Below are 57,671 nucleotides of genomic sequence, written 5' to 3' on the forward strand. Positions count from 1 at the left end.
TTTTTTTGGACAAGCAAAAAAATGAACAATCATAAGAATTAAATAGATCTTTATCGACATCCCGATAGCGATCGGAACAGAATTACATCTCACCTCTCTGTCACACTGAGCTTGTCGAAGTGTCTTCTCCATTACTACTAAGATGCTGAAACAAGTTCAGCATGACGCAATATTATTACGGGCAAAAGAATTCGAACATGTATTTTCTGGATTTTATGAGTTTCTTAAGCCAAATTTCTATTTGGTCTTGCTAGTTTTACTATCTAAAGAAATAGATATGAAACGGTTTTTAGTATTATTTAGCTTTTTAACAGTAGGAGTTGTAAGCTGTCAGGAGAATAATAAAAAAGAGAAAAGCGGTGTACCGGAAGCGGTGCAATTAGCCTTTGAAAAGAAATATCCGGGAGAGAATGATCCAGATTGGAAACAAGATGAACACGGTTACTGGGAATCTCATTTTAAAATTGATGGTGAAAAATACCGCGCCGACTTCAATGCAGATGGTTCTTGGGTAGAAACCGAAAACGATATTAAAACAAAGAACCTTCCTACAGCAATTAAAAAGGTAATAGAAGAAAAATATTCAGATCGTGAGATCACTGAGGTGGAGCGAGTAGATAGTGCAGAAAAAGGCATTTTTTATGATGTGGAATTCAAGCAAAAAGGAAAGAATATGGACGTCATGTTTCGGGAAGATGGTACGATTATAAATTAGACTTTAAAAGCGCTATCCTATTAGATAAGTGATGCTCAGAATAATTGAGTAATAAAATCAGAAGAAAATAAAAAGGATGCGATCGCATTCAATATAATGGCCTTTGAAGGATTCCTTCTAAGGCCATTCCTCTTTTTAGTGGGTATAGCTTATTTCAATCTGATATATTAAGGACAATCTATAAGTCATTTAAAATTTCTTCAGCAATGGAAATTAGTAGTCTTTTATCCTTAGAGTGCCAAACAGCAACCATCAAGAAACTGTTTCAACTCAAAATCTTAAAAGCATTTATAAATGCATTCTTCAAGGCAAATCAGTATTTGTTTTCCTCATTTTTTAAACGGCATTTAAGCAAAGCCTAAATGCATCTTAAATAATTGTCTCTAGTTGGTATTATGTTTAATTTTAGTAGCACGCAAAAATCCCTAACGAAATTTTAATCATAAAAACATAGTTCACACTAACTAAAATCAACAAAAATGGCAAAGAAAAAGAAGCAAGATTCTTCAGACACCAAAAAGATTGAGCAGTTGAAAAAGGATCATTGGGAAATGGAAAATATGACCATGACCACCAATCAAGGGCTTAAAGTAAACGACACTAATAATTCGCTAAAAGCAGGGGAGCGAGGTTCTACCTTACTAGAAGATTTTCTTCTCAGGGAAAAGATTACTAGCTTCGATCACGAACGAATTCCGGAACGAATTGTACATGCACGAGGAAGTGCTGCACACGGATATTTCGAACTAACTAAAGACATGTCCAAATATACTAAGGCGGGAATTTTTACCGATACCAATAGACGTACGCCGGTATTTGTTCGATTTTCTACGGTTGCAGGTTCTAAAGGCTCTCCAGATCTAGCTCGTGATGTGCGTGGATTTGCAGTTAAATTGTATACAGAAGAAGGTACTTGGGATTTAGTAGGTAATAATATGCCGATTTTTTTTATTCAGGACGCCATGAAGTTCCCGGATTTGATACACTCTGTAAAACCGGAACCTAATAATGAAATTCCGCAGGCAGCCTCTGCCCACGATACTTTTTATGATTTTGTTTCGAGAACTACAGAAACCTTGCATAACCATATCTGGGCGATGAGTGATCGCGCCATTCCGCGTAGTTTTAGGATGATGGAAGGATTTGGAATTCATACGTTTAGATTGATAAACGACAAAAACGAATCTCATTTTGTGAAATTTCATTGGAAACCGGTTTTAGGAGTGCATTCTGTAACCTGGGAAGAAGCTGTAAAAATCAATGGCGCCGATGCCGATTTTCACCGTCGGGATTTATGGGAAGCTATAGAAGCTGGACAGTATCCGGAATGGGAGTTAGGGATGCAAATTGTTCCAGACGCAGACGAACATAAATTTGAATTCGATTTATTGGATCCAACTAAACTGATCCCCGAAGAAATGGTTCCTGTAACCATCGTTGGGAAAATGACCTTGAATAGAAATCCGGAAAATTTCTTTGCAGAGACCGAGCAGGTGGCTTTCTTGCCGGGACATATTGTTCCTGGAATAGACTTTACCAACGATCCACTTTTGCAAGGGCGTTTGTTCTCTTATAGAGATACTCAACTCTCTCGTTTGGGAACGCCTAATTTTCATCAAATTCCTATAAATAGTCCGGTGGTGCCTATCCATAATAACCAGCGGGATGGACAAATGCAAACGAGTATTCCGAAGGGACAAACAGCGTATTTCCCGAATTCGCTAACCGGTGGCTGTCCACATTTAGCAAAAATGTCTGAAGGAGCTTTTCATTCTTACGAGGAGCGCATAGATGCTAAAAAGATTCGGACTAGAAGTGAAAGCTTTAGTGATCATTTCTCGCAGCCCGCACTCTTTTACCGAAGCTTAGCGGCATGGGAACAGGAACACGTTGCAGGAGCTTATACTTTTGAACTTGGCAAATGTACCCAGGATCATATTAAGGAGCGTATGCTATGGGTAATAGCACAAATAGATAAAGACCTTGCTGAAAAAGTAGCAGAAGGTTTAGGAATGAAAATTCCTAAAAATATCGAAAAACCTATTAATCAGGCGATAGGTGCCGATGCCGATTCTAAAAAGCACGAACCGGGAGCAAAGAAAAATTATCTGGATGCTTCTCCGGCCTTGAGCCAGGCGAACACTAAATTCGATAGCATTGCTACAAGACAAGTTGCCGTCTTGTTGGCAGATGGATTTGATGCTAAAAGCTTAAAGGCGATGAAAACAATGTTGGAGAAAGAAGGAGCCATGGCGAAACTAGTTGCGCCACATGGAGGCACTATAAAGGATTCCGATAAGAACGAGCACAAAGTGGACTCTGCGATCATGACCACCGAAAGTGTGCTTTTTGATGCCCTTTATATTCCTGATGGAAAAGCCTCTGTAGATGCATTGCTGAAGCAAGCCAAATTTATAAAGTTTGTGAATGAAACCTTTAAACATTGTAAAGCAATTGCCGCCGATGGAGAAGGGGAGCGCTTGTTAAAATCCAGTTTTGTAAAAGACCATATGAAGGACAAAGCCATTCACGTAAATGACAAACCGGAAGCTTTTAAGAAAAGCATGGCGAAACACCGCAACTGGGAGCGAAGAAGCGTTTCGGATTCTGTCCCTGTTTAAATTATTCAAAAATTTAATGTTTAAAAACCATCCAGTAGGGTGGTTTTTTATTGTTTCTATTTTAAATCCCTGTTGACTATCAGGAGAATAAAAATGACATAGGTTTCTCAGAATCTATAAGTGCATTTAAAGCTTTAGTTACAGCATCAGATTTCACTTTATACTGGTTCTCCTGATATTCTTTGCACATCGCTACAAAATCTTTGGAAGTATAGTTCTAAACTCTTTTGTTTCCTGAGGGATCACTTTCACCATTTTATCAATCATCTCTTTGGGATCAAATTGGTTTTAAGCTATCTACAAGTAAAAAAAAAATTTTTAGAAAATGAAAGTTTACCCAAAAAACAGTTAAACATTTTATTATCAACATAGTATTCCTTTGTTTTGTTTAACAAATAATTTATTTAGTTAAACATTTCTATGAAATCAATATTTATTTTAATAATAAGTCTTATGTTTCAAAACAATGCACAATATATTTTTGATTTTAAAAAAGAACAAAATACAACTAACTGGTATGTGGTAAATGATGGAGTGATGGGTGGACTCTCCAAAGGATCAATATCAATTAACGAATCTGGTTATGGCCATTTTAAAGGTTATGTAACTACAGAGAATAACGGTGGTTTCTCTTCAATACGTTTAGCATTTGAAAGAAAAAATGTTTCTAATTTTAAACAAGTGGTTCTAAGAGTAAAAGGGGATGGTAAGAAGTACCAACTCAGGATTAAAGAAAAATCTTCCCAAAGATATTCTTATATAACAATTTTTAGTACTAGTGAAGAATGGGAAACTATAAAAATTCCATTCAATTCATTCTACCCAAGTTTTAGAGGTTATAATTTAGACAAACCAAATTATTCTGGTGAAGTAATGGATGAAATCGCAATATTATTTGGTAACAAGAAAAAAGAATCTTTCTCATTACAAATTGAAAGTATTCTATTAGACTAATCTCGCATAAACTATTAATTAATAACTAAAAGAACATAAAAGATGGATTATATTTCTATTATATTACAATGTATCGTCGCATTAAGCATATTGAATGTATGGCTAATACAGAATAAGAAAAACACCCAATGGCGTGGTGGTAACGCTACAACGATTATTGAAGAATTTAAAGTTTATGGATTACCAGTATGGTCATGCTATGTAATTGGAACTTTAAAAGTTTTGTTTGCAATTGGACTTTTAGTTGCTATTTGGTATCCTGAACTGAAACAAGTTTGTGCATTGGGATTAGCTTCGCTATTATTGGGATCTATTGTGATGCATTTAAAGATTCAAGATCCATTAAAGAAATCTCTCCCTGCTTTTTTGTTTTTAATTATGTGCTTATATATAGCCTTCCCAATTTTTTATTAGCAAAGATTATATTATATCAAATAGCATCATAAATATAACTGCATTCAGCATAGCATAAATTAAGGAAGGTGCAGATTGAATTACGGAATCTCGAATATTTAATCGGACTAAGAAGCCTAATATCATTAGTATGGAAAGCCCTAACGCGGCAATCGCTTGAAGTATTGGGGAAAATAAATAACCCAAGAATAGACCTAGAGCACCCAACAACTGCAATACACCTACCAGCTTTCTGGAGCTCTTAAAACCATATCTTACAAATTCAGATTTTAAAACGGGATTAAAAAAACAAGCGAAACCGAAGAAAAGAAATGAAATTGCTGAAATAAGTGTCAGGATAGTAATTAAGCTCATGTATTTTCTATGACTTCTATATTAAAAGAATGCAAGAGGTTTTATATTACCCTAGCAAGATAACCTAGTATTCTTTAATTTTTGATGAAATATGGATCAATATCAATTAAATGAATTTGAAGGAAAATTGGATTTATTCATATTCCTGTGAATAAATTTAAACAGAAAACTACAAAGCATGAATAAACCCCGAAAAACCTAAGCTTCTCGGGATTTATAAATTCTATTAAAAATTCTATTTTTTTGAGGGAGTTACGGTATCAGATTTCACCTTATACTGGTTTTCCTGATATTCTTTGCACATCGCCACAAAATCTGTTGGCAAAATAGTTCTAAACTCTTGAGTTTCCTGAGGGATCACTTCCACCATTTTATCGATCATCTCTTTGGGATCGAATTGATTTTCAGCCATTTCTTTCGCAGCTGCTTCAATTTTCTTTTTAGGTGTAAAATGATAGTCTTCATTAAACCATTGCACATAATTATCGTACATCCTATCGTTAAAACCTGTATCGAAAGGTCCTGGATTAATAGTTGCCACAGTTAATCCCATTGGCGTTAGCTCATCCCTTAAGGATTGTACAATCGCCTCTAATGCATGTTTTGAGGCATTATAGGCGCCTAAATATGGAGAAGTAGTTAATCCGGCGACAGAGGATACAAATACAATTTTACCTGTTCCTTTTTCTATCATCTTTTTAATAAAAGGTTGTGCAAATTCTAAGGTAGAGAATACATTGGTTTCCATCACTTCCCGAATTAATTCTACAGGCATTTCAGAAACCGGCCCGGAATGTCCAATTCCTGCATTGTTTACCAAAATATCTATATCGTATTCCCAGGCTTTCTGGCAATCCATAGGATCTAAAATATTCAATTTAATAATCTCTATATTGGCTTCTAAACCTGCTTTCTTCGTGTCTTCTAGTAATCTGGATTTTTGTTCCCATTTGTGAACTCCGGCAATTACTTTATGTCCTTTTGCCGCAAGGCCCAAAGCCGTTCCTTTACCTAATCCCGATCCCGCTCCTGTAATTAAAATTGTCTTCATGCTCATATTTTTTGGTTTTACAACAAGATAAAACAAACTAGCCTAGCCCTTCGGTTTTTAGCATATTTTAGGACTGCTATTAACTTGTGTTTAATAATCATAGGCTGAAACCTCCATATGGAAGAAGTTATAGACTTTAGTTTTTTTTGAGCGAAGTCGGAGTGCATAAGCCATCAAAAGATGGTTTTTTAATTCATTTCAAAAAAGATAAACATTATTGAGATTCAGGTTGGGCTCTATTTTGTATTTTATTAATTGAGGAAGATGGAAAGTATCATATTTGGGCGGGAGAGGAATGCTAGCTTAGCGCACTAAATTATTCACATTCATTTTATATAGTTTCCCAATGGGAATAATAGCTTCCCCAATAAAGATTCTATTGCCTTCAATACTTTTAATATGTCTCGTAGCTACTGCAAAGGATTTATGAACCTGAAGAAATTCATCCTTCGGCAAGGATTCTATCATTTCTGAAATTTTCTCTCTAATGCTAATCGTTTCATCTACTGTCGCCACCTTGGTATAATTTCCTGATGCTTCCAGATATAAAATGTTGTTTAAATTAACCTGAATATAGCTTTTGTTCTGCCTAAGAAATAACTGATTCGGCGTTATTTCATTTTCTACTGCTGAAGTTTGTTTAGCGGGAGCAACTGCTGGTTTATTCACCTTGTTCACTGCTTTTAAAAAACGCTCAAAACTGAAGGGTTTTAAGAGATAATCTACCACATTCAACTCATAACTTTCCAATGCAAATTCGCTATATGCTGTTGAAACTATAATCTTTGGAGGAGAAGATAAAGTCTTCAAAAAATCGAAGCCTTTCAATTTAGGCATATTAAGATCTAAAAAAATAAGGTCTACCGTGTTTTTGCTTAAGTATTCCAAAGCTTCAATAGCATCGTAACACTGTGCCATAAATTCCATATTTGGCAGCAGATCGCAATAACCTTTTATAATATCATGAGCAATATGCTCGTCGTCTATGATAATATACTTGATCATAATTTTTTGATAGTCAGTTGTGCCTTATAGATAGTATCAGATTTAGAAAATGACAGCAAATGTCTTTTAGGATATACCAATTCTAGTCTGCGCTTTAAGTTTTGTAACCCAATTCCTTGTTGCTCGTTCTCTAAGCTGGCATCAAAATTATTTTCGATATCAAAATGCACTTTATTTTTTTCTGATGTCAGATTGATATAAACATACGCATTCTCTCTTAAATTTTCCACTCCATGTTTAAAGGCATTCTCTAAAAGGATTATAAAAAGAAGCGGCATGATCTTATGATCCTCCTCCTTAATCTCATGGTTAAATACAACATCAATCGTTTTATGATATCGCATTTTATGCAAGGCTATATAGTTTTGCAGGTAACTTATTTCTTCAGATAAAAGCACGGTTTCCTTTTGCCCATCATAAATACTGTAGCGCATCATATCTGATAGCTTCAAAATTAATTCTTGCGCCTTTTGTTGATCCTTAGCTACCAAACCATAAAGGTTATTCAGCATATTAAAAAAAAAAGTGCGGATTTACCTGACTTTTTAAATGCAGCAATTCGGTTTTAGTCTTCTCATTTTTTAGCCTGATAATAGATTTTACCTGTTTAAAAATCCATCTTAAAAGTAAAAAGAACATGAATATGAAATATAAAAAAGAGATAATTACAAAGGGTTCATTACTGCCAAAGGCATCGTTAAATACGATTATTATTAAACCCATAAAAATTAGCACTCCCCAATTTAGCCAACCGGGAATGCGCTTCATCTGTTTTCTAATTTTTACAATCATGTTCAATAATAGATAAATAAAATACTTCAAACAAATTAGTGGACAAACACCTCCAACATAGGGATAAATAACATACCCGAAGGGATAAAGCAACTTTATGGAATTTGGAGCGTTTTGTAAACTCCTAAGAACTCTATACGTCACTTTTCTTTTATAAATGATTGCCTCAGGGATATGTTTGCTTCATCAATCTAAAAATGAACAGCATGGAACTCATTATCAATAACCTATCTAAAACCTATTCCAACGGAATTAGAGCCTTAGATACAATTTTTCTCGAAATTCCCACCGGAATGTTTGGATTATTAGGTCCAAATGGTGCCGGGAAATCTACACTAATGCGAACATTAGCCACTTTGCAGGAAGCAGATTCCGGTGCTATTACGCTAGGCGACCTAGACTTGTTGAAGCAGAAAAATGAGATCAGACAGGTTTTGGGATATCTACCGCAGCAGTTTGGTTTGTATCCCAAAATATCTGCTGAAGTTTTGCTGAATCATCTTGCAGTTCTTAAGGGCATTACCAATAAAAATGAACGTAAAGAATTAGTAGCAGCTTTACTGCACAAAACAAATCTTTATGATGTTAGAAACTTAAACTTAAGTGGCTTTTCCGGTGGAATGAAACAGCGCTTTGGAATTGCCCAAGCCTTAATCAACAACCCAAAACTTCTTATTGTAGATGAACCTACCGCTGGATTGGATCCTCTAGAGCGAAATCGGTTTTATAATGTACTAAGCGAACTGGGTGAAAATACGGTTGTAATTCTTTCTACTCATATAGTTGATGATGTAAAGGAACTATGCACCAACATGGCCATTATAAATCAAGGTCAGGTTTTACTTAAGGGAGAGCCTTTAAAACTTATAGACGAACTATATGGCAAGGTGTATAAAAAGACCATTACCAAGCATGAATTGGAAGATTACAAACAGAACTATCAAGTAATTAGTGAAACTTTATTTCTCGGGAAACCCATCATTCATATTCTTAGTGAAGTAGATCCAAGAAATGGTTTTTCTCCTATAGCAGCAGATTTAGAGGATGTCTACTTCTCGCAGATCTTAAGCAATACTCATCCTAAAGTTATAATATAATGATGTGGTATAATATTTTTAAATTCGAAATCGCATATAGAATAAAACGCCCGGACACGTATGTGTTTTTTATTTTTCTCTTTTTGTTCTCCATTGTAGGAGTCGATTTTATTTTTCAAGGAGCAGAAATAGGAGGCATCAAAAAAAATGCTCCTTTGGTAATTGCAAAGGCAATGGGAGCCATCACGGGAATCTTTATGATTCTTGCTTCTATGATCATGGGAGTTTCTGTTTTAAGGGATTTCGAGTATCAAATGGAATCGCTCATGTTTATAAACCCTATTACTAAAAAGGACTATTTATTGGGTCGGTTTTTAGGATCCTTTAGCGTTTTACTGTTCGTGTTTAGTAGTATTTTCTTCGGAATGATTGTCGGCGAATTTATGCCTTGGCAAGATCCAAAGGATTTATTGGACTTTAATTTATTGGCATATCTGCAATCTTTTATAACCATTACTCTCCCAATTTTATTTTTTGGAGCAAGTTTGTTTTTTGTTAGTGGTGCACTAAGTAGAAATCTTGCGGTGGTATACACCCAAGGTATCATCTTTTTTGTGGTCTTTATGCTTACAAAAGCCATTTCCAATGAGTATTTACAAGCACTTTTAGATCCGTTTTCTTTAACCACCTTGTCTCTCGCAACGGAGTCTTGGACTACCTTAGAAACCAACTCGCAGCTCATCCCTTTTAACGGAGTGCTATTTTATAATAAATTAGTATGGTTAAGCCTGGGTCTTTTAACCTTAGTCTTTGGCTATAAGAAATTCGATTTCAATGTTATAAAAACCAAGCGAATTAAGTCGAAAAAACAACAGGTAGATACTATACAAAAATATACTAATAAAAATATTGCTATTCCGGAGGTTCAAGTACAGCAAGGAATTTTATTGAAGTGGAATCAGTTAATGCACTTTTCTTGGTTTTATTTTAAAAGTATCTGTAAGCAAGCTTCATTTTGGGCTATTGTTATTTGCGGCATGATCATTATTCTCATTAATTCAGTAAATCTCGGGACCGTATATGGCGTAGATAGTTATCCCGCAACCTATTTTATTGTTGAAGAGCTCCAGCAAACCTCCATCTACTTCTTTATTATCATTTTGGTTTTCTATTCCGGAGAACTTATCTGGAAAGAGCGATCGGCAAAGTTAAACTTGATTTGTGATGCTACTCCGGTTGCAAGTTTTATAAATCTGTTAGGAAAATATATAGGCTTGCTACTTATCTATGTTGTCTTAATGATATCTTTAATTGTTTCGGGAATTATTTTTCAAACCATAAGTGGCTATTATAACTATGAGCTACAAGTATATTTATACGGCTTCTTTCTGGAAATCTTTCCATTTTTGGCACTTTACACATTTATAGCTTTTTTCATTCAAGCCATCACGAATCATAAATTCATAGGAGTTCTCCTTGTATTGATGTTTTTTATCTGCAACGTGGCATTGGGATTATTTGGGTTTGACCATGATCTATATTTCTTTGGAGGAGACGCTTTAGCAAGTTATTCAGATATGAATGGCTACGGACATTTTTTAAGACCCTATCTTTTTATAAAAACCTATTGGTTTCTCTTCGGAATGATACTTCTTGTAATAGCATCATTATTTTTAACCAGAGGCACAGAAACCAACTTTTTAAAACGATTAAAAGCGAGCAGTAGTCGGTTGAGTATAGCATTGCTGAAATTTGCGAGTGTCTTGGTTTTTGCCTTTATACTTCTTGGAGGTTATATTTTTTATAATACCAATATTGTAAACGAGTATTGGACTAATTCTGAAGCCACCCAATTTAGAGTCGATTATGAAAAAACACTGAAGCAATTTGAATACATCCCACAACCAAAAATTGTTGCTGTTAATTTGAAGGTAGAATTATATCCTTCAAAAAGAGAATACACGGTAGAAGGTTATTATATGCTCAAAAACACATGCGAAACAGCTATCGAAGAAATACATATTCAGAAGCTTATAGAAGCTAATATAAAATTAGAAAATGTGATTTTTGAAGCTGGTGCAAGGCAAGATACGCAATACAAAAAATATGATTATTCAATTTATAAATTAAATGAAGCGCTGCAACCCGGTGCCACTATTAAAATGGATTTCATACAGACTTTTACCACAAGAGGTTTTGAAGAATCCGGTTCGAACGAAAATATTGTGGAAAATGGCATCTTTTTTAATAATAAAGATTTGCCAACAATAGGCTATAACAGGAAATATGAACTTCCCGATAATGAGGAACGGGTAGACTATAAGTTAGCCGAACGATCAAATAAGGCAGATAGAGAGCACCTAAATGAGCTTTTAAATGCGCGATCCGGCAGTGATTCTGATGGAATTGATTTTGAAATGGTGATTGGAACAGCAAAAGACCAAACAGCAATTGTTCCCGGCGAACTTTTAAAGCAATGGCAAGAGAATGACCGCAACTATTTTCATTATAAAATGATGCAACCCATCATAGATTTTTATTCCATTGTTTCAGCGCGATATGAATTAAAAAAAGATACATGGCAACCGAAATCAGACCCTATCGGTCAGCCTGTTGACTTGGAAATTTATTATCATAAAGGTCATGAATATAATTTAGATCGAATGATGTCAGGCATGAAGGCTTCTTTGGATTATTATAGCAAGAATTTTAGCCCATATCAATATCAGCAGTTGCGGATTATGGAGTTTCCTCGCTATGCCGAATTTGCACAATCATTTCCCGGGACAATACCCTTCTCAGAGTCTATTGGATTTATTCTGGATATCGATGACGAGCAAGATGTAGATATGGCTTTTTATGTAACGGTTCATGAAGTGGCGCATCAATGGTTTGGTTTGCAAGTGGAAGCAGCCAACGTGCAGGGGCAGCACTTTTTATTAGAAACACTCTCTCAATATGCAGCCATAATGGTATTAAAACAACACTTCCCTAAAGAAAAAGTTCAACAGTTTCTAAAGCTACAGCAAGAGAAGTATAGAGAGGGTCAGCGTAAAGAAGCATCTCAAGAACCGGCATTAGCATTGGTAGAAAATCAAGATTATGTGTATTATGCCAAAGGTGCTATTGCTATGTACAAACTTCAAGAAAGCATTGGTGAGGAAAAGGTAAATCTGGCATTAAAAAGATTTCTAGAAGATTGGAATACGATCGATGGAAAACTAAAAACAAAGACTAAGAGATACGCTACCAGTAAAGATTTGCTTCAATATTTTAGAAATGTAACACCAGATTCGCAACAGTACTTAATTAGTGACTTATTTGAAAGTGTAAATTAAAATCAGAATAGGTCATGAAAGATGCTAGTAGAATAGGAGGGAAGTATCATATTTCTGAATAAATTTGTTTTTTAAATATTTCAATTAGTATTTCGTATCTTTAATTCCCTCCCTAAAATTCATAGCGATTTTGATTATGAATTCTCCCTAATTATAGCAACCATAAAAGTACAGATACTATGAAAAATACGAGCGTTAAAGCCTATGGCACTGAATCGGCTGAAGCCGATTTAAAACAAATGAACATCGATAGACGAGAAGTCACTTCAAAAGATGTGGGTATCGATATTCTATATTGTGGCGTTTGCCATTCCGATTTGCATTTTGCACGTAACGATTGGGGAATGACCCAATATCCTGTTGTCCCGGGACATGAAATCGTGGGCAGGGTAACTCATGTAGGGGATGGAGTATCGAAATATAAAAAAGGCGATTTGGTGGCGTTTGGCTGTTTAGTAGATTCCTGTAGATCTTGTAAAAATTGTAAAGCCGACTTAGAGCAGTATTGTCCGGAATGGGTTGGTACTTACGGAGGCTATGATAAACATTTAGATACGAATACACATGGCGGATATTCAGAAAACATCGTGGTAGATGAAGCATTTGTACTCCGCGTGCCGGAAAATTTAGATCCTGCCGGGGTTGCACCCATTTTATGTGCAGGAATTACAACCTGGTCCCCATTAAGACATTGGAAAGTGGGCAAAGGTTCTAAGGTAGCCGTAGTTGGTTTAGGAGGATTAGGGCATATGGCTATCAAATTGGCAAGTGCGCTTGGGGCACATGTTACTTTATTTTCAAGATCTCCTAATAAGGTAGAAGATGCCAGAGCACTGGGTACAGATGATGTGATTATTTCTACAGATGAGGCTCAGATGGAAGATGCTGCCGGGCGTTTTGATGTCATTATCGATACCGTTCCTTATGAACATGACTTAAACCCGTATGTTAATACCTTAGCTACCAGTGGTACGCTGGTAGTAGTAGGATACTTAGGTCCATTAAATCCTATGTTGGTTACCGTGCCCATGATTATGGGGCGTAAGTCTGTTGCAGGTTCTTTAATTGGTGGAATTGCCGAAACTCAGGAACTGTTAGATTTCTGCGGAGAACATAATATCACCTCAGATATTGAGGTTATTAAAATGCAAGATATCAATAAAGCCTACCAGCGAATGCTAAAAAGCGATGTGAAGTACCGATTTGTGATTGATATGAAATCGCTTAAAAATTAATTTGAAATTGGTTTTTGAAAATAGAAATCACCCGTTTTGAAAATGGGTGATTTTTTTTCAGTTTTCACAAAGTATAATTCTGCTCAACATTGTATTATAGATGAAGTAGTTTAATATGCGGGATATAGGAGGGAAGCTTAATGCACGAGAAATGATCTTAAACATATAAGACATTCATTATACCATTATGTATGTTTAATTTAATAAATTTACGTTGAACGTATAATTTATACATGGACGCTAATTTATTGAAAATATTATTTTCGATTTTAGGCTTTCAATTCTTATTTGTCTCACTTTTTTTACTTCAAAGCAAAAAAGGAAAAGCTATAAGCAACAAGGTTTTAGCTGTTGTTTTTTTAATGATTTCTATAGCTGTAATTAACCTCTATCTGATAATTTTTAGGATAGACATACAATTCCCTCAATTATTATTTATTGATGATACATTTATGTTTGCTTATGGTCCATTACTATATCTTTTTACACAATCTGTGATTTTTAAAGACTTTAGACTACAGAGGAAAAGTTTTATTCATTTTATACCATTTTTAGCATCTTTATTTATAATAATTATAATCTTTCTATTTTCTAAAACTGAATCTATCTCTCAAGTAACTAATCAACTTAATAATCTACATGTCCCCATTTATTTTCATATAGGAAGTCTTTTGATGTTGAGCCATATTTTTTATTATTTATTTAAATCTAAACAAGAAATTAAAAATGTTATTGGGAAAGTAAAGAGCTTATACTCAGCTTTTAATCAAGATAATTTCAAACTTCTAAAATTTATATTAAACTGCTTTATTGTACTGTTTTCATTGTCATTAATTCATTCAATTTTGCCATTTTTAGGAGTTAAAAATGGGTTATTAATTACTTTGTTATTAATGATCCTGTTTATGTTTTATTTCATCAATTCAGTATTGTTAAAGATGCTCAATCATTCTACAAATAAAAGTGGCGCGATGACATGGTCCATATTTAAAGAGAAAGAAAAATATGCAGGTTCAAGTTTATCCCAAACAGACCTTAAGTTGTTCATGAATAAGTTAGAAAATCATATGAAAACGAAGGAACGATTTTTAGATAGCGACTTAAATATTAATGATTTGTCAACTGAATTGGATATGACTTCAAAAGTGCTGTCGCAAGTAATTAATGAAGGATATTCAAATAATTTTTTCGATTTTGTAAACACATATCGAGTTGAAGCTGCAAAGGCGTTACTTACTAATCAAGTAGATAATAAACAAACTATTCAAGAAGTCATGTACGATTCCGGTTTTAATTCGAAATCATCATTTAACACAGCTTTTAAAAAATTCACTAAACTTACACCTACACAATTTAAAAATTCTCTTCAAAAAGGTTCGACTTCCTGATTTCGGACTATTCAGACTACTGAATGATCTAATATTGTATTGTAAATCAAGTAAATATCAAGATCATGCAATTAGTACACTATTTCCAAAGAGTATCAACTCACGAGTTTCTAAACAAGCTCGGGCGATTATTAAGAGAAAATAAACTTGCGAAGATCATAGAAATAATAGTAGTATTTCTATTAGCATTTCTAATTATCGTCACTTTCAAATCAAACGAAGCTTCAAACCTTGTATATAATCAAGTTGTTATATGGCTCGCTAACATTGTTATGCTCAGCATTGTTTTTATAGGCATCAAATTAAGGGGAGAAGGTTTAAGTCAATTTGGATTTAGCTTTAAAAAAATCACTTGGAGGATTGGATTCAAAATCTTTTTTCAATCAATCATAGTATTCATTTTAGCATTATCAGGATTTATAATTGGTTCTATAATAATGGCAAACATTATTGGTATTCCCGAAAGTTCAGATATGGGTAGTTATAATTATTTAAAGGATAATTTAGGAATGCTTTTACTAACGCTTTTTGGCACGTATATCGTAGCGTCATTTGGAGAAGAAGTTATTTATAGAGCATTTTTAATAAACCGGATTTCCGAATTAGGATTAAGTAGTAAGACAGGAAAAATAATAGCTGTTGTAATTAGTGCAGTTGTTTTTGGATTAGCCCATTATACTTGGGGACTTATGGGAATTGTTCAAACCGGTTTTATGGGATTGGCATTAGGATTTTGTTACCTAAAGCTTAAAAAGAGAATTTGGGTATTAATTTTAGCACACGCGTACATGGATACGATTTTAATGCTGCAGTTGTATTTAAGTTAATTTTCTAGCCCTAAGCTATTCCATTCTGAATGTTTTAAAAGGAATAGAATATATGTGGGAAAGGGTTAGGAATAGAATTGTTTTTTTTTGAATTTTAATTATTTCAAGAATTCCAATACTGACTTTCAAAATACAGATTATTAAAGCCTATCATATTGTTGTCCTTTTTTTCCTATATATCGTTTTTGATTCAATCTATAGGTAAAAGAAACGTTTATTTGTGGTACTCTAACCTGTGAATTTATCTCTTGAGTGAAATCTTCGCCTTTGGTTCTAATGTTCCATTCCCAACTATCGAAAATATCTTTGAAGTTAATGCTCAATGAGGCATTGTTATTAAATAGACTTTTACTCATTCCAAAATCCAATCTATATAATGCTTTTCGGGATAATTGCCCTCTATTATTTGCTCCTCTAAATCTATTCTGAAATTGAAATCTAAATGAATTAGACACCTTAAAATTTAGGTGCAACCTTCCACTAAAAGCAACACCTTCTGAATCGAAATTGGTGTTTTGATAGCTTCCATTTTGACTGTAAGCATTTAAAGTAACCTCATTGTAGAGCCCCAACCAACTTAATGGCTTATAAACAATGCCTAATTCAAGGCCATATGATTTATCTGTGCCTATATTTACCGTTCTTGTTACAAACACTTCTTCTGCACTACCATTAACAGTAATATTTTCTTTTTGGATAAAGTAATCCATAGCTTGATTTGTTCTTCGGAAAAATAGTGTAGGTGCGATCGAAAATGAATTATTGAATTTTGATTCGTATGCTAATTCAGTTAAAACAGCATATGCCGGATTTACCTCGGGATTACCTACAAAAATTTTTCTAACATCGCTAAACGAAGAAAACGGAACAAGAGCATCTCGTCTTGGCCTTTGAATACGCCGTGAAATCGAAAACCGAAGCACATCATCCTCATTAATCTGATAGCTTAAAAAACTAGATGGAAACACATCTGTATAATTTCTGTAAACCTTCTTAGTATTAAAATTTGAACCGATGTCGATGCTTGTCGTTTCTGTTCTTAATCCTACTTGAAATTTAAATTTTTCATAGCTTTTAGCATACTGTCCGTAAAATGCGGTAACGTTTTTTTTATAATTGGTTTCATCAGTAAATTCAGGGATAATGGTAACGATATTTTCAGCTAAGCGTTTAACCTGAAAGTTATTATCAATAGTTGTAAACCTACTTCTTCCACCCAATTCTATTTGTGCTTTGTTATTTAAAATATATACATAGTCCAAAGCAATAGTAAAGCGTTTGTCTTTGATATCATTGTCGATTCTATCATTAGCAATAGTTGAATTTTGTGGAAATTTAGTTTGATCTATAATATTAGAATCCCCATCCTCAATGGAGGACTGAGTGAGCGCACTTAATTTGAGTTGAGAACCATTATCATTCAGCTTCATTTTATATTCACTGGCAACTTGTAAGAAGTTGTTTTGGAATTCTTCGGAATCTAACCTTTCAGAAGTAGTAGATAAATTATTGTTGATGTAATCTTCATAAGTAATACTGTTAGTAGTATTTAAGTCGGCAAAACGATAGGTAACATCTGTTGAAATAGAATGTTTCAAATTGAATTTATATTCTCCTCCAAGATTGTTCGTAACATAAAATTGTTTCAATATTTTTTCTGAAGTCTGATAACTCTCCGAAGGAAAAGAGCTGAAATTTTTAAGTTCTATTGATCCTGTAGCTTTAGGTTCAGAATATCCTAAACCGGAATTAAAATACCAGGAGTGATTTTCATTCGCATTATTAATATTTAAATTAACTCCAGAGTTTAATCGTAAACCTGAAAACACTTCAAAGCTCGTGCTTAATCGTTCCTTTTTCCCCTTTTTTAATACGATATTAATGATGCCTCCGGAACCTTCAGCACTATATTTTGAGGAGGGATTTGTAATCACTTCAACTTTATCAATTGAACCTGCCGGGATGGTTCGTAAAAGTGATCCGCTATCTGTTAAGCCACTAATACGACCATCGACTAGAATTGTAACACTAGAATTACCTCTAATGCTTATTTTCCCATCTACTTCAACCTGTACGGAAGGTACATTCTGCATCACATCAATTAGGCTTCCACCATTTACTGAAAGATCTTTTGAAACATTATATACTTTTTTTGTCTAATTCAATTTTATAGTTAGATGTATTAGAGGATATAACCACATCATCTAATGTTACATCTGTATTAATAATAATGTCTCCAAGTTTCATTGCTTTTTTGGTGATTCTTAAATCTAGAGTGGATATAGTTGGAGGTAAGCCAACGATAGAAATTTCAAAATTATATTCCTGTTTTGGTAGCTCTATTGAAAAACTACCATCTTTATTTGCTAAAATCCCGAAGATAGTTTCAGGCTTATCTTTGACTTTAAAAAGAATATTTGCATAAGCTACAGAAACTCCAGACTTATCTTTAATTGTGCCGGAAACATTAATATTCTGACTAAGCATGTTACTCCAAAAGCACGTAGCAAGGAGAATCAAAAGAAAAGATTTCATGTTTTTTAGGATTTTATAGGATGTAGTTATCCTGTTCTGCTTGTAAAAAGAGAACTAGTTTTTGGCCTTAAAGCTTACTAATTAAGAGAATTGGTTATTTAGAAGAAATCTATTATTCTATATAATCTAAAGGATTTACGTGTTGCCCGTTATGTTTTACTTCGTAATGTAAATGTGGCCCGGAAGAACGCCCTGTATTACCAACATAACCTATTAAGTCTCCTTTTTTAACTTCTTGGTTTTCCTTTGCCTTAAAGCCACTTAAGTGTGCATACCAGGTTTCATAACCATTGGTATGTGTAATCACAACTAAATTACCCCAATCACCTTCCATAGAAGCTTTTGAGATAATACCATCGGCAGATGCTAGCACGGGAGTTCCTCGTTTTGCTTTTATATCTATTCCGGTATGAATAATATCCGCATTTGCTTTAGAATGTTTTCCTTGTTCTCCAAAAAAAGCTGTGATGTCTTTTTTTGTTGCATTTTTCACAGGGAATAGGGAAGGAGGAAGGCCTTTAAATTCAGCAAGCTTAAAAGTCTTTATAACAGGATTATTGTTGAATGTGGGTTTGGTAAATGCTGAAACTAAAAAAGCACATACTGGTAAAAATAGTAAATATGTAAATTTAGCTTTAAGCTTAGATGTTGGTTTAGTCATCATTGAAACTCGTTTTTTAAGAATAGGTTGATTAAAATAATTATATAAGTTATTCGGTTTTTGAATCTCAAGACTTTGCAATAATAACTGCATATATTGAGAGGTTTTAATACCATTTTGAAGCACCCCTTGATCTGCTTGATATTCGTGTATAGATTTTAATGATTTTCTATAAAAATATACCAATGGATTAAACCAGAAGAACGCAATATAAATTTCAGTTAGAATAACGTCTAAAGAATGTTTAGAATTAATATGTATCGTTTCGTGTTCCAGAATTTGAGGATCAAGATTTTCAAATGTATGTTTTGGAATAAAAATCCAATTGAAATAAGAAAAAATTTGAGGCACATTAGCTATAACTAATCGATACCCATTTTTTTTGTGAATTACAGAGTTGTTTTTTAAGACAACTAATTGTCGGGTATTAATAAAAATTCTGATTAAGAAAATAAAAGTTACTATCAAATAAATAGTTATTACTACTGAAGAAAAATTGAATAAAGAATTTGCTAATGGCTGTTGTATTACTTGGTATTGCTCATCTATAGTAAATGGTATTTGTTGAAATAAAGGAACCTCTATAATTTTTGACGATATGGAAGGGAATAAATGATTTGAAAATGGGATAATGCTAGAAACAGGAAGCAGTAATAGTAGTATAAGTCTATTTAATTTATGAAAGGTAAGTCTATCTAGAAATAGAATATATAATAAATAAAGTACTGAAAAAACAGCAGTTGTTTGTATAAGATAGAGAAGTAGATTATTCATTTTTTACTTTTAATTTTTCTATTTTACTTTCTAGCATATCCTTCATTTGTTCTAATTCGGTAAGGTTTAAATCTTCATTATTAGCAAAAAACAAAGCAAACTTACCCGGAGAGCCACTAAAAAAGTTACCTATAACATCTTTCATGTGCTTCTTAAAATAAGTGTCTTTAGAGACGTTTGGGTAGTACTGCCTAATTTTCCCATAAGTATCAAACTTTAAAAACTCTTTTTTTACCAATATCCTTACAACTGTAGATATCGTAGTATAGGCTGGTTTTGGTTCTGGAAACTGTTCTACAATATCTTTAAGGAAGGCTTTTTCAAGTTTCCAAGCGTATTGCATTACTTGTTCTTCGGCTTTAGTTAATTCATTCATAAGGCAAATATATAATTATTTTTTAAAGTATGACTATAAAAATAGTCATACTACTATAAATTTAGTCATTACTGTTTTAAGTGTATCAAATTTTAGTATAAACTATGAAGAAATAAAGCCGCAAATAATGCGCAGGTAGAAGAATTTTAGGAGCTAACGAGGGCAGGGCATACAAGCCAAATGACGGAACCTAATCTTATAAATTATTTACTAAGATTATGCAGGTGCTGAATTAACTTTTTAAGACGTCAATTATTCAATAAATAATTAAACTTTTCCTAATAGAGGGATGCTTCTACAGATTTAAACCAGTACACCAATAATGGATTTTTAAGATTCTGAATTAATCACCGTAGCGAGAACTTCCCACACGTTTTCAGCGACAATTTTATGACCTTCTACTGTTGGGTGAATACCGTCACTCTGATTTAATTCTTTAATTCCGCCGACATCCTCTAATATAAAAGGAATTAAAGCCAAATTGTTTTTCGCTGCTAAATCAGAGAAAATGGTTTTAAATTCCGCAGTATACTCTTGGCCCATATTTGGAGGTAATTGCATTCCTGCCAAAATAATCTTGGTATCCGGGTTTTTCGCTTTAACTGCATCTATAATTGCTTGTAAATTAACTCTGGTTTCAGATAAAGCTACTCCACGCAAACCATCGTTAGCACCCAACTCTAAAACAAAAATATCAAACTCTTGGTTGAGGATCCATTCTATCCTGCTTTTACCGCCGGCAGTGGTTTCACCGCTTAATCCGGAATTTACAACTTCGTAATCCAATCCTAAAGAATCTATCTTAGCCTGAATCACTCCGGGAAAAGCATCATTTGTATCGTCTAAACCATAGCCTGCGGTGATACTGTCCCCAAAGAATAGGATCGTTTTTTTTGCAGTAGACTCAGTAGTTTCAGTATCAGTAGTGCTTAGTTCTTCCTTGGTTGCATTCGCTTTGGAATTTGATTCATTTCCGCATGAGATCACCACAAAAGCCATCAGGAAATAACAAATATTTATGAGCTTTCGTCGCTTGGAAATTATCCTATTTGAAAGCGTTTGTGTAGTTTTAGACTTCAGCATGAGTTCAGGAATTATTATAACATTTAGATGTCAAAGATATTAAAGATTAACGGGCTAGAAAAAAGATATACAAGTGGCTCCAAGCAATTAACAGTACTTCAAAATATAACTTTTGAAGTTGAAAAAGGACAAACATTCTCTATTGTGGGACCTTCCGGAAGCGGTAAAACTACACTGCTGGGGCTATGTGCGGGTTTAGACGAACCCAATGCGGGAACCGTAGAATTATGTGAATATAATTTAAATACGCTAAATGAAGATGAACGCGCCCAACTCCGAAACGAGCAGGTAGGTTTCATTTTTCAAAACTTTCAATTGCTGCCAACGCTTACTGCCTTAGAAAATGTTAGTGTTCCTTTAGAATTACAAGGAGCTAAAGATGCAGCTAGTAGGGCAAAAGAGTTATTGGGTAAAGTTGGTTTGGGAGATCGCATTCACCATTACCCATCCCAATTATCCGGGGGCGAGCAACAGCGAGTGGCCTTAGCAAGGGCTTTTTCGAATCGGCCATCTATTTTATTTGCAGATGAACCAACCGGAAATCTAGATGAAGAAACCGGTGAGAAAGTGATTCAGTTACTTTTTGATCTTAATAAAGATGCAGGAACTACCTTAGTAATTATCTCCCATGATCTGGATTTGGCAGCAAGAACTCAGCAAATTTTAAGACTGAAAGGTGGCCAGATTTTAACCAATGAACCAACAGCAAACTTTTGAGCACTTCTAAATTACAATCAAAATTAAATATAGCTTGGCTTTTTAAGATGGCTTGGCGCGATGCAAAGGCCAGCAGAGTTCGATTGCTGCTTTTTATGGCTTCCATCATCTTGGGAATTGCTGCCGTGGTTTCAATTCAGCTATTCAGCCAGAATCTTACAGATAATATTCAGCGGCAATCTAAATCCTTAATGGGTGCCGATTTTACCATAGATAGCAGACAACTTCCCACAGAGCGAGCTCAAGTGATTATCGATTCTTTGAAACCGGATGCTTCTGAAGTGAATTTTGTTTCCATGATCGCCTTTCCAAAAAATGACGGTACTAAACTGGTTCGGGTACGAGGCTTAAAAGGGGATTTTCCTTTCTATGGGATTATAGAAACCCAACCTCCCACTGCTGCAACAACGTATCAAGAATCGGGTGGGGCACTGGTAGATGCAACCTTGATGTTACAGTATAATATAAAGCCCGGAGATTCCATTAAAGTAGGGGAGCTTACATTACCCATTTCTGGTGCCTTACAAGCAATTCCCGGAAATACTGCACTTTCTACATCTGTAGCACCGCTGGTGATAATTCCATATCGATTTATCGATGAAACAGAATTATTACAATTTGGAAGCCGTAAAGAATATCAGTTTTTTTACAATCAGCCAAACATAGACCTCGAAGCCTTAGAGAAGCGTTTACAACCCAAGCTGGAGAAAGAAAATGCAGATCTGGATACACATACCAGCACAAGCCGGAGATTAGGTAGACGTTATGAAAATGTAGGTTCTTTTTTAAACCTAACCGCTTTCATCGCATTATTACTTGGTTGCGTGGGGATCGCTAGTTCTGTAAACATTTATATCAAGGAAAAAATCAAAGCGATTGCTGTATTAAAATGTATGGGCGCTTCAAGAAAACAAAGTTTTTTGATTTTCTTAATTCAGATAGCGGGAATTGGAATTGTAGGAGGAATAATAGGAACAGCAATAGGTATTGGCCTTCAGGAGCTATTCCCCCTTATTTTGAAAGAATTTTTACCGTTTGATTTGACTATAAATATTACAGCACAGCCCTTAATTATGGGTGTAGTATTAGGTTTAGTGATGTCGGTATTATTTGCATTATTACCATTATTGCGAACATGGTATGTCTCTCCCTTGGAAGTCTTGCGGGTGAGTAGTGGTACATCAAAGGAGTCAAAATATGCTCGAGTTGTTGCTATTGCAGTGATTATTTTGTTTTTATATGGGTTTAGCTTTTGGCTGCTTAAAGATTGGCTGTTCGCTTTAGCCTTTATTGGAGGAGTACTTATTACATTTGGAATATTGGCGGGCATCGCCATTACTACAATGAAAGTCGTTAAAAACTATTTCCCGAAAGGAGCCCGTTTTTCTACCCGTCAAAGTTTGCTGAATCTTTTTCGCCCTAATAATCAAACTGTGGTGCTGCTTGTTGCCATTGGTTTAGGAACATTTTTAATCAGCACCTTATACTTTACCAAAGATATTTTGCTTGATAAAACAGAACTGGGTAATACTTCAGACAGTGCAAACCTTATTACCTTAGACGTGCAACCAGACCAGGTGAATGAAGTTGTAAATACGTTTAAGTCAAATGACTTGCCGGTAATAGATAATATTCCTTTGGTTACTATGCGTATTCATAGCATAAAAAACCGGTTGGTAAATCAGTTACGTACGGATAGTACTTCACAAATAAAAGGCTGGATCTTAAATCATGAATTTAGGACGACTTACCGCGATAAGCTGATTGATTCCGAAGAAATAATGGCAGGGGAGTGGGTTGCTTCGCAGAATAAAAATGATGTAGTCCAAATCTCCATTTCAGATAATCTTGCAGAAGATGCGCAGGTGTCCATAGGCGCTTCCATGGTGTTTAATGTACAAGGAGTACTTATGGAAACCATTGTGAAAAGTATTAGAAAAGTAGATTGGGCCAACCTTCAACTCAATTTTTCGATCGTATTTCCAACAGGAGTTTTAGAAAATGCCCCACAGTTTAATGTATTGACAACCTATGCGACCACAGAGAAGAGTTCCGCTAGGTTGCAACGAGATTTGGTAAGTAAATTCCCCAATGTATCTATTATAGATTTGAGACAGGTATATACAGTGGTTGAAGATATCTTGGATAAGGTATCATGGATTATCAATTTTATGGCATTTTTCAGTATCCTCACAGGGATTATTGTTTTAATTGGATCTGTGCGCACCAGTAAATATCAACGAATTAAAGAAAGTGTGTTGCTCCGGACCTTAGGCGCAAAGAATAAGCAAATCCTAACTATCACCGCATTGGAATATCTCTTTTTAGGGATTCTAGGAAGTCTGGTAGGAATTCTTTTGGCATTGGTTAGCAGTCTATTATTGGCTGTATTTGTTTTCAAAGAACCATTTGTACCATCGGTAATCCCTTTCTTAATATTTATCCCGGGAATTTCATTATCGGTTTTAGCAATTGGATTAAGCAACATTCGAGAAGTGCTGAAGAGTTCACCTTTAGAAGTGCTTAGAAAAACCGTTTAATAACTGGTCTATTTAGATATGTTATATAATGCTGCTCAAGGCTTTTCTTTATATGAAACAGCCATTGGTTAATCTATTTCTTAAAGTAACAGGCATATATGAATTAAGTGAGTGAAATTAAAATAGTATCTTTAATAAGATGGCAATTTCAGATTTCAGATCACATCTTCGACTTTAATTTTTCTGAATAGGCATTGAAGATAAAGTGTCCTAGAATTAGGTTTTTACAGCTATTCTTCGGAAATATTTTAAAGGATGTATTTTAGAGAAAATCTTATTATTAATAACTGGAAATAATTATTGTTTTATAAAATTCAATAAATCAAAACATCAGGTATGTTACAAAATGTCTTATTAGCGCGCGAAATATATTCCTCGGAAGAACATAAAATGACCAAAAAAATGATTCAGGATTTCATTAATAATGAAATTATAGATCAACAAGATGAATGGGAGAAAAATGGAATGGTAAGCCGAGCAATTTGGGAACGTGCCGGAGAATTGGGGTTGCTTTGTATTGACATTCCGGAAGAACATGGTGGCGGTGGATTAGATTTCAGCTTTAGCGCCTTATTCATAGAGGAATTGGGAAGAAATGGGGTTAGCGGACCGGGTTTCTCATTACATTCAGATGTTGTTGCTCCCTATCTCTTAAAGTATGGATCTGAATCCCAAAAACAAAAATACCTCCCTCCAATGGCTGCAGGTAAAATGATCACATCCCTTGGGATGACAGAGCCAAATTGTGGTAGTGACCTTCAGGCTATTACAACCAACGCGGTAGACAAAGGAGATCATTATTTGGTGAATGGGCAGAAAACCTTCATCACAAATGGTTATATGAGCGATATGTGTATAGTAGCTGTAAAAACCAAACCAGGAACAGAAAAAGAAGGTGTGTCTCTATTAATCATAGAAAGCGATGCTGAAGGTTTTGAAAAGGGTTTACCGCTAAAAAAAAATAGGGATGAAAGCTCAGGATACCAGTGAGTTGTTTTTTGATAATGTAAAAGTTCCAAAAGAAAATTTATTAGGAGAAGAAGGAGCGGGATTTAAAATTATGATGAAAGAATTAGCCAGAGAGCGTTTAATAGTGGCACTCAATGCGATTGGTGGGGCAGAAGGAGCCATTGAAAAAACTATTGAATACACCACTACAAGAACAGCTTTTAAGCAACCTATTGCTAAATTCCAAAACACGCAATTTAAACTGGCCGAGTGTGCTACACAATTACAAGTTCATCAAGCATTTTTAGATCGTTGTACTCTTTTGTTAGCAGATAATAAACTAACTGCAGAAAGTGCTTCCATGGCAAAATATTCTGCCACAGAAATGCACAATAAAGTAGTAGATGAATGCCTACAGTTATTTGGCGGCTATGGCTATATGTGGGATTATCCAATTGCCCGAATGTATGCAGATAATAGAGTTGCCAGAATTTATGCCGGTACCAATGAGATCATGAAAGTATTAATAGCTCGTGGGTTGTTTAAAGAATTATTTCAGGAAATGAAAAAAGCAAAAAGAAATCAGTAAATCCATTATGTATAATTCTACTAATATGTTCTGCGTGGAATTTATCCTGAGCGTAGTCGAAGCCTAACTTTGCTTTGGTAAAAGCGAAGTTAACAACACAAAGCCTTTTGTTCTTTTCTTCTCCAATGTTTTTTTAAAAATGTAATGAAACCCATAGGTTCACGAGCTCCTATTTAATAAAATAGGAGTGGGGCGAGTAAATAAGCTTTTCCCGAAGCGGTCCTGAGCTTGTCGAAGGATAAGAGCGAAGTGGGAATGTGTGTGGAATGACTTGAGTATTTAATTGCTTTAATTCAATATGTTAATGTGTTATTGAAAAGTCCTATAATTATTCAATTAAAGTAGGAAATTAGATGTTTAAATTTATCAATGTGTTAAATACCATCAAGGTTTAACAAATGAAGTTTTAATAGGTAAATTTGATGTTAGAGAAAAATAGATTAATATGGGAGAAGATACTTTAATTATCAAATTCTTAAAAAGAGTATGGTATTTAATTGAATATTGGTGGACAAGGTTTGTAGATTATAGATTTAAAAAGTCAATATTTTCTATTTTATTAAAATGGTTTAGCATAAGTTTAATTGCTGAATTAGGAAAAGTTGGTGTGGACTTAATTTTTGATGATGTATATGAAATTATCGAAATTAATTTTGGTGCTAATTGGGAATTATTTGCTAAAATAATACTAGATGGATTTTTGGGTGGTTTTACAATTGGATATCATTGGGTTTCTATACTAATAAAAGTCTACTTAATAAGCTTATTTGCAATTCTTGAATATAAAAAGATAAATGATGGAAATGTAGGTCGTCAATTCATCTTGAAAAATATTCAATTTTGGAAGTGGAATTGGAATGTATTAATTGATATTAACGCAGAATTTAATTTTCTGAAGGTTGTACATAATTACTCAAATATAGAATGGGAACCTACAGATGAGTGGTTTTTAGATATAAATAGAAATGAATTATCTTCAATTAGAAAAAAAATATAATAAAGACTTACATATTAAAAGTAAAGTTGAAGAAGATATATTGTCTAGTATAAGACTTTCTCAAAATCAACTCCATAAATTAAAAGAAAAAGTTAATGATACTATAAATGGTGTTCTTCAATTAGATACTGAAATTGATGAACTATTCAAAGTAAATACAAAACAAGATGTATTGGTATTAGATGAAAACTCTGATGTTTATAAAGAATTTAATTCTCTAAAAGATAGTTTATCAACGCATAAAACTAACTTACAAGAGTTAAATGTATTAATTGAAAACAACAAAATTGAAGATGTAAAAACTTATGTCATTCAAGACCTATTAGAAGTTTCATTTGATGTAGATATTCTTAATCAAATAATAGATGAAAACAGATTAAAACTATTCCTTAAAAAAGAAGATGATGGAGAAGTTTTTACAGTAAACCAAAAAAGGAGTAGTTATAATTTTGTTTATAAAACTTACAGAGCAATAGACGATTTATTGTATTTTATTTTTCAAATAGAAATATTTAGAAATAAAATTTTTCATAATTTTTACATTGTTCAAGCAAAAGCCGGAATTGGGAAAACCCATTTTTCAATAAATTTAGAAAGAATACTTTCAGATGAAAATTTTAAAACTATTATTCTAAAAGGCTCTTCGTTTAGTGGTCAGAATAATTTACAGATTGCCTTTAAAAAGATTTTAGAACTACCAGTCACTATTACCTTTGAGAATACACTTTCTAAAATTAATAGTTTTTCAGAAAAATTTAATACTAAAACTATCATAATTATAGACGGTATTAATGAGACTACAAATTTATTACAAGGTTTTAGTAATATTTGGACTGAAAACCTTGAGGCATTGTGCAATAGGATACATCAATATAATAATCTTGTTTTAGTTATTACTTGTAGAGAAACCTATCTAAAAAAAATAAATCTCAATAACGGTTTTGATAAAAACATATACCAACTTGAAGGGTTTGAAGACGATCTAAAAAGATTAGAAGCAATTGAAAATTACTTTGAGGAATATAAAATTATTTGCAATGACGTTCGAAGAGATAATCCTAATCTAGACTTTTTTGAGCTACCCCTAATTCTTGGTGTTTTTTGTGAAATGACAAATTCAGAAAAATTAGATCCCAAAACTATACAATTAGGACAATATACTTATGAAGAAATACTACAGTTATTTGTAGATAAACAAAGTGAAAAAGTTGCAAGCTTACTGGATAGACCATCGAAAACACCAATTTTAAACGCAATAGATCGTTCATCAGGAAAATTTAAAACTGAATTAGATGCCTCTTTAGATTTTGATGAATTTTTGGCAGTAACGGACAATAAATCTATCGATGATATATTTGAGTCAAAATCAATTGGAATTAAACTACTTGATGAAGAATTATTGTTTTTAAAAGAATACTTACCTGGTTATTCAGAAGAAAGAGTGCTCCATCTTTTTCAAAACATAGGAGGATATTTAATTGCTAAAAATATTTTAAATGAATTTCCGAAAGCAAAAGATTTAGTAGATTCAGATTATTATAAAACTTATTTAAATTACAGTTCTAATGAAGACGAAAATAAAACACACCAATTAGCTACAGATATTTTAAAATTCTTAGTGATAGGTTATTCAAGAAAAAAAAGAGGATTTACTTAATTATACTAAAGATCAATTAGTTGTTAATTATACTTGGGAATTTTTATTTCAAAACCCAGAAATTGAAGAAAAAGAAGATATTGCTAGAAAATTAAAACCATTTCTTAAAAATAAAGTAGGATGGGAAGGACTTTTAGATAGGTCAATGAGAAATTTTGTAAATCCAAAGAGCTCATTTAATATGTTTTTCATTTCCCATCAATTAAAAGAATTACCTCAATTTCAATTTGATTTCATATGGACAAAGTTTGTTTTTGATCGATGGATTACTTGGGGTGAATTTTTTGATGAATTTTTTGAAGACAATGATAAAATTGAAGAGAATAAAGAAGAAACTATACTCTTAAAGTTAGAACTAGTTATTTGGCTTTTAGAAACAACTTCGAGAAACTTTAGAGATAAAGCAACTCTTGTTTTGTTAGATTATTCTACTCAAAACCCACAATTCATCTTTAGAAAAGTTGTTGAGTATTCAAGCGTATCTAGACCTTATATATTTGAGCGTTTAACAGCTATTTGTTATGGAGTTTGTTTAAGAAAACAAAATGACACCGATTTTATAAATGGATTGTTTAAAGAACAAATTAGCTCTATATACAATCTTCAATTTGGTAATGAACCAACAGCACCTACATATAATTACATTGCAATAGACAGTTTAAAACACATTGTAGATTTAGCATTATACAAAGGTGTCTTTACTCTAGAAGAACAAGAATTAATATTATTAAAAAACTACAATTTTAATCCTGTAGAGCAATGGCAAGAAACAACAGAAGATCATACAAATTATGTAACCAGTATTGTTAATAGTTGGCATAATAGTTCTAAATCAGATCCTCTTAGAGGAGATTTTGTGCATTATACAATTCCACGTCTACAAGAAAGAGGGGAAGCTGGACCTGGATATAGATTAACAGCAACAGCTAACATTTATAAAAGAATTATTGAACTTGGATATATAACTGAAGATAAATTTGAGCCAATTGATAAAAAAGAAACTGATTTTTATTTTGGGAGTAAACCTTATGGTTTTGAAGGTAAAATAGATAGACTTGGTAAAAAATATTCTTGGATTTCATTTTTTGATTATGCAGGACATTTACTAAACCAAGGATTACTTAATGTTTGGCATGGTGAAGAGGGAGAGAGAACCTATAATAGGTTAGGAGATGTTGAAATTGAAGTAAGTAATCCGAAACCAGTAATTTTAGGTGAAAAGCTTTTTGTTTTTGATATGTTATACCATAAAAGCGTAAAAGAATCTTGGACAAAAAAACCGCTTTATGAAGAATCTAAATTAATATGGAATCAAGATTTTAAAGAAGGAAACTTTACTTTAGTAAAAGGATATTTAGAGCAAAGACCTAATAAATCTTATGATGTACGTACTTTTCTATTAATTGAATCCTTCTTAGTCAAGAAAGATGAAATACAAGGAAACGAACAAAGTATTATAAATCAAGAATTTGATTGGAATCATGATTTACACACAAACGATCACTTAAGTAATGTTTATTTTGGTGAATTATATTGGGCAGATAACATTCCTGAAGTTGTAATAAACCAGGAAACTATTCCAACCTTAAATGCTCAGGGAAAAATAGAACGAAGAGTTTATACTATAGAGGCGACAAATACTGAATTTATGTGGGAATCAGATTCTGATATTTTCAAAACACTTAGAGGTAATATTCCTTCTCCAAATATAGGTAAGTATTTAAAGTTGAAATCAGATGCTGAAAATTTTCAAATTTTAGATAAAAAAGGAAGTTTGGCTTTTAAATCATTTGAGTTTGAAAAACCCGATTTAATCAAACAAGAAATAGATTATTTAAGAACAGATTTATTAAAAAAATATATGGATGAAAATGGTTTTGTATTAATGTATCAAATAAAACAGCATACCTATGATAGAATAACAGGAAAAGGTAATGGTGATTTTAGAGGTATGCAATTTTTCTTTCCTCATTTAAACAATAAATAAACTATCCAAAATGGATAGGTGATTAAAATATTTTGGAGAATATAATTAAATGAGACCATCAAGAAATGCATTACAAAAGAATTTTATAATATAAATTTTTAATCTAAATAATATAGAAAAATATGTCAGGACGATTACAATTGATAGAACAAAAGCTATTAGCTATTGATGGAGCTGGGTTTCAAAATCTTTGTGACACATACTTGACCATGAGAGAGAATGAATATTCAAGTTTGAATCGTACTGGAAGTCAATTAGGAAAGTTGAAAACAATAATTGGTACACCAGATTCATTTATGAGAATATCTGGTAATAAATTGGCTTACATTGAATATACAACACAAGCGACAGTAATAGTCAAAAAAATAAAAGAGGATATTGACAAGTGTTGGATGAATCTAAAACTGGTGTTGAAACAAATGAAGTCCATAAAATAATTGTATGTTTTAATAGTAGACTTAAAGTTTCTGAAGAGACTTCGTTACAAAAGTATGCATCGAAAAAAAAAGGTAAATCTAGAATTAATAGGCATTGATACTATTGCTTTAGATATTATGTCTAAATATTATTCTTTAGCAAGAGACTTTCTTGAAATATCTTTAGATACTGGGCAAATATTGCCATTTGATGTTTTCATAAGTGAGTATAACAACAAAGCCAATCAATTATCTACACCATTAGATAACTTGTTTTTTCATAGAAAATTAGAGCTCGACAGTATTCAAACTATATTAAATTCAAAAAATTTATTGATATTATCTGGAGCAGCAGGAGTTGGTAAAACAAAGATTGGAATAGAAGCCATTAATGTTTTTAAAAATGAAAACCCTTCATATATATCTTATGTAATTGCAAAAAAAAGATGTTGATATTTATGAGGATTTAAAAATTCAATTGAAAGTGGATAAAAACTATATACTTTTGATTGATGACGCTAATAGACAATTACCAAACCTATCACAGATTTTTGGTTTTTTTAAATCAAAAAGAAAAGGAAATTTAAAGTTAATTATAACAGTTAGGAATTATGCTCTATCAGATATTTATAATTTAAGTCACGATTTTGATTTTGAAACTATAGATATACCAAAGTTTTCTGATGAAGAAATAATTGACATTCTAAAAAGTGATTCATTTAAAATTATAAATAGTAAATACCAAAAAAAAGATTGTTCAAATTGCAGATGGAAATGCTCGCCTTGCTATTATGGGAGCTCGGTTAGCTTTAGAAAAGGAAATAGAATTTTTACTTGGAGATGTTGGAGACTTGTTCGAATCCTATTTTAAAAGCTATGCAATTGATTTTGATTTATTCTCAAATAAAGACTTATTAAAGTCTTTGGCTCTTGTTTCATTTTTCTTCACTATTGATAGAGAAAACAGAAGTTTTATAAATAATATACTATTAGACTTCAATTTGGATTATTATAAATTCAATGAAGCAATTGAATTATTGCACCAAAAGGAACTTGTAGAAATTCAATTTAATCATATTCGGATTTCAGAACAAGTAATGGCAACATATTTCTTCTATATAGTTTTCATAGGAGATGGATTATTGTCGTTTGAAACTCTACTGTTTAACTATTTTGAAACAGATAAATATCATATAAAGGATAGTATTATACCCGCAAATAATTCATTTGGTTATGAAAAGGTTTTATCTAAAATTAATCCTACAATAGACAAATATATCGTTACAAACAAAGATGATGAACCAAAATTATTAGAATTTTTAGACGTTTTTTGGTTTTATAAACCAGATGTAACATTATCCTTCTTCTTAAATAAAGTTAACTTAATTGAAGAGCCTAAAAACCCTAAATATTCTGGGTTTTATGAAACCAATGATTTCGTTCATAGTAGAGAACAAACTTTAGATTATTTATCGCGGTTTTTTAGAAATTATAGCGATTCATTTATACCTTCCATTGAACTAGGGTTTGAATATGTCAGGAAGCGACCTGAACATTTACCTGAATTTATAAGAAGAATTAGAGAAACTTTATTATTTGACGAACCAGATGAAAAATATGCATATAAGAGGCAATCTACGTTCATAAATTTAATGAAAGAAAAAATTAAAGAAGGTTTTTATCATTACTCTGTTGCTTTCTTTGAACTAGCAAAAACTTTTTTAAAACATTCATTCCATATTACACATGGTGGAAGAAAAAAATTCAATTACATTTTATGATTATCCAATTACAGATAGTAAAGAGATAAGAGAAATCCGAAAAAATATCTGGGAAACTCTATTTTACTGTTTTAAAGAAAATAGAGGCGAGGTAGTGAAAGTTATAGATGAATATAAACCAGAATATAGAAATAGGAATCCTAAAATTATTGATTTTGACTTATCATTATTAATTCCATTTATTTCAGAACATTTTTCATCAAAATCTTTTAATGAAACCTGTGTCGTTAATGATCTTATAAATTCATTAAATCGTGAAAAAGAAATTACAGATTTGTCATACCAAAAATTAGTATCAAAATTCAATACACTTGAATATAGAAACTTTAGAAAAATTGACTGGAATAGATTGAGAGATAAAGATGAATATGACTATACAGATTGGAGAAAGTATGAAGAACTCAAAACGGAAAACCTAAAGAAAAATTTCACTTTTTCAGGTAGTGAAAATTTTAACTCATTTTTTGATTTGATTGAAAATATTTTAAAAGTTAGTAAGAATAGTAATTCACAAATTGAAAACTCAATTGATATAATTATTTCTGAAAATTTCAAAAACAATAATGAAGTTGGATTCAGTTTACTTAAGCAGTATTTAGATAAAAACTATAATATAAGAACTTTATATAAAACCTTGTTTACAATAAATAATTCAACAAAGGAATGGTCCTTATCACTATGGGAATTATTAAAGAAATGGAGAAATGACAACAGTATTCATTGGAAATTAGATTCTTTAGTTAGACTACCAAAGGAACATATTGATAAATACTATTATAATGAGGCTTTAGACACTATACAAAGCATTAATAAACCTAGTTACTTGTATTTGGATCAATTTACTAAATTTGATGTCATTAAAAAGGGCTTTTTAAAGAAAGTAATTAATATTATTTCTTTAAAAATTGAAAATGAATCAACTAGAATTACATTTTCAGACTATCCTTTCACTGATGGTTTAGATATTTTTATAGAAGATTATGCCCTTATAAAAAAATCTTATTTTCAACAATTTGAGTTTGGCAAAACAGGATTGTCTTTTGATTACCAGAAAAAAGGATTTAAAAATTTTTACAATAAATATCCAAAATTTCTTTTAGACTTTTTCTCTCATTTTTATACCAAATATGATGTTCATAGAGATGTAAAAAGTCTTGATATATCATTTATTTGGGATAATCCAAAAGACACAATTAATATTGAAAATATAATAAAATTATTAATTGAAAAAGAACAATATATTGGTCTTGGTGAGCATTCAGTATCGGCTTTATTTCATAGTCTAAAAAGCGATGAACAAAAGGAAAATGCCTTTGTTTTTATTAAAGGTTTTATTACCAAAAATGCATTCGATAGTGATTATATTCAAATTATATTTGACACTGTAAAAGAGTGTTTAATTGAAAAGTATGAAGAATTACTTCATCATTTTTTTAATCTAAATTCTGCTTTAGATTTCTTTAAGAAAATTGACTGGATTGGAAATGCGGGAGTTCAAATGGGAGAAGTAATTTGGGGTGAACTTTATGCAAAAAAATGGACAAACCTTCTCGAAAGCGTTGATAAGTTTCATAATAAATTAGCCATTATTCCTATCAAAAGTCACATAAAGAGTAAGATTCAAGAGCAATATAGAAGAGCAGAATCTGAAAGAATGATGAAATTTATAATGCCAAATAGATTCTAAACGACCTCATAAAATTTTGGTAAAACAAGAGGTGAGTGGAGCGAACATATTTTAGGGGTCTAGTAATATAGCATCTTAAGAGTTATAAGTATACAAGGGGTTTCAAAGCAATCTTAAGGCGTTACAATGTTTACTAAAATATAGTGTAACGAGCCGTAATTGTTTCCATCCCGAAGGATCGGGATTGTGCAGCCTTGATTTTTTTGTTTAGCTCACGTATTAATATTTTAGTGGAGTTCGTGAATCTCCTTTTTCGATTTCTTTTTTCATCAGGGAAAAGGAAAGAAATCAAATATTGGTAGTTACAATTTCAAATTTCCTTTCTAAGTGTTATTAAGCAGCTAAAATCAAAAAAAGTTAAATTGAAAGACTATACGAGCAAGTGCTTAGACTATTTAAAACTGATTATCCAGTGGATGATAAGTTTTAGATACAGATTGAAGTCTAATTGAAGTCTAAATTTTTCTTGAATTTTAAGCTGTTGCGGCAAACTCACGAGAATTGTCTAAAATTTTTTATTGCGTACATTTTTTATAGAATACGCGATTTTTAAATGAATCTAAAAGCTTAGCTTTTTTTGTTTTCGTCAAAGCGGCTGACTCGGAAGCTTCGGAGGTGTTTACAAATAATTGTATCTAACTGCCAAAAGAATTTATAGTTCAGAAATATTTAAGAGCCTTCCAGCGATATGGCTTTGACATAATATCTATCGATATAGTCCTAACGGCCGATATCTGATATTATATCAAATAGCAGAGCTATACGCCAACAGCATTATTCAACAATACTAAGGTGTACTATAATTTATATTATGTAAAATAGAATATATGAGAACCTTATTGTAGCCTGGTCTTTAGATTCTACATTAAATTAATGCGCTACTCCTGCTTCAAAGGCTTCACTCCATTTAGAAGCTACTCCCACAGCTGGAATTAATTCAGCAAAGATCTTTAAATGCCTACGGTCATAATGTTTATTCTTATGGAGAATTCCTAGTTTCAACTTAAGCTCAGTATTTATAGATTGAATTTTAGTTTTAGCAATTACATGCTCACAAATCTTTCCAAGCAAATCATCTTCGGTTTCTTGTGGAATATAGGAAATACTACTATCATCCCAATTATTGAGCAACACAGGAATATCTATTTTTCCACGGATATCGTAGGCATAGAGATACAGCATATATTCCATATTCAATCTAATATCCATAGGATGGAACTCAATTTCTGTACGTACAGGAATTATGGTAGAATCTATACCAACCTCGATAATTTCTGGAAATTTAGATGCATTTACCGCTAAAATCTTTGCCATAATAAACAGGTTTACCTATTCAAACTTATTTTTTTATAATTCGGGAATGATCGGTTAAACCTCTCACCTCAATCTTAGGGTTTCCGTATACAAACACCTTACTTTTTCCTTCGGCATCTATCACTAAATCCTTGGTAGCATGTAAAAATATATCGGTGTTGTTAGAAGCATTTAAAATCGCAGTTCCCGTTTTCATTTTTTTAGCTTTCAAATCGGCTGAATTTTTTAAAGAAAAAGTGGCAGTGTTCACTTTTCCATCCATCACCATTTGTGCCGACTTGGATAATTGAGCCGACAAATTATCTGCATCCATTTTTCCTTTTAAATCTGATCTATCACTAATATTCACAGTGACATCCTTAGATTTCAGATCTATTTTCCCACCGGAATTCTTTGTTAAGATGATATTTGCATTTCTAGACTCTATATCCAAATCGAACTTTGTAGATTGATTCCCTGTAAAACTAAAAATATCGGATTCTAAAGTTCCTTGAGTTTCCAGCTCAGCATCATCATTTAAAATAATACTCGAGATTCCTTTCACACTTAAAAAAACCTCTAATTTTTTACTTCCGGTAATTTTAGCGGTTGTATGAATTTTTAAAACCCCATTTTGCACATCAAAGCTCACTACTTCCGCAAGGTTTTGATCGGTGGTAAGTACATAACTGTTCTTGTTACTTTGAGCAATCGTAACTTTCACATTATCGTTGATTTCTAAGGTACTAAATTCCTCGTCTATAGAATTAGTGACAGAAATTACTTCCTTATCTCCTTTAATTTTTTCCATTTTTTGAGCTACACTTATGCTGCCTAGAAAAATGAATAATAAAAAACATACTAGTGTTTTCATGATTTTCGATTTTTAATTGCTTGCAGCTATAAATTTTGAAGAATCAAAAATATATCACAGGCTTCTATAAATATACAACACAATATTCTCATTTTTAATAGTTTAGATAAATCATTTCTTTTTTAAAAAGTAAAATTGATAGGCTAAAGTTGAAGAACATTCTCCTAAAAATTCTTTAAAAAAAGTTACCTCTTCCCTACTTCTGCACTAAATATTGTAATTTCCCGGCTACTAATCCAATCACTAAAATATAAGCTTTATGGCGGGTAATTCTAAGATCGCTATCTACGGCGCAATTGGCGCAAACTCTTTAATTGCAATAGGAAAATTTATGGCAGCTTTCTTTACGGGAAGCTCCGCCATGTTAGCCGAAGGAATTCACTCTTTGGTAGATACCGGAAATGGACTTTTACTTCTCTTAGGTATCAAAAGATCTAAACAGGAACCAGATGAAATGCACCCTTTTGGCTACGGAAAAGAGGTCTACTTCTGGAGTTTTGTAGTTAGTATTCTCATTTTTGCTTTAGGGGGTGGATTCGCAATTTATGAAGGTATTCATGCGCTACAAGATCCGCATGTAATCGAAGATCCCACTTGGAACTATGGTGTTTTAATTGCAGCACTAGTTTTTGAAGGTACGGCCTTGTATTTGGCTTTAAGAGCATTCAATAAATCTAGAGCAGCCTCAGGGAACTTAATCAGAAATATCGTTCAGAGTAAAGATGCCGCCACCTTTGCGGTAATAATAGAAGATGCTGCTGCAGTTTTAGGTTTAAGTATCGCTTTATTGGGAGTATATTTATCTCAACAGCTTCAAAACCCGTATATAGACGGAGCTGCTTCGGTTTGTATTGGGGTGTTACTATTAATTGTAGCTACCTTTTTAGCTAAAGAAAGTAAAGGACTTCTATTGGGAGAAAGCGCTACTCCGGAAGTGATTGCAGCGGTAGAAAAGATCATGAAAGACCATCCAAGTGTAAAAGATTGGACGTTGCCGCAAACTATGCATTTTGGACCGGATAGTATACTTTTAGTAATAGAAGTAGATATGGTAGATTCTATGGAATTGCTAGATGCTGAAAATACTATGCAAAGTATTCGAAATGAAATTCAACAGAAGGAACCTATTATAACACAGGTATTTATTCAGAGTACAAATAATCTTGAAAAAAACATGTAAATAACTAGAAATTTTAATTTCAGTTAACCTGAAAATTGCAATCATAATTCTTTGCCAATTCTAGAAGATTTGTTTGTAAAACTATAGAAAATTAGGTTTCTTAGTTAAAATATAAACCCTAAAAATATAATTATATGGAAGCTATATTTCAATTTGTTCAACTTTCTAAAAGTGAACGTTTAGAAGAATTAACTCAGAAAAAACTAGATAAATTAGAAAATAAATACGACTGGATTGTTAGTGCCGATGTTTTCTTTAAAAAACAGGATGGAGAAGCACCAAAAGGATTTATTTGCAATATAAAATTAGGAACACCGGGAGTACAAATCTTTGCTGAATCTGATGAGGATTCTTTTGAAGCTGCTATCGCTGAAACAGTAAGAGATCTGGACAGACAACTTTCTAAGCGTAAAGCACAATTGAAGACACATTAAATAATTATTTTTTGATCCTAAGGGATTGAATATAGATAAGTCTGAAAAGTGATTTTCACGTCATCCTGAACTCGTTTCAGGATCTAAATTAAACTTAGAAGCTGAAACAAGTTCAGCTTGACGGATTAAAAATCCTTTTTCAGGCTTCTTTTATTTTGAAGACTTTTCAATTCGCCCCTCCGTACACCTCTACTTCCTTCATGTCAAACCAAAGTCGAGAACTTTCTAACTCAAAAAAGGTAGCTTCTACTTTAGACTCAATTACTAGAAGTCGAAAAATTCATGTTAATGTCTTTCCTAGATAATTTAGCATAATATTGGTTACTAGTTTTTAGAACTATTTCCTAACTCTCGTTCTTCCAATTGTTCTTTAAACTCATTGATTATTCCACCTTTCAATAAAATATGGATCTGTCTCTCACTTAAGCTATGCTTGGTAGAAATTTCCAGAACTTCCCCATTTTCTTTTTTTTATGATTACCGGAATGGTGTTTTTTTCTGAAACACTATTCGGAAGATTTTTAAGTGTAACCATATCCCCTTGTGCTATCTTATCATAATCGGCTATATCTATAAATTCTAAGGGTAAAATTCCGAAATTCACCAGGTTTTGCCAGGCGATTCTTGCGTAGCTTTTTGCTAAAACAGCAACCTGTCCCAGGTATTTGGGAGCTAAGGCAGCATGTTCCCTACTAGAACCTTGAGCGTAATTTTCTTTTGCAACTACAATATGTCCACCATGTTCGTTTTTGGCTTGCATCGCCCTGTCATAAAAAGTATCATCGATCACCGTGAAGGAATATTTACTGATTTCCGGTAAATTACTCCTAAAAGGAAGCACCTCTGCTCCTGCTTTCAAGATCTCATCTGTAGAAACATTATCCCCCATTTTTAGAAGTACAGGGACCGTATAGTTTTCCTGCAAATGATCTATATGTGGCAAACTTTTAATGTTTGGCCCTTTCAGCAACTCTATTTTAGAGCCATCTTCTAAGGGAGCAACCAACATATCTTTATTGATGATTTCCATTTCCGGTTGAATATATTTTGGATATGTCATATTATATAACTTTTCCAAATCCCTAGGGTCTGTGATCTTACCTGTTAAGGCCGAAGCTGCTGCAGTTTCAGGGCTACATAAATGCACTTGATCGTCTTCTGTTCCGGACCTACTTGGAAAATTCCTAGGCATAGTTCTCAGGCTAATAGTATCTGATGCCGGAGCTTGCCCCATTCCTATACAACCCATACACCCGGATTGATGAAACCTGGCTCCTGCTTTAATAAGATTTCCAAAAGCTTTATTATCTATCATATTCTGAATGATCTGCCTGGAGGTTGGATTCACATCAAAAGAAACATCACTATGTACAGTTTTATCTTTCACAATAGCACTTGCCATCCAAAAATCCCGTAACCCGGGATTTGCAGAAGAACCTAAAACTACCTGACTAATTTTCTTCCCGGCCACCTCGCTCACAGGTACAACATTTCCCGGACTGGTGGGTAAAGCAATTAGTGGTACAAGATCGTCTAGTACTATTTCTTCATGAAGATCATATTCGCAATTTTCATCGGCTACAAGTTCGCTCCAATCCTCTTCCCTATCTTGAGATTTTAAAAAGCGTTTTGTTTCATTATCACTTGGAAATACGGTAGTAGTTGCTCCTAATTCTGCTCCCATGTTTGCAATTACATGCCTATCCATAGCGCTTAGTTGTTTTAGACCATCTCCGTAATATTCAATGATCTTTCCAACCCCGCCTTTTACATCATGCCGACGTAGCATTTCTAAGATCACATCTTTAGCACTTACCCAATCAGGTAATTTTCCGGAAAGCTTAATACCCCAAATTTTTGGCATTTTCACAAAATATGGTTGTCCCGCTATAGCTGCAGCCACATCTAATCCTCCTGTACCTATTGCCAACATCCCTAGTGATCCTGCAGCACAGCTATGACTGTCTGATCCTACCAATGTTTTTCCCGGTTTTCCAAAGCGTTCCATATGCACTGGATGACTAACCCCATTTCCGGGCCTACTGTACCATAATCCGAATCTCTGTGCAGCAGAAAGAAGGAATAAATGATCATCGGCATTTTTAAAATCTGTTTGTAAAAGATTATGATCTACATATTGCACCGCAACTTCAGTCTTTGCTTTTTTTTAGGCTCATAGCCTCTAATTCTAATTGCACTAAAGTTCCTGTTGCATCTTGTAAAAGCGCCTGATCTATTTTAATTCCAATTTCTTTTCCGGGAATCATTTCTCCCTTCAGAAGATGAGATTTAATGAGCTTTTGAGTAACGTTTAGATTTTCCATTGTATAGAATTTACCATATAAAATATCGATTTCACATGAATATTAGCTTCTATTTAACAATATCTTATAGCTTTGTATATACTAAGATACAAACTCTGAGAGCGTATAATTTGGCAAATTAAATTTATAATTAGAACTATGAATGTTATTGTAAAACGAGCGATTGTTGGCGGTGTGGTTTCCACAATGATTATGGGAATAGGAACATATATTTTAGGAGAGGTTTCAGGATATAAAGCCAAAGAATTGCTATCTACATCTCTTGCGGGAATCAATATGCTTTGTAATACGGTAATCCTAGGATCTTCTACTATTCTGGCTCTAATGTTGCCTTTGCTAAGTTTGAGTACAGGATCTAATTCAAGATTAACAAAAGTGCATTATAGCCATGTATTAACTATCGCAAAATTTGTAACTATTCTTATTATAGTTTCGGTAATTACTTTTTTAATGCTGAATTTACCTATAACAGAAAGCGAAGAAGTTCCAAGCACTTGGTTTTCTACAATTTATTATGTGAGTCTGGGAATGGCTTCAATTTTAGGAGGTGGTTTTGTAGCCATAGTTACTATGCTTTATGAAACGATTTCTAATGTAATATTAATAGTTGGTTTTGGAGTAAAAGATCATCCAATGGTAGAAAAGGCTGAAGACGAAGCAAAAGAGGCTAAAGAAGAAGCCAAAGAAAAGAAGGAGGAAATGGAAGATGAAAATCAGTAAAAATAAAAAAAAGACTACTCGAGAAGTAATTTCTGCCACTAAACGGAATTTTACTTTTCAAATAATACGAAAACTAAAATTGTGATCAGTGCGAAAAAACTTCGGGAATAGTCCCTTTTAAAATTATTTCTTCAGTCTATGACTGAATTCTACTAAGTTTATTTAAAATATCTGTTTGTTGTCCATCTTCTAAATTGAATGCTGGTTTTCCATGTAATGGAAATAAGTAACTAAAGTCTTCATCAAAGGCGCCCAACTTTCGGCCAATCCAAATTCAGAATTCTTGCTTTCCATGGTTGGTCTTGAAAATGTGTTTTCTTCAACGTCATAACTAGAACCTATCGCATCTTCGCCTGTAAATAACATCCCATCATTAATATCTGAATAAATCAAAATAGAACCTCCTCCATTTCCAGGAAGATCATATATCTTCAATCCAAAATGTTTTACAATTTCAGGTTTTGCCGTGATATTTTTTGGTTTATAGGTAGTGTCGTTAATAGAATTTCTTGGATGTGCATAAATAGGTGCTCCTCCTGCATCTTCAGAAACCGTTTTTAAATCGGCGTACGCATTTTTATAAACCGAAGAATTACTAAGAATTATTCCTTTTATGGTATATCCATCTGCTACGAGCTGCTTTACAGCTTTTAAGGTTTCCTTTTCTACAACGTCTATTAGAAGGATATCTTTTCTATTTATATGTCTAATAGCATATCCTTGGTTAAATCCATTTTCTTGTTCGCTTCCTTTTATAATAAAAGTATCGGGAATCAATTTTAAAAATTTCCCGATTTCTCCTTGTGCAATAAATTCAGCTGTTTGGCTGTGCAACACTTCCATTTTATCTACTGTCTTCATAAGGGTTTTAATTTTAAATTATAATTCAAGTTACAAAGGGCTGCAACTACGCCAATCCTCTTTAATATTGTTTAACGAGCATTTAGCACTTCATTAACGCAAATGCGTATGCTGAATATTTCCCGTGATGGGAGAGGGAAAATGAGTGCTCTAATTTTTTATTAGCAACATATAAAAAGGGAATTCCATGTATGTTCTTCTGAATTCTAAAATTAGTTTTATGCTCTTTTAAAAGTAAGGAATATTCAGTAATTAATTTGCGTTTTAGATTACTTTCCCCTTCAAAAACTTTAAAAAAAGTGCTTTGATTTTTTTCTGAAGTTGCCGTACTGTGGATGTTAGTTGCTGTGATCTTCGAAATTGTGAAATAAACATGACTATCTATTCTCACAATTCCTTGAATGCTTTCTTTTTCTTCTGAAAATATTTCACATTGAAAATCCAGCGGATTGTAAGTTCTCGGTAAATTGAATCTACGCTGATGTGCCTTATATGCAGCTTCTTTTAAAGACCAGCATAGTTGAAGCCAAATTTTTGGATTCTCAGCCTTAAAAATAACAGCTTGCTCTGCTAAAGAATATAATTTATTTAAATATCGGGAACTGTTCCAATTTGAAGAGATTGGAATGTTAAGATCTATGATATCGTTCCCAATCAATTCTCCATTTTAATTAAAATAATTCTCTTCGCGTCACCGGCCGTCAGCATCCCTTCCATCGAGGTATTATCTATTTCAATATTAAACTCATCTTCTACATCTAAAATCACATCCACCAGATTGGCAGAATTTATTTTGAGATCGGTTAGAAAATCGGTTTTTTCATCGAAATTTTCCAATCCTTCCTTACGCTGAACATAAGGAGTAACGATGTTTTTTATTTTTTCTAAAATTACTTTTTCTGTCATGTAGCTAATATAATATTCAATGGTAAAAAAAACTAATTGTGAACTTTATTGATATCTTAAAATTTAAACTGATCTTTTAAATAATCTTCGTCATGCTGAACTTGTTTCAGCATCTCAATAAAAGGGAGTCCAAAACCTGAAATTTGAAACCTAAAATCAACCATATTTCTTAAAGATCACTACCGCATTCACATCTCCAAAACCAAAACTCGCTTTTGCTAATATACTAATAGGTTTTTCAATCATTTTTCGTGGAACACGCTCTTCAGGAATCAAAGCTAAGATCTCGGGATGTACTGCTTCACAATTAATGTTTGGGAAAACAAAGCCTTTTGCTATTTCCAAAACACTGGCTACACATTCTATACTTCCGGAAGCACTTAAGCAATGTCCAGTCATCCCTTTAAGGGAGTTGATATAAGGAAAATCATTTTTAAGATCCAATGCTTTCACCCAATTCTCAATTTCAACAGAATCTTTACTAGTTGCTGTTAAATGCCCATTTATCACATCTACATCTGAAGCTGATATGTTGGAATTTATTAGAGCTCCCGTTATGCAACGCTGCACCGCTTCGTTATTGGCCGCAGTCATACTTCCCTCTCCTCTTTGTCCGCCACTATTTACTTCCCCTCCCAGAACTTCGGCATAAATTTTCGCTCCTCGCTCTAATGCCGACTCCAGATCTTCCAAAACTAAGGCTCCTGCTCCACTTCCCGGAACAAATCCGGAGGCACCTGCACTCATTGGTCTAGATGCACTTTCTGGGTCTTCGTTATAATTTCCGGGTAAAATCCGCATGGCATCGAATCCGCCCCATACATAAGGCCCATGATCGCTACAGCTTCCTACTAACATTCTGGTTGCTTTTCCGGCTTTAATACGCTCATAGCCCATTAAAAGGGCTTCAGTACCTGTAGTACAAGCAGAGGAATTGGTGGTTACCTGATTTCCACAGCCCAAAATACCTCCTAAATAGGCACTTATCCCGCTCGCCATAGTTTGGATCACGCTAGTACTGCCTAAACGTCTAGTTTTTCCGGCATCTATTAAATGTATGGCTTCTCTAAATTTATCGACTCCTAAGATCCCGGTTCCGAAGATAATTCCGCTATCCCAATCTGGTGAATCTTTCTCTGAGATTTCAAGACCGGCATCTTTCCAAGCATCAGTCCCGGAAATCACTCCGTAAACTATCCCGCTACTATTAAGTCCGCGTAGTTGTAAAGGTGTAAAATATTCACTTTTCTTGGCTTCAGAAATTTCCGGCTTCCCTCCTATCTGGCAACTAAAATTCAGGTCTTTAAGTTGAGGATGAAAAGTGATTCCGCTCTTTCCAGACCTCAGAGATTCTTCAAATTCAGGAATACTTACCCCATTGGGAGCACAAATTCCCAAACCTGTAATTACGACTCTTTTATTCATTATTAATTATTTCGAAATCTTTTACATTTCACCTTTTAACCATAAAGTTTTGTCTATTCAAGCCTTTCGACTACTCTCAGGATAAAATAAAGTTGAGAACTTTTAGCTAAAAAAGGAGGTTTCGACTTCGCTCAACCTGACATCTCTACTATGCTTCACATTCTAAAGAACTTGAATATAAATTCTGAATCTTAAACTTGAAACTTTACATCTTCATCATTCCGGCGATCGTTCCTCTACAAACCAATTCATTCTTATCACTAAACATTTCAACCGCACATTTCAGTTTGTTGAATCTAAAATATTCTTTTTTTGAAACCACTTTCACTTGTTCCCCAGGAGCAATCGGTAAAAAGAAATCTATCTGAGTAGAACTCAGCGCTATTTGAATATCTGCAGTAGTTTCAGAATTCTCATGTTGAATATTTTTCAGAAGAAAAATTCCTAAACATACCACCCAATCTGCGCCATACACTCTGTAAGAATCACTCCGGGAGTTACCGGATGATCTTTAAAATGTCCTTTATAAAAATCAGAATCTTCTGGAAATGTATAGCTCCCTGTACAGCCGTCTTCATCTATCTGAAGAATTTCATCTACAAAGAGAAAGGGTTTTTTATAAGGAAGTTTGGATATTATAGTAGCTGAATTCACTAAATGAACTAAAATTAGAGTTAATGTTTAATTTAAAGAATCGTTGAAGAATTTATCTTTTATTCTATGATATTGCATAGCTGTAAATTTCAGGTTTCAGGTTTCAGGTTTTACGTCTTGTTGTCCCGAGCATTCGGGAGTTTCAGCATCTCACAAAAATTAGGAGGAGACCCTGAATAAGTTCAGGGTGACGAAATGTTTAGCTTCATGCTGGATTATATACAGGTATACCTAATTACTTAAGATGCTCCCCACCATTTACGGGAATAATTGTTCCCGTAATCCAGCTGGCTTCATCTTTACTTAAAAGATATACCACATTAGCCACATCGTTTGGAACAGTGAGACGCTTAAAAGGATTGTGTTTTAGCGCATGCATGCGTAAAGTCTCATTTCCCGGGATCATCTGAAAAGATCTGGTAACAGTAACACCTGCCTGAATGCAATTCGCACGGATTCCATATCTGGCAAATTCGAGTGCCATACTTCTGGTAATGGCTTCCAGAACAACTTTCGCTGCAGAAACAGCCGCATAGTTCTCCCAAGCTTTCTTATTCCCTTCACTGGTAAAGGAAACCACCCGAGCATCTTTGGCAAATAAGCCTGCTTGATACACCGCTTCGGTCCAATCGTATAAACTTAAGGCCATCGCATCAATAGTGATTTGAAAATCTATATTCTCGAGAAATGGCCCATTTCCGCTCATTGGCTTCAAATTTCCTTTGGCAATACTATGCACCAAAGTCCTTATCTTCCCTTCTTCTCCTAAAATATTTGTAATTTCCTTAATAAGATCTCCTCGTTTTTCTTTCTGAACGGCATCCACATTAAAACTTTCCAGACGCACCCCTGAATTTCGAATATCCTCAAAAGCTTCTTCGATATCGGGAATTTCAGACCTTCGATCCCTATGAATAATTATAATATTCATGCCGTGTTTGGCAAGTTTTCTAGCTGTTGCAAGTCCAAGTCCGCTACTGCCTCCAAGGATCAGTGCCCAGTAATTGAGGTCTTTAAATTCTGCTACCATTCTATTAAAATTCGTTGTGCTGAAAACCCAGGTCCAAAACTTAAAAGTAAACCCTGCTCTCCTTTTGGAATTTCTTTCTGAAGAAATCTTTCCAAAACATACAGCACGGTCACACTGCTCATATTCCCATATAGGCGAAGTACTTCGCGGGTATCATCAATATTCTTCCCTAAGGTACCAAAAAGATCAGACACTGTTTGTACAATCTTTCTTCCTCCGGGATGAAAAATAAGATGTTCCACTTTATCTATAGAACTTCCATTCTTCTCTAAGAAAGGATAAATTATTTCAGGAAAATGATTCGAAATAGTTTCTGGAACGCTCTCATCTAAGATCATTTGCAAGCCGGAGTTGGCTAGATGAAAGCCCATGAGATGGGTGGCGTCAAAAAAGTGATACATTTCATCGCCAATAATTTTGGGTCCAACTGCATTTTCTTCAGAAGAAAGCAGCACACAAGCCGCTCCATCTCCAAAAATAGCGGCACTCACCATATTCGCCATACTAAAATCTTCTAACTGAAAAGTTGCAGTTGGACTTTCTACAGCAACCACGGCTGCTCTTTTTCCAGGATTGGCTTGTAAAAACTTATGCGCGTAAATCATTCCTGAGATCCCGGCGGCACATCCCATTTCTGTAACGGGAAGTCGGGTAATATTCTGATTTAACTCTAATTCATTTATAAGATAGGCATCTAAAGAAGGAATCATTATTCCCGTACAACTCACTGTGATAATGAAGTCTAGAGATTCCGGTTTCCACTTATTCTCTTTTAAGGCTGCTTTTAAAACGTTCTTTCCTAATTTCTTGACCTCCCGAACATAAATGTTGTTTTTTTCTTCAAAAGAAGTCGCAGTAAACACCTCTTCCGGTGCCATAATAGAATAACGTTTATCTACACCGGCACCTTCAAATATTTTGGTAATCTTTCGCTTAAAACGCTCATCCTTTTCATCCAACCATTCTTCCACTAACGGAATAATATCTGAAGTTTTTCTAAAGTATTTTGGAAGTTCTTTTTTTTACATCTATAATTCTTACACTCATAGGGGGTTATTTTAATAAGATCCAACGGTAGCGGAATGCCCATTTCCATTGAATTTTATGTTTTCGAGCCGATATTTTTTCTGATAATTCACAGAGATCTTTCTTTTTAAAACCTCGAAGTATGGATGTTAATCCGTCTTTTCTTGCAATTTCGTTATTGATAAAGATTCTGCAAAAAGCCTGAAATAAAACATACGCTACCTTGCTTCGTTGAAGATCGTTAATTATTATCCCCAACCGAGACTGATTTTTAAAGATAGTAAGCAATTCTAAAATCTCTTCATTTTTAAAATGATGTAGCGTTAATGTACACAGCACAATGTCATATTCTTGCTTTTTATAAGCCTCACTAAAAATATTTAAGGCTTCAAATTTAATTTCAGGATAATAATCTGATTTCCTTTGTGCAATTTCAATAGCGTAAGGATTGGCGTCTATTCCAATAAGTTCCAAATCAAATTTTTGATTCCTGCCCCAATTGGCTATTTCACGAAGTACCGCACCGCTCCCACATCCTACATCTGATATTCTAATAATGGTTCCCTTCGGGATATCTTTTAAAAGCAACTGGATTCCATCTAAAGTGATTTTATTACCACCCAACCATTTATTGATCTTCTCAAGATCGTTTAAGGTCTGTTCTAATTCTTCACCCTTTAATTCGAAATCGTCCATGATCTCGGCTTCTTCACTGCGCTTTGAGGTATTTATAGAACTCATACTATTGGTTTTCCGTGGGTTTTTGCAATGATTTTTGGTAATAATACGGGAAAAGTACTTATAATTTTTTGTGCAAAACTGGAAAGTCCCGGACTCAATAAAACTCTTTGTAATAATCGGCCCATCCGCAATCTGGAGCTAAATTGTTCTTTCCATTTTTTCTGATATTCCATCTCCATAGCTTCTCTTGAATTCTCATTATTTTTGTAATAATCTAGAATTGCTTCGGAAGCAAGTTTGGCACTATGAATTGCCATCGCCATTCCATTCCCGGATAAGGATGAATAAGTCCAGCTGCATCTCCTAACATTAAAATATGATTCTGAATACTCGATTTCGTTTCAAAAGAAATTTGTGCTATGCTAAGATCTTTTTCAAACAAAGGAGTCGCATTTTGAAAGAAGGATTTTAAATGAGGATTCTGCATTAAAACTTTATTTTTAAAGCTAATAGGGTCTCTGTGATGTTTAAAACTATTGTAGGAAGCTAAATAACAAACATTGATTGCTCCGGTTTCAGTTTTAGATAATCCGCAATACCCACCTTTAAAATTATGAAGCATCACCACATCATCTGGAAAATCTTCTTTTTTATAATGCCCTTTGATTGCCAGCCACCCGGATTTTTGATCTATAAAATCGCGATCTAATTTTTTATCTAATAAAGAACGTTTTCCATAAGCCCCTAAAACTATTTGAAATTGAAAAGTTTCCTTATTACTGGTTGTTAATTCAAATTCATTTTGATTATAATTTATATCAGTCACCAATGCCTGAATGAATTTTACTCCAGATGCAATTGCTTTTTGGTATAAAAAATTGTCTAAAGCGTAACGAGAAATCCCTAAAGCTCCTAATGGTAACTTGGTATTTACACTTTTACCCGATGCATCGCTGTAGTGTAACTTAGTTATGGCTGCAGGCTTAAGATCTGATAAATGAATATCAAGCTGTGCTAAATAAGGAATAATTTCAAGAGATATATATTCCCCACAAACCTTATGGTTAGGATAGGTATCTTTCTCGAATACTGTAACTGTTAAATTATTTCTAGAAAGATGGATTGCAGCAACTAGTCCGGCCAAACCACCACCAACTATCCCAATTGTTTTCTTTTTCACTTGTTGAAGATAGTAAAAGGAAACAAAAAAATCCCGAGGATTGCCCGGGATTTAATATGAATTTGTGAGTTGTCTTAGTTCTCTTTAGTAGCCTCTTCAGCTTCTTTCTTCAATTCTTCATTTGCTACAATAGCAAGCTCTACTCTACGGTTCTTAGATCTACCTTCGGCAGTTGTATTATCATACTTAGGCTGAGCTTCCCCATACCATTTAGTATCGAATCTTCCTTTATCAAGCCCGTTAGTAACCATGTAATTTGTTACCGCCTGCGCTCTGTTTTTAGACAAAGTCAAGTTGTAACTATCGCTACCAGTATTATCTGTATGTCCTTCAACTAAAACATTAGTATTTGGATACTCTTTGAATATAGCGGCTAATTTATTCAAGGTTTCTTGAGACTTAGCATTGATGTTATATTTTTCAGTATCAAAATAAACACCACTTGCTTCATCAAATGTCACATTAATTCCTTCCCCTACTCTTTCTACTTCAGCTCCAGGAATTTCTTGTTCTATTTGTTTAGCTTGTTTATCCATTCTATTTCCAATGTATCCACCAGCAGCGCCACCTACAACACCACCAATAATAGCACCTAAGGCACTATTTCCTTTACCTACATTGTTTCCTATAACTCCACCTATAACAGCTCCACTTCCGGCACCAATAACAGCACCTTTTTGAGTATTATTTGCATTTCTAGTCGCCTCACAACCAAACAATAAGGTTGCAGAAAAAGCTAGAGCTATAAATTTATTAATTCCAATTCTCATAATTATATTTTTTTAAAGTTTAGTAAAATTCATTCTGATAACAAAAGGAGATCCCTCCAGAGTTACAGTTTGTTCCCAAGTCATCGTAGTTTCGGTTAAGGAAACTAAGTTAATTCTGAATCCTTGATTTCCTGTAGTAGAATTCCATTTGCTATCTGTTGGTTTCAACAAAAAGTCAAAATTATTCATAGCTGAATTCTGATCATCTATAGACCACACAAAGTAACGCTCTCCAGCAGTACAATTAGCACCGGCAGTAGTATATGTTCCTGTATTGTTGTTAGACACAAAACTCCAACTACTTCCTTTAAAACAATCTGCGGAAGCATCATTAAATAAAGTCACATCAAAAGTTCCTTGGGAATTCGGATATGTTACTGTATTCAGCATCCAATCACCTTTAAAGGTTTTACGCGCCTCGGTGGCTACTTTACTTGGTCCACATGAAGCTATTAGAAGAGCTGTGGTTAGTATAAAAATTATTTTTTTCATAAGGGTTTTTTTTTGGTTTAAGATTAGAAAAAATCCAACCGGATAAAGTTATTTACCTGATTGGATTTATATGTTGTACTTAAATTATCTTCTGAATAATCTGCTTATTAAAGAAATAACAAGCAATACAATAAAGATATAAAAGATAATTTTTGCAATGTCTGCAGATCCTTCTGCAATTCCTCCGAAACCGAAGATTGCGGCAACAAGAGCAATTATCAGGAAAATAACAATAAGTCGTACCATAATAGTAGTTTAATGATTAGTTGAAGCTAAATTACTCTACGACTTGTCATCTCACAAAAGATTATTAATAATTTAACAAGGAAATTGTTAAGGAATCTTAAATATGAACCCCTCAAGCTAATATTTTGCTAATACGCCATTAATTCTTTTAATTTTTCATTAATACGATTTTTTGGAAGGTATTGATCTTCAAGATTTTTAGTAAATGGAATAGGTGTTTCCATACTTCCCAATCGCTTTATAGGCGCATCCAAATATTCAAAACACTCCTCTGCTATCTGCGCTGCAATATCCGATGCAATACTTCCGAAGATAGAATCTTCATTTATAATAAGTACCCTTCCTGTTTTCTTCACAGAATTAAAAACGGTTTCTATATCTAAAGGCTGTAATGTTCTCAGATCTATTAAATCTACACTAAGATTCGGGAATTCTAACAAGGCTTCCATCGCCCAATGAACTGCTGCCCCATAAGTAACTATGCTCACCTCATTCCCTTCCTGCAGGAAAGCTGCTTTTCCAAACGGAATGGTGTAATAATTTGTAGGTACTTCTTGGCGTATACTTCTATATAATGCTTTATGTTCAAAAAACAAGACAGGATTAGGATCGTTAAAAGCAGTATTCAATAATCCTTTTGCATCTTTTGGAAATGCCGGATACACTACTTTTAATCCAGGGGTTTTCGTAAACCATGCTTCATTGGTCTGGCTATGGAAAGGTCCGGCTTGTACTCCTGCTCCACAAGGCATTCTAATAACAACATCTGCTTGCTGATTCCATCTATAATGAATCTTAGCAAGGTAATTTACAATCGGGTTGAAACCTGAACTCACAAAATCTGCAAATTGCATCTCTACCATAGATTTAACTCCGTTAATAGATAGTCCCATCGCAGTTGCCACTATTCCAGACTCACAAATAGGAGTATTTCGAACTCTATCCTTACCAAAATCTGTTAAACTGTTTTCTGTTATTTTAAATACTCCGCCATAATCTGCGATATCTTGACCCATCAAAACGAGGTCTTCATGCTTCTGCATAGATTGTTTTAAACCTTCGGCTATCGCATCGATAAATCGGATATTTTCAGTTTCATAATTTTCTTCAAAGTGCTGAAATTCAAATTCTTGATACACATCATTTAACTCTTCACTTGTAGAAGAGATAACTACTTCTTCCTCAAAAGCAAGTTGTAGATTTTCATCAATTTCAACCTTGATCTCATTTATATATTCATTATCGATTTCTTCAGTAAGAATATTTTTTTCCTGAAGAAACTCCTTAAAATTAGAAATTGGATCTTTGGCAGCCCACTCATTCATCAATCTTGAGGAACGTATTTGGTACCACTCGCCTCCTCATGCCCTCTCATTCTAAAAGTGATGAACTCCAATAATACTGGTCTTGGGTTTTTCCGAACACTCTCAGCAATTTCTGAAACTTTGGTAAACACTTCTAGAATATTATTTCCATCTATTTGATGTGCTTCCATACCATAACCAATACCGCGATCCATGATGTTTTTACATCGATATTGCTCGGTAGTTGGAGTGGAAAGTCCGTATCCATTGTTTTCAACACAAAATAATACCGGTAGATCCCAAACAGAAGCTATGTTTAGAGCCTCATGGAAATCCCCTTCACTGGTTCCGCCTTCGCCGGTAAAAACTGCAGTGAGTTTATTCTCGTTTTTGAGTTTATGCGCCAATGCAATCCCATCTGCCACTCCTAATTGCGGTCCTAGGTGAGAGATCATACCTACTATTTTGTATTCCTGGGTGCCAAAGTGAAAACTTCGGTCTCTACCTTTTGTAAATCCATTTGCTTTTCCTTGCCATTGCGAGAATAATCTGTAAAGCGGAATTTCTCTTGCAGTAAAAACACCTAAATTTCTATGCATTGGCAAGATATATTCATCTTCCTGCATAGCCATGGTTACCCCGATAGAAATCGCTTCTTGTCCAATTCCGCTAAACCATTTAGAAATTCTTCCCTGCCTTAATAGAATAAGCATTTTTTCTTCTATTAGTCTGGGTTTTAGCATGCCACGATATAATTTTAATAAAGTGGAATCTGAAAGCTTGGTGTCTGGGTATTTTATAGTTGTAAACTCTGTGGTTGCTGGTTTCATAAAAAAATTCTAGTTACTCAAAAGTAATTAATTTTATGAGTTCCTTATAATTGAAAAGAAAAATATATACTCCGTTAATTTTATTTAACTTTGTTTGTAAACTATGATAAAGACACCGTAAAATGGCAATGAATAATATACCAAGTGTAGATTTAGCAGATTTCCTTTCGGGAGATCCAAAGCGTAAGCAAAAATTTGTAGATGAAATAGGTAAAGCCTATGAAGAGATTGGATTCGTATCCCTAAAAAATCATTTTTTGAGTGATGAGTTAGTAGACGAGTTATATAAAGAAGTAAAATCATTTTTTGACCTTCCAGAAGAGACAAAAAGAAGTTATGAGATTGAAGGCTTAGGAGGCCAACGAGGTTATATTTCTTTTGGGAAAGAACACGCAAAAGGCAAAAAAGAGGGAGATCTAAAGGAGTTCTGGCATTTTGGACAGGAACCAACAGCCGATGCCAATTTAATAGAAGAATATCCTCCAAATGTAATTGTTGAGGAACTAAAAGATTTTAATCATACCGGAATGGAAGCATATAGAATGCTGGAAAAAACCGGAATTTATGTATTACGTGCTTTAGCACTTTATATTGGCTTAGATGAGCATTATTTTGACCATTGGGCAAGTAATGGAAATAGCATCTTAAGACCTATCCACTATCCTCCTATCACAGAAGAGCCAAAAGGGGCAGAACGTGCCGGAGCTCATGGAGATATCAATTTAATCACACTTTTAATGGGAGCTTCTACCGGAGGCCTTCAAGTATTAAGAAAAGATGGAGAATGGATAGATGCAATCCCTGAAGAAGATGAATTGGTAATAAATGTAGGTGATATGTTAGAGAGACTTACCAATAATAAATTGCGATCTACCATACACAAAGTGATAAATCCGCCTAAAGAACAATGGAGCAAGCCTAGATATTCTATTCCTTTTTTCATGCACCCTAGAAGCGAAATGCCTTTAAATTGTTTAGAAGAATGTATAGATGAAAACAATCCTAAGCAGCATGAAGATATCACGGCAGGAGAATTTCTACATCAGCGTCTTGTGGAAATAGGTTTGATTAAAGAATAAGTTATGTCTAAGAAAAAGTTAGGTCTTGAGGATCTGGGCGGATTTGTATTTTCTACAGATAACGATTTTGAATTAAATTCCGACAACTCAGATGATATTGAAACTCCGGAACCAAAAGACCAGCATTTAGAAGCACATTTCAGCAACAAAGGACGTGGCGGCAAAATTGTTACGGTTATTAAAGGTTTTGAAGGAAAAGAGGAAGATCTTAATGCTCTTGGAAAAACTTTGAAAAAGAAATGTGGCGTTGGTGGATCTGTAAAGGATGGCGAGATCATAATTCAAGGAGATGTTAGAAATAAGGTCATGGAGTTTTTAAAACAAGATGGGTATCGCGTAAAACGAGTTGGCGGATGATTAATTAATACTAACGATTTTTTAGCTTCTATGTATGCCTAGACAATTACATATTGCAAATGGGAATATCCTTGCACAAAATATTTTGGATCTCGGAATTCAGGGAGATATTATAATTTGGCGAGAAATGCTTTGTGAAGGACCTACCACGTACGAACTTGGGACTCCTGAGTTCATTAAAATTCGTAAAGCATTCCTTAAAAGTAGTTATCAAATTAATCCTGAAGATTATGGAGATAAATTTATTAAAGAACTACGCAAATTAGACTCGATAAAAGATGTCGATGAAATTATACTTTGGTTTGAGTTCGATCTTTTTTCTCACCTTAATATGTTGGCAGCCATCAGCCAGTTATTAGAAAATAAGGTTGATTTACCGGTATATCTGGTCTGCAGTAAAAAGCTGAAAGGAGAGAAAGAATTTCAGCCTTTATCACAATTGTCGCTGAAGCATTTAAAAAACCACTTCGATCAGAAAATTCATTTAGATCAAGATGATTTAGAAATGGCAAACTTGATCTGGCAATATTATAATGAAGAAAATCCGTTGAAATTAAAAGCGCTGATAAAGCAAAAATCTAATTTTGAATATCTTTCCAGTTGTGTTAGAACGCATATTGAACGATTCCCAAATTCCAAAACAGGTTTAAATACTATTGAAGCGAATATTCTTAGTTTAATTAAGGAACATAACATCACCAGTTTAAATCAGTTACTCGGTTATTCTATTCAATATCAAGGCTATTATGGATATGGAGAGCGACAAATCCAACGCTTATTGAATAAATTAAAACAATTCTATACCCTAAATAGTGATAGAATTATTTTTACTAAAAAAGGAGAAGAAGCCTATGCGGGTTCTCGCAATTTTTATCAAGAACTAAAAAACAACGATTCATTTGGCGGAGTTAAAATGTATGATTTTTTATATGACTCCGAATCACACAATATTTTAAAATTATAGAATGACTTTAAAACCTTCAGAGTTTATCTTAAATGAAGATGGCAGCGTATATCACTTAAATTTATCACCAAAACAACTTGCAACCACGGTTATTACGGTAGGCGATCCAGACAGGGTTAGCCATGTTACGAAACATTTCGATAACATAGAGCATACCGTACATAAAAGAGAATTTCATACTCAAACCGGAACATTTAAAGGAAAACGGATTAGTGTAATCTCTACCGGAATTGGAACCGATAATATAGATATCGTTTTCAACGAACTAGATGCATTGGTGAACATAGATTTTGAAACCCGAAAGGTCAAAGAAAAGCTTACCTCTTTAGATATTATTAGAATTGGAACTTCCGGAAGTATTCAATCTGATATTCCGATAGATTCTTTTCTAGCTTCTGAAACCGCTGTTGGTTTCGACTCGTTGTTGCATTTTTATAAAAGTGAATCTATTCAGGATAAGGTTTTTTCTGAAGCATTAAAAAATCACTTACAATTTTCTAAGGATCATGGATCTCCGTATGTAGTAAATGCATCTTCAGAGTTACTTTCACATTTTAATGATTCCAATTATTTTAAAGGAACAACTGTTACTAATTGCGGTTTTTATGGGCCACAGGGAAGAGTTCTTAGGTTGCCGCTAAGCAATCCTAGTTTAAATGACAATATGGCTAGTTTCAACCATTCAGGAAAGAAAATTACTAATTTAGAGATGGAAACCGCCGGAATCTACGGATTATCCAAACTTCTTGGTCATCGCGCTTTATCCCTAAACGCAATTGTTGCCAATAGAGCAACAGGGGAATTCAGTAAAAATCCAACAGAAACAGTAGAGAAACTAATTGTGAATGCACTGGATAGAATAGCTGCTATTTAGTACGTTATTTAACAGAACATTAAAGTTGAGAGCATAGGAGTCTTTGTATTTTTGTTAAAAATAATGATCCCCTATGCTAGCATCTACTACTAAAGAATCCCGTTTAAGACACCGTGACCTTAATTGGTTAAGTTTTAATGAACGAGTATTACAAGAGGCAGATGATAAAATAAATCCACTTTACGAACGGCTTAAATTTTTAGCTATTTTTTCTTCTAATTTAGATGAATACTTTAGAGTTCGGGTTTCCCAGTTAAGGCAGATTAAGAAAGTGGAAAAAAGCATTCGCAAAAAACTTGCGCTGCGCCCTAATAAATTTACCAAGGAAATTCTCGAAGAAGTAAAACTCCAACAACATAGGTTTGGAGAGATATTTCATGATCAGATTATTCCAGAACTTGCGGAAAATGGAGTCTTCCTTATCGAAGCAAAAGACTTTGATAAAGATCAAAATAGTGCTGCCAGAGATTATTATAAAAATAGTGTAGCCGAATTTGTAAAGCCGGAGATCATAGACCTTTCCAAAGAGTCGGATCTTTTCCTCACAAACAATGTGCTTTATTTTGCGGTTACTTTTGAAGATGAAAACAAGTTGGGAATTGTAAATATACCCACGAAAGACTGTGGAAGATTTGTTCAGTTCAACAACAATACGATCACTTTTCTGGATGATATCATTAGAAATATCCTTCCCCAGTTGTTCCCTAAAGAAACTGTTTCCGGGATTTTTGAAATTAAAATGTCCAGAGATGCCGAATTATATATTGATGATGAATTCGATGGGATTTTAGCCGAAAAAATCTATCAATCCTTAGCTCAAAGAACCGACGGTCAACCAACTCGTTTATTGTATGATGCTGAGATGCCGAAGGAAATTCAAAAAAAATTACGTAAACTTTTACATCTTGGTAAAATAGATATGATGCCTGGCGGACAATATCATAATTTTAGTGATTTCTTTTCATTTCCAGATCCATCAAACAATCCAAAACTACATTTTGAAGCACTTGCGCCGTTAAAACATAAGATCTTAGAAAGTACCGAGAATTATTTTGAAGCTATCGCTAAAAAAGATCAGTCGTTACATTTTCCATTTATGTCGTTTGATTATGTTGAGAAATTTTTAGAACAGGCAGCTTCAGACCCTAATACAGAGAAAATCAAGATTTCCTTATACAGGGTTGCAGATGAATCGGCGCTTACTTCAAGCCTTTTGAAGGCTATTGAAAATGGCATTAAAGTGACCATTTTTGTAGAAGCTAAAGCTCGATTCGATGAAGCAAATAACATTGTTTGGGGAAGAAAGTTTGAAGAAAAAGGAGCGAATGTAATTTATAGCTATCCTAAAATAAAAGTACACTCCAAGATTATGTTGGTGAAACGACTTGAAAATGGAAAATCAAAAAGATATGCGTACATAGGAACCGGAAATTTTAATAGCAAAACTTCCAAGATCTACTGTGATCATGCAATTTTTACAGCAGATAAAAGAGTTACGAAAGAATTGGATCGGGTTTTTAAAGTTTTAGATGGAAAACTGATAGTTCCTAGAGAAAAACATTTACTTATTTCACCATTTTCTACCCGCAGAAATTTCACTAAATTAATTCTGAATGAAATAAAATTTGCAAAAGAAGGAAAAAGTGCTTCTATAACCGCAAAGATGAATAGTCTGGAAGACAAAGAAA

The 57,671-nt window shown here is 33.7% G+C and carries 51 protein-coding genes and 3 pseudogenes (1 of these 54 running past the window's edge); 28 read left to right on the forward strand and 26 right to left on the reverse strand.

Translation table 11 applies throughout. The features are described from left to right. Positions 1-142: 142 nt before the first annotated feature. The 4 genes from ON07_RS03875 (at position 143) to ON07_RS03890 (ending at position 4,704) form a co-directional block, all read left to right on the forward strand. A complete protein-coding gene (locus ON07_RS03875) occupies positions 143-715 on the forward strand; it encodes a PepSY-like domain-containing protein (protein ID WP_010228353.1) in 573 nt (190 codons plus the stop codon). A gap of 479 nt (positions 716-1,194) precedes the next feature. Continuing rightward, positions 1,195-3,336, forward strand: a complete 2,142-nt coding sequence (locus tag ON07_RS03880) for a catalase (RefSeq protein WP_010228355.1) — start codon at positions 1,195-1,197, stop codon at positions 3,334-3,336. A 420-nt stretch (positions 3,337-3,756) separates the two neighbouring features. Then, entirely contained in the window at positions 3,757-4,290 is a 534-nt protein-coding gene (locus ON07_RS03885) for a CIA30 family protein (RefSeq protein ID WP_237708855.1), read from the forward strand. 42 nt (positions 4,291-4,332) lie between these two features. Next, a complete protein-coding gene (locus ON07_RS03890) occupies positions 4,333-4,704 on the forward strand; it encodes a DoxX family protein (RefSeq protein WP_010228359.1) in 372 nt (123 codons plus the stop codon). 6 nt (positions 4,705-4,710) lie between these two features. Here the strand turns inward: ON07_RS03890 and ON07_RS03895 are convergent, their stop codons facing one another. The 4 genes from ON07_RS03895 to ON07_RS16975 form a co-directional block, all read right to left on the reverse strand. Next, positions 4,711-5,058, reverse strand: a complete 348-nt coding sequence (locus tag ON07_RS03895; RefSeq protein ID WP_010228361.1) for a DoxX family protein — start codon at positions 5,056-5,058, stop codon at positions 4,711-4,713. Positions 5,059-5,293: 235 nt separating this feature from the next. After that, on the reverse strand, positions 5,294-6,109 hold the full coding sequence (locus ON07_RS03900; RefSeq protein ID WP_010228363.1) for an SDR family oxidoreductase: 816 nt from the start codon (positions 6,107-6,109) through the stop codon (positions 5,294-5,296). Between the two features lie 303 nt (positions 6,110-6,412). Further along, positions 6,413-7,114 (reverse strand): LytR/AlgR family response regulator transcription factor, encoded by a 702-nt coding sequence (locus tag ON07_RS03905; RefSeq protein ID WP_010228365.1) that lies wholly within the window; start codon positions 7,112-7,114, stop codon positions 6,413-6,415. Continuing rightward, complete coding sequence (locus ON07_RS16975; protein ID WP_010228367.1) at positions 7,111-7,626, reverse strand: sensor histidine kinase; 516 nt, start codon at positions 7,624-7,626, stop codon at positions 7,111-7,113. The genes ON07_RS03905 and ON07_RS16975 overlap by 4 nt, the downstream gene beginning before the upstream one ends. A gap of 486 nt (positions 7,627-8,112) precedes the next feature. Here ON07_RS16975 and ON07_RS03915 point away from each other — a divergent pair, with 486 nt between their 5' ends. The 5 genes from ON07_RS03915 to ON07_RS16980 all read left to right on the forward strand — a co-directional run bounded on the left by ON07_RS03915 (position 8,113) and on the right by ON07_RS16980 (position 15,731). Then, positions 8,113-9,003 carry an ABC transporter ATP-binding protein gene (locus ON07_RS03915; protein WP_010228372.1) on the forward strand — a complete coding sequence of 297 codons (891 nt, stop codon included), beginning with the start codon at positions 8,113-8,115 and terminating at the stop codon, positions 9,001-9,003. Further along, complete coding sequence (locus ON07_RS03920) at positions 9,003-12,281, forward strand: ABC transporter permease/M1 family aminopeptidase (RefSeq protein ID WP_010228374.1); 3,279 nt, start codon at positions 9,003-9,005, stop codon at positions 12,279-12,281. The genes ON07_RS03915 and ON07_RS03920 overlap by 1 nt, the downstream gene beginning before the upstream one ends. Before the next feature lie 179 nt (positions 12,282-12,460). Beyond that, the gene (locus ON07_RS03925) at positions 12,461-13,516 is read left to right on the forward strand and encodes an NAD(P)-dependent alcohol dehydrogenase (RefSeq protein ID WP_010228375.1); all 1,056 of its coding nucleotides are present in this window, start codon (positions 12,461-12,463) and stop codon (positions 13,514-13,516) included. A 233-nt stretch (positions 13,517-13,749) separates the two neighbouring features. Further along, the gene (locus ON07_RS03930) at positions 13,750-14,904 is read left to right on the forward strand and encodes a helix-turn-helix domain-containing protein (RefSeq protein WP_010228376.1); all 1,155 of its coding nucleotides are present in this window, start codon (positions 13,750-13,752) and stop codon (positions 14,902-14,904) included. A gap of 437 nt (positions 14,905-15,341) precedes the next feature. After that, the gene (locus ON07_RS16980; RefSeq protein WP_237708856.1) at positions 15,342-15,731 is read left to right on the forward strand and encodes a CPBP family intramembrane glutamic endopeptidase; all 390 of its coding nucleotides are present in this window, start codon (positions 15,342-15,344) and stop codon (positions 15,729-15,731) included. A gap of 140 nt (positions 15,732-15,871) precedes the next feature. On the opposite strand, the gene ON07_RS03940 is transcribed toward ON07_RS16980, so the two are convergent. The 5 genes from ON07_RS03940 to ON07_RS03960 form a co-directional block, all read right to left on the reverse strand. Then, complete coding sequence (locus ON07_RS03940) at positions 15,872-17,833, reverse strand: outer membrane beta-barrel protein (protein ID WP_394330128.1); 1,962 nt, start codon at positions 17,831-17,833, stop codon at positions 15,872-15,874. A gap of 37 nt (positions 17,834-17,870) precedes the next feature. Then, positions 17,871-18,266: a carboxypeptidase-like regulatory domain-containing protein gene (locus ON07_RS03945; RefSeq protein ID WP_010228379.1), complete on the reverse strand. Its 396-nt coding sequence runs from the start codon at positions 18,264-18,266 to the stop codon at positions 17,871-17,873. A 112-nt stretch (positions 18,267-18,378) separates the two neighbouring features. After that, positions 18,379-19,701: a M23/M56 family metallopeptidase gene (locus ON07_RS03950; RefSeq protein ID WP_010228380.1), complete on the reverse strand. Its 1,323-nt coding sequence runs from the start codon at positions 19,699-19,701 to the stop codon at positions 18,379-18,381. After that, positions 19,694-20,077, reverse strand: a complete 384-nt coding sequence (locus tag ON07_RS03955; RefSeq protein ID WP_010228382.1) for a BlaI/MecI/CopY family transcriptional regulator — start codon at positions 20,075-20,077, stop codon at positions 19,694-19,696. Before ON07_RS03955 ends, ON07_RS03950 begins: the two co-directional genes overlap by 8 nt. Before the next feature lie 330 nt (positions 20,078-20,407). Further along, positions 20,408-21,160 carry an arylesterase gene (locus ON07_RS03960; protein ID WP_029331449.1) on the reverse strand — a complete coding sequence of 251 codons (753 nt, stop codon included), beginning with the start codon at positions 21,158-21,160 and terminating at the stop codon, positions 20,408-20,410. 27 nt (positions 21,161-21,187) lie between these two features. On the opposite strand from ON07_RS03960, the gene ON07_RS03965 reads away from it, so the two are divergent. The 11 genes from ON07_RS03965 to ON07_RS04015 all read left to right on the forward strand — a co-directional run bounded on the left by ON07_RS03965 (position 21,188) and on the right by ON07_RS04015 (position 34,479). Continuing rightward, positions 21,188-21,877, forward strand: a complete 690-nt coding sequence (locus tag ON07_RS03965) for an ABC transporter ATP-binding protein (RefSeq protein ID WP_010228386.1) — start codon at positions 21,188-21,190, stop codon at positions 21,875-21,877. 47 nt (positions 21,878-21,924) lie between these two features. Beyond that, the gene (locus ON07_RS03970; RefSeq protein ID WP_029331451.1) at positions 21,925-24,417 is read left to right on the forward strand and encodes an ABC transporter permease; all 2,493 of its coding nucleotides are present in this window, start codon (positions 21,925-21,927) and stop codon (positions 24,415-24,417) included. Between the two features lie 402 nt (positions 24,418-24,819). Beyond that, a complete protein-coding gene (locus ON07_RS16985) occupies positions 24,820-25,407 on the forward strand; it encodes an acyl-CoA dehydrogenase family protein (protein WP_237708857.1) in 588 nt (195 codons plus the stop codon). Then, positions 25,385-25,954, forward strand: coding sequence for an acyl-CoA dehydrogenase family protein (locus ON07_RS16990; RefSeq protein WP_237708858.1), 570 nt, complete (start codon positions 25,385-25,387; stop codon positions 25,952-25,954). Before ON07_RS16985 ends, ON07_RS16990 begins: the two co-directional genes overlap by 23 nt. A gap of 445 nt (positions 25,955-26,399) precedes the next feature. Further along, positions 26,400-26,951: a hypothetical protein gene (locus tag ON07_RS03980; protein ID WP_010228390.1), complete on the forward strand. Its 552-nt coding sequence runs from the start codon at positions 26,400-26,402 to the stop codon at positions 26,949-26,951. Further along, a complete protein-coding gene (locus ON07_RS03985; RefSeq protein ID WP_029331453.1) occupies positions 26,920-28,608 on the forward strand; it encodes an NACHT domain-containing protein in 1,689 nt (562 codons plus the stop codon). The genes ON07_RS03980 and ON07_RS03985 overlap by 32 nt, the downstream gene beginning before the upstream one ends. A gap of 145 nt (positions 28,609-28,753) precedes the next feature. Beyond that, complete coding sequence (locus ON07_RS03990) at positions 28,754-30,595, forward strand: hypothetical protein (protein WP_155807134.1); 1,842 nt, start codon at positions 28,754-28,756, stop codon at positions 30,593-30,595. 122 nt (positions 30,596-30,717) lie between these two features. Beyond that, positions 30,718-31,032 carry a hypothetical protein gene (locus tag ON07_RS03995; protein ID WP_029331457.1) on the forward strand — a complete coding sequence of 105 codons (315 nt, stop codon included), beginning with the start codon at positions 30,718-30,720 and terminating at the stop codon, positions 31,030-31,032. A 54-nt stretch (positions 31,033-31,086) separates the two neighbouring features. After that, complete coding sequence (locus tag ON07_RS04000) at positions 31,087-31,464, forward strand: hypothetical protein (RefSeq protein ID WP_029331459.1); 378 nt, start codon at positions 31,087-31,089, stop codon at positions 31,462-31,464. Positions 31,465-31,802: 338 nt separating this feature from the next. Beyond that, on the forward strand, positions 31,803-32,792 hold the full coding sequence (locus ON07_RS04010) for a hypothetical protein (protein ID WP_155807135.1): 990 nt from the start codon (positions 31,803-31,805) through the stop codon (positions 32,790-32,792). Beyond that, positions 32,758-34,479, forward strand: coding sequence for a hypothetical protein (locus tag ON07_RS04015; RefSeq protein WP_029331465.1), 1,722 nt, complete (start codon positions 32,758-32,760; stop codon positions 34,477-34,479). The genes ON07_RS04010 and ON07_RS04015 overlap by 35 nt, the downstream gene beginning before the upstream one ends. A gap of 870 nt (positions 34,480-35,349) precedes the next feature. Here ON07_RS04015 and ON07_RS04020 read toward each other — a convergent pair. Next, positions 35,350-35,793, reverse strand: a complete 444-nt coding sequence (locus ON07_RS04020) for a hypothetical protein (protein ID WP_010228392.1) — start codon at positions 35,791-35,793, stop codon at positions 35,350-35,352. A 25-nt stretch (positions 35,794-35,818) separates the two neighbouring features. Beyond that, on the reverse strand, positions 35,819-36,583 hold the full coding sequence (locus tag ON07_RS04025; protein ID WP_029331466.1) for a GIN domain-containing protein: 765 nt from the start codon (positions 36,581-36,583) through the stop codon (positions 35,819-35,821). A 322-nt stretch (positions 36,584-36,905) separates the two neighbouring features. Here ON07_RS04025 and ON07_RS04030 point away from each other — a divergent pair, with 322 nt between their 5' ends. Next, entirely contained in the window at positions 36,906-37,826 is a 921-nt protein-coding gene (locus ON07_RS04030; RefSeq protein WP_010228395.1) for a cation diffusion facilitator family transporter, read from the forward strand. Positions 37,827-37,960: 134 nt separating this feature from the next. Next, positions 37,961-38,260, forward strand: coding sequence for an HPF/RaiA family ribosome-associated protein (locus ON07_RS04035; RefSeq protein WP_010228397.1), 300 nt, complete (start codon positions 37,961-37,963; stop codon positions 38,258-38,260). 324 nt (positions 38,261-38,584) lie between these two features. Here the strand turns inward: ON07_RS04035 and ON07_RS14465 are convergent. Next, positions 38,585-40,584, reverse strand: a pseudogene (locus ON07_RS14465) (aconitate hydratase). A 138-nt stretch (positions 40,585-40,722) separates the two neighbouring features. On the opposite strand from ON07_RS14465, the gene ON07_RS04045 reads away from it, so the two are divergent. After that, a complete protein-coding gene (locus ON07_RS04045) occupies positions 40,723-41,304 on the forward strand; it encodes a hypothetical protein (protein ID WP_010228398.1) in 582 nt (193 codons plus the stop codon). Positions 41,305-41,493: 189 nt separating this feature from the next. On the opposite strand, the gene ON07_RS14470 is transcribed toward ON07_RS04045, so the two are convergent. The 14 genes and pseudogenes from ON07_RS14470 to ON07_RS17405 all read right to left on the reverse strand — a co-directional run bounded on the left by ON07_RS14470 (position 41,494) and on the right by ON07_RS17405 (position 52,709). Further along, positions 41,494-42,165 (reverse strand): hypothetical protein, encoded by a 672-nt coding sequence (locus ON07_RS14470; protein WP_010228400.1) that lies wholly within the window; start codon positions 42,163-42,165, stop codon positions 41,494-41,496. Between the two features lie 82 nt (positions 42,166-42,247). Further along, positions 42,248-42,823, reverse strand: a complete 576-nt coding sequence (locus tag ON07_RS04055) for a 4'-phosphopantetheinyl transferase family protein (RefSeq protein WP_010228402.1) — start codon at positions 42,821-42,823, stop codon at positions 42,248-42,250. Beyond that, the gene (locus ON07_RS04060; protein ID WP_010228404.1) at positions 42,820-43,071 is read right to left on the reverse strand and encodes a phosphopantetheine-binding protein; all 252 of its coding nucleotides are present in this window, start codon (positions 43,069-43,071) and stop codon (positions 42,820-42,822) included. The genes ON07_RS04055 and ON07_RS04060 overlap by 4 nt, the downstream gene beginning before the upstream one ends. A gap of 156 nt (positions 43,072-43,227) precedes the next feature. Continuing rightward, positions 43,228-44,496 (reverse strand): beta-ketoacyl-[acyl-carrier-protein] synthase family protein, encoded by a 1,269-nt coding sequence (locus tag ON07_RS04065; protein ID WP_010228406.1) that lies wholly within the window; start codon positions 44,494-44,496, stop codon positions 43,228-43,230. 205 nt (positions 44,497-44,701) lie between these two features. Next, a pseudogene (locus ON07_RS14475) lies at positions 44,702-45,150 on the reverse strand (3-hydroxyacyl-ACP dehydratase FabZ family protein). Positions 45,151-45,385: 235 nt separating this feature from the next. Then, positions 45,386-46,180 carry an SDR family oxidoreductase gene (locus ON07_RS04075; RefSeq protein ID WP_010228408.1) on the reverse strand — a complete coding sequence of 265 codons (795 nt, stop codon included), beginning with the start codon at positions 46,178-46,180 and terminating at the stop codon, positions 45,386-45,388. Continuing rightward, positions 46,174-47,151 carry a type III polyketide synthase gene (locus tag ON07_RS14480; RefSeq protein WP_010228409.1) on the reverse strand — a complete coding sequence of 326 codons (978 nt, stop codon included), beginning with the start codon at positions 47,149-47,151 and terminating at the stop codon, positions 46,174-46,176. Before ON07_RS14480 ends, ON07_RS04075 begins: the two co-directional genes overlap by 7 nt. A gap of 82 nt (positions 47,152-47,233) precedes the next feature. Next, on the reverse strand, positions 47,234-47,947 hold the full coding sequence (locus tag ON07_RS04085; protein ID WP_010228410.1) for a methyltransferase domain-containing protein: 714 nt from the start codon (positions 47,945-47,947) through the stop codon (positions 47,234-47,236). Continuing rightward, positions 47,944-48,204 carry a hypothetical protein gene (locus tag ON07_RS17665; RefSeq protein ID WP_316928081.1) on the reverse strand — a complete coding sequence of 87 codons (261 nt, stop codon included), beginning with the start codon at positions 48,202-48,204 and terminating at the stop codon, positions 47,944-47,946. The genes ON07_RS04085 and ON07_RS17665 overlap by 4 nt, the downstream gene beginning before the upstream one ends. Further along, complete coding sequence (locus ON07_RS14485; RefSeq protein ID WP_316928082.1) at positions 48,162-49,067, reverse strand: NAD(P)/FAD-dependent oxidoreductase; 906 nt, start codon at positions 49,065-49,067, stop codon at positions 48,162-48,164. The genes ON07_RS17665 and ON07_RS14485 overlap by 43 nt, the downstream gene beginning before the upstream one ends. 74 nt (positions 49,068-49,141) lie before the next feature. Then, on the reverse strand, positions 49,142-49,837 hold the full coding sequence (locus ON07_RS04095) for an OmpA family protein (RefSeq protein ID WP_010228411.1): 696 nt from the start codon (positions 49,835-49,837) through the stop codon (positions 49,142-49,144). A 12-nt stretch (positions 49,838-49,849) separates the two neighbouring features. Continuing rightward, the gene (locus ON07_RS04100; protein WP_010228412.1) at positions 49,850-50,329 is read right to left on the reverse strand and encodes a lipocalin family protein; all 480 of its coding nucleotides are present in this window, start codon (positions 50,327-50,329) and stop codon (positions 49,850-49,852) included. Between the two features lie 84 nt (positions 50,330-50,413). Further along, entirely contained in the window at positions 50,414-50,575 is a 162-nt protein-coding gene (locus tag ON07_RS16140) for a DUF1328 domain-containing protein (protein ID WP_010228413.1), read from the reverse strand. A 128-nt stretch (positions 50,576-50,703) separates the two neighbouring features. Then, positions 50,704-52,709: pseudogene (locus ON07_RS17405) on the reverse strand (alpha-ketoacid dehydrogenase subunit alpha/beta). Positions 52,710-52,837: 128 nt separating this feature from the next. Between ON07_RS17405 and ON07_RS04115 the strand changes: the two are divergent. The 5 genes from ON07_RS04115 to ppk1 form a co-directional block, all read left to right on the forward strand. Next, on the forward strand, positions 52,838-53,788 hold the full coding sequence (locus ON07_RS04115; protein WP_010228414.1) for an isopenicillin N synthase family dioxygenase: 951 nt from the start codon (positions 52,838-52,840) through the stop codon (positions 53,786-53,788). A 3-nt stretch (positions 53,789-53,791) separates the two neighbouring features. Continuing rightward, positions 53,792-54,145 carry a translation initiation factor gene (locus tag ON07_RS04120; RefSeq protein WP_010228415.1) on the forward strand — a complete coding sequence of 118 codons (354 nt, stop codon included), beginning with the start codon at positions 53,792-53,794 and terminating at the stop codon, positions 54,143-54,145. A gap of 34 nt (positions 54,146-54,179) precedes the next feature. Then, positions 54,180-55,109 (forward strand): DUF1835 domain-containing protein, encoded by a 930-nt coding sequence (locus ON07_RS04125; protein WP_010228416.1) that lies wholly within the window; start codon positions 54,180-54,182, stop codon positions 55,107-55,109. Between the two features lies 1 nt (position 55,110). Further along, positions 55,111-55,983 carry a nucleoside phosphorylase gene (locus tag ON07_RS04130; RefSeq protein ID WP_010228418.1) on the forward strand — a complete coding sequence of 291 codons (873 nt, stop codon included), beginning with the start codon at positions 55,111-55,113 and terminating at the stop codon, positions 55,981-55,983. A 73-nt stretch (positions 55,984-56,056) separates the two neighbouring features. Further along, positions 56,057-57,671 carry the 5' portion of a polyphosphate kinase 1 gene (ppk1, locus tag ON07_RS04135; protein ID WP_010228419.1) on the forward strand. 431 nt of this gene lie beyond the right edge of the window, so the window shows 1,615 of its 2,046 coding nt (coding positions 1-1,615); the start codon lies at positions 56,057-56,059; its stop codon lies beyond the right edge, outside the window.

This window comes from Gillisia marina (assembly GCF_000258765.1).
Classification (GTDB): Bacteria; Bacteroidota; Bacteroidia; order Flavobacteriales; family Flavobacteriaceae; genus Gillisia; species Gillisia marina.

What these genes read in the sequence shown, in the direction of transcription:
- ON07_RS04010 (WP_155807135.1), top strand. Translation starts at nt 31,803, where the DNA reads ATGGGAGCTCGGTTAGCTTTAGAAAAGGAAATAGAATTTTTACTTGGA.
- ON07_RS04100 (WP_010228412.1), bottom strand. Translation starts at nt 50,329, where the DNA reads ATGAAAAAAATAATTTTTATACTAACCACAGCTCTTCTAATAGCTTCA.
- ON07_RS03945 (WP_010228379.1), bottom strand. Translation starts at nt 18,266, where the DNA reads ATGAAATCTTTTCTTTTGATTCTCCTTGCTACGTGCTTTTGGAGTAAC.
- ON07_RS14470 (WP_010228400.1), bottom strand. Translation starts at nt 42,165, where the DNA reads ATGAAGACAGTAGATAAAATGGAAGTGTTGCACAGCCAAACAGCTGAA.
- ON07_RS03885 (WP_237708855.1), top strand. Translation starts at nt 3,757, where the DNA reads ATGAAATCAATATTTATTTTAATAATAAGTCTTATGTTTCAAAACAAT.
- ON07_RS04075 (WP_010228408.1), bottom strand. Translation starts at nt 46,180, where the DNA reads ATGGTAGCAGAATTTAAAGACCTCAATTACTGGGCACTGATCCTTGGA.
- ON07_RS04085 (WP_010228410.1), bottom strand. Translation starts at nt 47,947, where the DNA reads ATGAGTTCTATAAATACCTCAAAGCGCAGTGAAGAAGCCGAGATCATG.
- ON07_RS16975 (WP_010228367.1), bottom strand. Translation starts at nt 7,626, where the DNA reads ATGCTGAATAACCTTTATGGTTTGGTAGCTAAGGATCAACAAAAGGCG.
- ON07_RS04000 (WP_029331459.1), top strand. Translation starts at nt 31,087, where the DNA reads ATGCATCGAAAAAAAAAGGTAAATCTAGAATTAATAGGCATTGATACT.
- ON07_RS03900 (WP_010228363.1), bottom strand. Translation starts at nt 6,109, where the DNA reads ATGAAGACAATTTTAATTACAGGAGCGGGATCGGGATTAGGTAAAGGA.
- ON07_RS04065 (WP_010228406.1), bottom strand. Translation starts at nt 44,496, where the DNA reads ATGAATAAAAGAGTCGTAATTACAGGTTTGGGAATTTGTGCTCCCAAT.
- ON07_RS04015 (WP_029331465.1), top strand. Translation starts at nt 32,758, where the DNA reads ATGGTGGAAGAAAAAAATTCAATTACATTTTATGATTATCCAATTACA.
- ON07_RS04045 (WP_010228398.1), top strand. Translation starts at nt 40,723, where the DNA reads ATGAATGTTATTGTAAAACGAGCGATTGTTGGCGGTGTGGTTTCCACA.
- ON07_RS03955 (WP_010228382.1), bottom strand. Translation starts at nt 20,077, where the DNA reads ATGAATGAATTAACTAAAGCCGAAGAACAAGTAATGCAATACGCTTGG.
- ON07_RS04060 (WP_010228404.1), bottom strand. Translation starts at nt 43,071, where the DNA reads ATGACAGAAAAAGTAATTTTAGAAAAAATAAAAAACATCGTTACTCCT.
- ON07_RS16985 (WP_237708857.1), top strand. Translation starts at nt 24,820, where the DNA reads ATGATTCAGGATTTCATTAATAATGAAATTATAGATCAACAAGATGAA.
- ON07_RS03920 (WP_010228374.1), top strand. Translation starts at nt 9,003, where the DNA reads ATGATGTGGTATAATATTTTTAAATTCGAAATCGCATATAGAATAAAA.
- ON07_RS17665 (WP_316928081.1), bottom strand. Translation starts at nt 48,204, where the DNA reads ATGGCAATTCATAGTGCCAAACTTGCTTCCGAAGCAATTCTAGATTAT.
- ON07_RS03875 (WP_010228353.1), top strand. Translation starts at nt 143, where the DNA reads ATGCTGAAACAAGTTCAGCATGACGCAATATTATTACGGGCAAAAGAA.
- ON07_RS03990 (WP_155807134.1), top strand. Translation starts at nt 28,754, where the DNA reads ATGAGAAATTTTGTAAATCCAAAGAGCTCATTTAATATGTTTTTCATT.
- ON07_RS03970 (WP_029331451.1), top strand. Translation starts at nt 21,925, where the DNA reads ATGGCTTGGCGCGATGCAAAGGCCAGCAGAGTTCGATTGCTGCTTTTT.
- ON07_RS16990 (WP_237708858.1), top strand. Translation starts at nt 25,385, where the DNA reads ATGAAAGCTCAGGATACCAGTGAGTTGTTTTTTGATAATGTAAAAGTT.
- ON07_RS03980 (WP_010228390.1), top strand. Translation starts at nt 26,400, where the DNA reads ATGGGAGAAGATACTTTAATTATCAAATTCTTAAAAAGAGTATGGTAT.
- ON07_RS03965 (WP_010228386.1), top strand. Translation starts at nt 21,188, where the DNA reads ATGTCAAAGATATTAAAGATTAACGGGCTAGAAAAAAGATATACAAGT.
- ON07_RS04020 (WP_010228392.1), bottom strand. Translation starts at nt 35,793, where the DNA reads ATGGCAAAGATTTTAGCGGTAAATGCATCTAAATTTCCAGAAATTATC.
- ON07_RS03905 (WP_010228365.1), bottom strand. Translation starts at nt 7,114, where the DNA reads ATGATCAAGTATATTATCATAGACGACGAGCATATTGCTCATGATATT.
- ON07_RS03950 (WP_010228380.1), bottom strand. Translation starts at nt 19,701, where the DNA reads ATGAATAATCTACTTCTCTATCTTATACAAACAACTGCTGTTTTTTCA.
- ON07_RS03895 (WP_010228361.1), bottom strand. Translation starts at nt 5,058, where the DNA reads ATGAGCTTAATTACTATCCTGACACTTATTTCAGCAATTTCATTTCTT.
- ON07_RS03930 (WP_010228376.1), top strand. Translation starts at nt 13,750, where the DNA reads ATGGACGCTAATTTATTGAAAATATTATTTTCGATTTTAGGCTTTCAA.
- ON07_RS03880 (WP_010228355.1), top strand. Translation starts at nt 1,195, where the DNA reads ATGGCAAAGAAAAAGAAGCAAGATTCTTCAGACACCAAAAAGATTGAG.
- ON07_RS03925 (WP_010228375.1), top strand. Translation starts at nt 12,461, where the DNA reads ATGAAAAATACGAGCGTTAAAGCCTATGGCACTGAATCGGCTGAAGCC.
- ON07_RS04095 (WP_010228411.1), bottom strand. Translation starts at nt 49,837, where the DNA reads ATGAGAATTGGAATTAATAAATTTATAGCTCTAGCTTTTTCTGCAACC.
- ON07_RS04130 (WP_010228418.1), top strand. Translation starts at nt 55,111, where the DNA reads ATGACTTTAAAACCTTCAGAGTTTATCTTAAATGAAGATGGCAGCGTA.
- ON07_RS04125 (WP_010228416.1), top strand. Translation starts at nt 54,180, where the DNA reads ATGCCTAGACAATTACATATTGCAAATGGGAATATCCTTGCACAAAAT.
- ON07_RS03890 (WP_010228359.1), top strand. Translation starts at nt 4,333, where the DNA reads ATGGATTATATTTCTATTATATTACAATGTATCGTCGCATTAAGCATA.
- ON07_RS03960 (WP_029331449.1), bottom strand. Translation starts at nt 21,160, where the DNA reads ATGCTGAAGTCTAAAACTACACAAACGCTTTCAAATAGGATAATTTCC.
- ON07_RS04035 (WP_010228397.1), top strand. Translation starts at nt 37,961, where the DNA reads ATGGAAGCTATATTTCAATTTGTTCAACTTTCTAAAAGTGAACGTTTA.
- ON07_RS03985 (WP_029331453.1), top strand. Translation starts at nt 26,920, where the DNA reads ATGAATTATCTTCAATTAGAAAAAAAATATAATAAAGACTTACATATT.
- ON07_RS03995 (WP_029331457.1), top strand. Translation starts at nt 30,718, where the DNA reads ATGTCAGGACGATTACAATTGATAGAACAAAAGCTATTAGCTATTGAT.
- ON07_RS16980 (WP_237708856.1), top strand. Translation starts at nt 15,342, where the DNA reads ATGGCAAACATTATTGGTATTCCCGAAAGTTCAGATATGGGTAGTTAT.
- ON07_RS04115 (WP_010228414.1), top strand. Translation starts at nt 52,838, where the DNA reads ATGAATAATATACCAAGTGTAGATTTAGCAGATTTCCTTTCGGGAGAT.
- ON07_RS04030 (WP_010228395.1), top strand. Translation starts at nt 36,906, where the DNA reads ATGGCGGGTAATTCTAAGATCGCTATCTACGGCGCAATTGGCGCAAAC.
- ON07_RS16140 (WP_010228413.1), bottom strand. Translation starts at nt 50,575, where the DNA reads ATGGTACGACTTATTGTTATTTTCCTGATAATTGCTCTTGTTGCCGCA.
- ON07_RS03915 (WP_010228372.1), top strand. Translation starts at nt 8,113, where the DNA reads ATGGAACTCATTATCAATAACCTATCTAAAACCTATTCCAACGGAATT.
- ON07_RS04025 (WP_029331466.1), bottom strand. Translation starts at nt 36,583, where the DNA reads ATGGAAAAAATTAAAGGAGATAAGGAAGTAATTTCTGTCACTAATTCT.
- ON07_RS04120 (WP_010228415.1), top strand. Translation starts at nt 53,792, where the DNA reads ATGTCTAAGAAAAAGTTAGGTCTTGAGGATCTGGGCGGATTTGTATTT.